This is a genomic window from Bdellovibrio sp. SBM16, assembly GCF_056175625.1.
Window position 1 is genome coordinate 1 of the sequence record NZ_JBJKJG010000010.1, and the last position, 57,671, is coordinate 57,671.

Annotated in this window: 50 protein-coding genes and 1 pseudogene (1 of these 51 running past the window's edge); 31 read left to right on the top strand and 20 right to left on the bottom strand. The window is 44.0% G+C overall.

Going from position 1 to position 57,671, the window contains the following annotated elements; all coding sequences use genetic code 11:
* Positions 1-692, top strand: a pseudogene (locus tag AC04MM_RS11105) (hypothetical protein); the annotation flags it as partial.
* Positions 693-709: 17 nt separating this feature from the next.
* Entirely contained in the window at positions 710-1,336 is a 627-nt protein-coding gene (locus AC04MM_RS11110; RefSeq protein WP_475380431.1) for a hypothetical protein, read from the top strand.
* Between the two features lies 1 nt (position 1,337).
* Here AC04MM_RS11110 and AC04MM_RS11115 read toward each other — a convergent pair whose 3' ends face one another.
* Together AC04MM_RS11115 and AC04MM_RS11120 are read right to left on the bottom strand one after the other, a co-directional pair.
* Positions 1,338-3,746, bottom strand: coding sequence for a hypothetical protein (locus AC04MM_RS11115; protein ID WP_475380432.1), 2,409 nt, complete (start codon positions 3,744-3,746; stop codon positions 1,338-1,340).
* A gap of 10 nt (positions 3,747-3,756) precedes the next feature.
* Positions 3,757-4,839, bottom strand: a complete 1,083-nt coding sequence (locus AC04MM_RS11120; protein ID WP_475380433.1) for a hypothetical protein — start codon at positions 4,837-4,839, stop codon at positions 3,757-3,759.
* 337 nt (positions 4,840-5,176) lie between these two features.
* Here AC04MM_RS11120 and AC04MM_RS11125 point away from each other — a divergent pair, with 337 nt between their 5' ends.
* Positions 5,177-6,319 (top strand): hypothetical protein, encoded by a 1,143-nt coding sequence (locus AC04MM_RS11125; protein ID WP_475380434.1) that lies wholly within the window; start codon positions 5,177-5,179, stop codon positions 6,317-6,319.
* Between the two features lie 182 nt (positions 6,320-6,501).
* Positions 6,502-6,921 (top strand): hypothetical protein, encoded by a 420-nt coding sequence (locus AC04MM_RS11130; RefSeq protein ID WP_475380435.1) that lies wholly within the window; start codon positions 6,502-6,504, stop codon positions 6,919-6,921.
* Between the two features lie 73 nt (positions 6,922-6,994).
* Here the strand turns inward: AC04MM_RS11130 and AC04MM_RS11135 are convergent, their stop codons facing one another.
* The 4 genes from AC04MM_RS11135 to AC04MM_RS11150 are packed head-to-tail and all read right to left on the bottom strand — an operon-like array spanning position 6,995 to position 11,285.
* A complete protein-coding gene (locus AC04MM_RS11135) occupies positions 6,995-8,566 on the bottom strand; it encodes an AmpG family muropeptide MFS transporter (protein ID WP_475380436.1) in 1,572 nt (523 codons plus the stop codon).
* Entirely contained in the window at positions 8,556-10,199 is a 1,644-nt protein-coding gene (locus AC04MM_RS11140; RefSeq protein WP_475380437.1) for an amidohydrolase family protein, read from the bottom strand. Before AC04MM_RS11140 ends, AC04MM_RS11135 begins: the two co-directional genes overlap by 11 nt.
* Before the next feature lie 18 nt (positions 10,200-10,217).
* The gene (locus AC04MM_RS11145; RefSeq protein WP_475380438.1) at positions 10,218-10,676 is read right to left on the bottom strand and encodes a GNAT family N-acetyltransferase; all 459 of its coding nucleotides are present in this window, start codon (positions 10,674-10,676) and stop codon (positions 10,218-10,220) included.
* 36 nt (positions 10,677-10,712) lie between these two features.
* Entirely contained in the window at positions 10,713-11,285 is a 573-nt protein-coding gene (locus tag AC04MM_RS11150) for an HNH endonuclease (protein WP_475380439.1), read from the bottom strand.
* 137 nt (positions 11,286-11,422) lie between these two features.
* Between AC04MM_RS11150 and AC04MM_RS11155 the strand changes: the two genes are divergently transcribed.
* The 6 genes from AC04MM_RS11155 (at position 11,423) to AC04MM_RS11180 (ending at position 17,508) form a co-directional block, all read left to right on the top strand.
* The gene (locus tag AC04MM_RS11155) at positions 11,423-11,917 is read left to right on the top strand and encodes an FKBP-type peptidyl-prolyl cis-trans isomerase (protein ID WP_475380440.1); all 495 of its coding nucleotides are present in this window, start codon (positions 11,423-11,425) and stop codon (positions 11,915-11,917) included.
* A 231-nt stretch (positions 11,918-12,148) separates the two neighbouring features.
* Positions 12,149-12,544 carry an RNA recognition motif domain-containing protein gene (locus AC04MM_RS11160; protein ID WP_475380441.1) on the top strand — a complete coding sequence of 132 codons (396 nt, stop codon included), beginning with the start codon at positions 12,149-12,151 and terminating at the stop codon, positions 12,542-12,544.
* Positions 12,545-12,628: 84 nt separating this feature from the next.
* Complete coding sequence (locus tag AC04MM_RS11165; RefSeq protein WP_475380442.1) at positions 12,629-13,234, top strand: arylesterase; 606 nt, start codon at positions 12,629-12,631, stop codon at positions 13,232-13,234.
* Positions 13,235-13,236: 2 nt separating this feature from the next.
* Entirely contained in the window at positions 13,237-13,908 is a 672-nt protein-coding gene (locus AC04MM_RS11170; RefSeq protein ID WP_475380443.1) for an ABC transporter ATP-binding protein, read from the top strand.
* The gene (locus AC04MM_RS11175) at positions 13,908-16,481 is read left to right on the top strand and encodes an ABC transporter permease (protein WP_475380444.1); all 2,574 of its coding nucleotides are present in this window, start codon (positions 13,908-13,910) and stop codon (positions 16,479-16,481) included. Before AC04MM_RS11170 ends, AC04MM_RS11175 begins: the two co-directional genes overlap by 1 nt.
* Positions 16,468-17,508 (top strand): L-threonylcarbamoyladenylate synthase, encoded by a 1,041-nt coding sequence (locus AC04MM_RS11180; protein ID WP_475380445.1) that lies wholly within the window; start codon positions 16,468-16,470, stop codon positions 17,506-17,508. The genes AC04MM_RS11175 and AC04MM_RS11180 overlap by 14 nt, the downstream gene beginning before the upstream one ends.
* On the opposite strand, the gene AC04MM_RS11185 is transcribed toward AC04MM_RS11180, so the two are convergent.
* Complete coding sequence (locus tag AC04MM_RS11185) at positions 17,501-17,854, bottom strand: AgmX/PglI C-terminal domain-containing protein (protein ID WP_475380446.1); 354 nt, start codon at positions 17,852-17,854, stop codon at positions 17,501-17,503. The genes AC04MM_RS11180 and AC04MM_RS11185 overlap by 8 nt on opposite strands.
* Before the next feature lie 210 nt (positions 17,855-18,064).
* On the opposite strand from AC04MM_RS11185, the gene AC04MM_RS11190 reads away from it, so the two are divergent.
* From AC04MM_RS11190 to AC04MM_RS11200, 3 genes are all read left to right on the top strand, one after another.
* Positions 18,065-20,080: a hypothetical protein gene (locus AC04MM_RS11190; RefSeq protein ID WP_475380447.1), complete on the top strand. Its 2,016-nt coding sequence runs from the start codon at positions 18,065-18,067 to the stop codon at positions 20,078-20,080.
* An 84-nt stretch (positions 20,081-20,164) separates the two neighbouring features.
* On the top strand, positions 20,165-20,950 hold the full coding sequence (locus AC04MM_RS11195) for a lysophospholipid acyltransferase family protein (RefSeq protein ID WP_475380448.1): 786 nt from the start codon (positions 20,165-20,167) through the stop codon (positions 20,948-20,950).
* A 71-nt stretch (positions 20,951-21,021) separates the two neighbouring features.
* Positions 21,022-21,435: a hypothetical protein gene (locus tag AC04MM_RS11200; protein WP_475380449.1), complete on the top strand. Its 414-nt coding sequence runs from the start codon at positions 21,022-21,024 to the stop codon at positions 21,433-21,435.
* Here AC04MM_RS11200 and AC04MM_RS11205 read toward each other — a convergent pair.
* From AC04MM_RS11205 to AC04MM_RS11235, 7 genes are all read right to left on the bottom strand, one after another.
* A complete protein-coding gene (locus AC04MM_RS11205; protein ID WP_475380450.1) occupies positions 21,419-23,158 on the bottom strand; it encodes a bifunctional chorismate-binding protein/class IV aminotransferase in 1,740 nt (579 codons plus the stop codon). The genes AC04MM_RS11200 and AC04MM_RS11205 overlap by 17 nt on opposite strands.
* Positions 23,146-23,688, bottom strand: a complete 543-nt coding sequence (locus AC04MM_RS11210; RefSeq protein WP_475380451.1) for a glutamine amidotransferase-related protein — start codon at positions 23,686-23,688, stop codon at positions 23,146-23,148. Before AC04MM_RS11210 ends, AC04MM_RS11205 begins: the two co-directional genes overlap by 13 nt.
* Before the next feature lie 9 nt (positions 23,689-23,697).
* Entirely contained in the window at positions 23,698-25,239 is a 1,542-nt protein-coding gene (locus AC04MM_RS11215; RefSeq protein ID WP_475380452.1) for a vWA domain-containing protein, read from the bottom strand.
* Positions 25,240-25,632: 393 nt separating this feature from the next.
* Positions 25,633-27,399, bottom strand: coding sequence for an adenylate/guanylate cyclase domain-containing protein (locus tag AC04MM_RS11220; protein WP_475380453.1), 1,767 nt, complete (start codon positions 27,397-27,399; stop codon positions 25,633-25,635).
* Positions 27,399-28,868: a sigma-54-dependent transcriptional regulator gene (locus tag AC04MM_RS11225; RefSeq protein ID WP_475380454.1), complete on the bottom strand. Its 1,470-nt coding sequence runs from the start codon at positions 28,866-28,868 to the stop codon at positions 27,399-27,401. The genes AC04MM_RS11220 and AC04MM_RS11225 overlap by 1 nt, the downstream gene beginning before the upstream one ends.
* Before the next feature lie 104 nt (positions 28,869-28,972).
* Positions 28,973-30,784 carry a PAS domain-containing sensor histidine kinase gene (locus AC04MM_RS11230; protein ID WP_475380455.1) on the bottom strand — a complete coding sequence of 604 codons (1,812 nt, stop codon included), beginning with the start codon at positions 30,782-30,784 and terminating at the stop codon, positions 28,973-28,975.
* Positions 30,772-31,452 carry an HAD family hydrolase gene (locus tag AC04MM_RS11235; RefSeq protein ID WP_475380456.1) on the bottom strand — a complete coding sequence of 227 codons (681 nt, stop codon included), beginning with the start codon at positions 31,450-31,452 and terminating at the stop codon, positions 30,772-30,774. The genes AC04MM_RS11230 and AC04MM_RS11235 overlap by 13 nt, the downstream gene beginning before the upstream one ends.
* A 103-nt stretch (positions 31,453-31,555) precedes the next feature.
* Between AC04MM_RS11235 and glmU the strand changes: the two genes are divergently transcribed.
* Both glmU and glmS read left to right on the top strand, forming a co-directional pair.
* Positions 31,556-32,935, top strand: coding sequence for a bifunctional UDP-N-acetylglucosamine diphosphorylase/glucosamine-1-phosphate N-acetyltransferase GlmU (gene glmU, locus AC04MM_RS11240; RefSeq protein ID WP_475380457.1), 1,380 nt, complete (start codon positions 31,556-31,558; stop codon positions 32,933-32,935).
* A 5-nt stretch (positions 32,936-32,940) separates the two neighbouring features.
* The gene (gene glmS, locus AC04MM_RS11245; protein WP_475380458.1) at positions 32,941-34,773 is read left to right on the top strand and encodes a glutamine--fructose-6-phosphate transaminase (isomerizing); all 1,833 of its coding nucleotides are present in this window, start codon (positions 32,941-32,943) and stop codon (positions 34,771-34,773) included.
* Here the strand turns inward: glmS and AC04MM_RS11250 are convergent.
* Positions 34,739-36,076 (bottom strand): transglycosylase SLT domain-containing protein, encoded by a 1,338-nt coding sequence (locus AC04MM_RS11250; protein ID WP_475380459.1) that lies wholly within the window; start codon positions 36,074-36,076, stop codon positions 34,739-34,741. The two genes, glmS and AC04MM_RS11250, sit on opposite strands and share 35 nt — an antisense overlap.
* A gap of 194 nt (positions 36,077-36,270) precedes the next feature.
* Between AC04MM_RS11250 and AC04MM_RS11255 the strand changes: the two genes are divergently transcribed.
* Both AC04MM_RS11255 and AC04MM_RS11260 read left to right on the top strand, forming a co-directional pair.
* The gene (locus AC04MM_RS11255; RefSeq protein WP_475380460.1) at positions 36,271-36,891 is read left to right on the top strand and encodes a thymidine kinase; all 621 of its coding nucleotides are present in this window, start codon (positions 36,271-36,273) and stop codon (positions 36,889-36,891) included.
* Positions 36,892-36,972: 81 nt separating this feature from the next.
* Positions 36,973-39,567 carry a phospholipase D-like domain-containing protein gene (locus AC04MM_RS11260; protein ID WP_475380461.1) on the top strand — a complete coding sequence of 865 codons (2,595 nt, stop codon included), beginning with the start codon at positions 36,973-36,975 and terminating at the stop codon, positions 39,565-39,567.
* A 78-nt stretch (positions 39,568-39,645) separates the two neighbouring features.
* Here AC04MM_RS11260 and trmFO read toward each other — a convergent pair whose 3' ends face one another.
* On the bottom strand, positions 39,646-41,013 hold the full coding sequence (trmFO, locus tag AC04MM_RS11265; RefSeq protein ID WP_475380462.1) for a methylenetetrahydrofolate--tRNA-(uracil(54)-C(5))-methyltransferase (FADH(2)-oxidizing) TrmFO: 1,368 nt from the start codon (positions 41,011-41,013) through the stop codon (positions 39,646-39,648).
* 60 nt (positions 41,014-41,073) lie between these two features.
* Between trmFO and AC04MM_RS11270 the strand changes: the two genes are divergently transcribed.
* The 3 genes from AC04MM_RS11270 (at position 41,074) to AC04MM_RS11280 (ending at position 44,402) form a co-directional block, all read left to right on the top strand.
* Positions 41,074-41,493, top strand: coding sequence for a DciA family protein (locus AC04MM_RS11270; protein WP_475380463.1), 420 nt, complete (start codon positions 41,074-41,076; stop codon positions 41,491-41,493).
* A gap of 116 nt (positions 41,494-41,609) precedes the next feature.
* On the top strand, positions 41,610-43,643 hold the full coding sequence (locus AC04MM_RS11275; protein ID WP_475380464.1) for a hypothetical protein: 2,034 nt from the start codon (positions 41,610-41,612) through the stop codon (positions 43,641-43,643).
* Between the two features lie 177 nt (positions 43,644-43,820).
* Positions 43,821-44,402: a hypothetical protein gene (locus AC04MM_RS11280; protein WP_475380465.1), complete on the top strand. Its 582-nt coding sequence runs from the start codon at positions 43,821-43,823 to the stop codon at positions 44,400-44,402.
* A gap of 17 nt (positions 44,403-44,419) precedes the next feature.
* Here the strand turns inward: AC04MM_RS11280 and AC04MM_RS11285 are convergent, their stop codons facing one another.
* Genes AC04MM_RS11285 through AC04MM_RS11300 form a run of 4 tightly spaced genes read right to left on the bottom strand, consistent with a single transcriptional unit; the run spans position 44,420 to position 47,191 of the window.
* Complete coding sequence (locus AC04MM_RS11285) at positions 44,420-45,184, bottom strand: MlaD family protein (protein ID WP_475380466.1); 765 nt, start codon at positions 45,182-45,184, stop codon at positions 44,420-44,422.
* Positions 45,181-45,912, bottom strand: coding sequence for an ABC transporter ATP-binding protein (locus AC04MM_RS11290; protein ID WP_475380467.1), 732 nt, complete (start codon positions 45,910-45,912; stop codon positions 45,181-45,183). Before AC04MM_RS11290 ends, AC04MM_RS11285 begins: the two co-directional genes overlap by 4 nt.
* Positions 45,903-46,700, bottom strand: coding sequence for an MlaE family ABC transporter permease (locus AC04MM_RS11295; RefSeq protein ID WP_475380468.1), 798 nt, complete (start codon positions 46,698-46,700; stop codon positions 45,903-45,905). The genes AC04MM_RS11290 and AC04MM_RS11295 overlap by 10 nt, the downstream gene beginning before the upstream one ends.
* Positions 46,697-47,191, bottom strand: a complete 495-nt coding sequence (locus AC04MM_RS11300) for a hypothetical protein (protein WP_475380469.1) — start codon at positions 47,189-47,191, stop codon at positions 46,697-46,699. Before AC04MM_RS11300 ends, AC04MM_RS11295 begins: the two co-directional genes overlap by 4 nt.
* 231 nt (positions 47,192-47,422) lie before the next feature.
* Here AC04MM_RS11300 and AC04MM_RS11305 point away from each other — a divergent pair, with 231 nt between their 5' ends.
* The 11 genes in view from AC04MM_RS11305 to AC04MM_RS11355 are tightly spaced (at most 56 nt apart) and all read left to right on the top strand, a layout consistent with a single transcriptional unit that may run on beyond the window.
* Positions 47,423-50,254 (top strand): tetratricopeptide repeat protein, encoded by a 2,832-nt coding sequence (locus AC04MM_RS11305; RefSeq protein WP_475380470.1) that lies wholly within the window; start codon positions 47,423-47,425, stop codon positions 50,252-50,254.
* Entirely contained in the window at positions 50,251-50,952 is a 702-nt protein-coding gene (locus AC04MM_RS11310) for an AAA-type ATPase lid domain-containing protein (protein ID WP_475380471.1), read from the top strand. The genes AC04MM_RS11305 and AC04MM_RS11310 overlap by 4 nt, the downstream gene beginning before the upstream one ends.
* Complete coding sequence (gene flgB, locus AC04MM_RS11315) at positions 50,949-51,317, top strand: flagellar basal body rod protein FlgB (RefSeq protein WP_475380472.1); 369 nt, start codon at positions 50,949-50,951, stop codon at positions 51,315-51,317. The genes AC04MM_RS11310 and flgB overlap by 4 nt, the downstream gene beginning before the upstream one ends.
* 21 nt (positions 51,318-51,338) lie before the next feature.
* Positions 51,339-51,782 carry a flagellar basal body rod protein FlgC gene (gene flgC / locus AC04MM_RS11320; protein ID WP_475380473.1) on the top strand — a complete coding sequence of 148 codons (444 nt, stop codon included), beginning with the start codon at positions 51,339-51,341 and terminating at the stop codon, positions 51,780-51,782.
* A gap of 56 nt (positions 51,783-51,838) precedes the next feature.
* The gene (gene fliE / locus AC04MM_RS11325) at positions 51,839-52,165 is read left to right on the top strand and encodes a flagellar hook-basal body complex protein FliE (protein ID WP_475380474.1); all 327 of its coding nucleotides are present in this window, start codon (positions 51,839-51,841) and stop codon (positions 52,163-52,165) included.
* A 1-nt stretch (position 52,166) separates the two neighbouring features.
* Positions 52,167-53,816: a flagellar basal-body MS-ring/collar protein FliF gene (gene fliF / locus AC04MM_RS11330; protein WP_475380475.1), complete on the top strand. Its 1,650-nt coding sequence runs from the start codon at positions 52,167-52,169 to the stop codon at positions 53,814-53,816.
* Between the two features lie 3 nt (positions 53,817-53,819).
* Positions 53,820-54,854: a flagellar motor switch protein FliG gene (fliG, locus tag AC04MM_RS11335; RefSeq protein ID WP_475380476.1), complete on the top strand. Its 1,035-nt coding sequence runs from the start codon at positions 53,820-53,822 to the stop codon at positions 54,852-54,854.
* On the top strand, positions 54,841-55,638 hold the full coding sequence (locus AC04MM_RS11340; RefSeq protein WP_475380477.1) for a FliH/SctL family protein: 798 nt from the start codon (positions 54,841-54,843) through the stop codon (positions 55,636-55,638). The genes fliG and AC04MM_RS11340 overlap by 14 nt, the downstream gene beginning before the upstream one ends.
* A complete protein-coding gene (locus AC04MM_RS11345; RefSeq protein WP_475380579.1) occupies positions 55,628-56,947 on the top strand; it encodes a FliI/YscN family ATPase in 1,320 nt (439 codons plus the stop codon). The genes AC04MM_RS11340 and AC04MM_RS11345 overlap by 11 nt, the downstream gene beginning before the upstream one ends.
* Positions 56,948-56,974: 27 nt before the next feature.
* On the top strand, positions 56,975-57,424 hold the full coding sequence (gene fliJ, locus AC04MM_RS11350; protein WP_475380478.1) for a flagellar export protein FliJ: 450 nt from the start codon (positions 56,975-56,977) through the stop codon (positions 57,422-57,424).
* Positions 57,421-57,671, top strand: the 5' end (the start) of a protein-coding gene (locus AC04MM_RS11355; RefSeq protein WP_475380479.1) for a MotE family protein. It continues 583 nt past the right edge of the window; only the first 251 of its 834 coding nucleotides appear in the window; it begins with the start codon at positions 57,421-57,423; the stop codon falls past the right edge of the window. Before fliJ ends, AC04MM_RS11355 begins: the two co-directional genes overlap by 4 nt.

Genomic DNA, 57,671 nt, shown 5'->3' on the forward strand with positions numbered 1-57,671 from the left:
TTGCAGGTGCTGCAACACCACTAGCGGCAGCCGCCGGCGGTGGCGGTGGCGGTGGCGGCGGTGGCTCTACGCAAAACTGGAACTGTAATGAAATCGCCCAATCAGCTGTGGGAGCCGGTGCGCAAGCACAAGGAAATGGTGGCAATGCTGCTGGCGGAACAACCGGTGGTACTGGCGCAACGACGGGTTCACAAGGAGCTGCAGGTGCTGGTGGCACTGGTGCTACAGGTGGCCTAGGTGGCCCAGCCGGTGGCGGAATTGGTGCCAACTCAGTCTTAGTTGGTGGCTGTGCATTGATCGGTACAGCAAGTACCGGTGGAACACCAGGCGGAGGAGCCGGTGGACGTGGTTGTAATTTTACCAGTACAACAGCTCCTGTGGCTACTGGCGGCGGTGGTGGCGGCGGTGGCGGCTATTTTTACAGCGGTGGCGGTGGCGGTGCGGCCAACTCTGCAGCCAACAATACAGGCGGTGGCGGTGGTGGTGGTGCTAGTTATGCTGATCCACTTTATGCAGCAACGACTACAATCGTTGATGGCGCAACAGCGGTACAGACAGCTCCGAATACCGGTGATGCAGACTACATTGCGGCCGGTGGCACATCTGGTCGTGGTGGAAACGCCGGTGGACAAAGTGCAAACGGCACAAATGGCTCGAATGGTTTTGTGGTTCTTATATTTTCGGATAACTAATTGGAGATAAAGACGTGATGAAAAAGTTCGTAATGCTATTTGCAATATATTTAGCTTCACTCAGTATTTTTTCCTGTTCAGGCGGTGGTAGTGGAGCTCCCGTAGAAATAACTCCAGCAACGCCGGTCTTACCCGATGCACGCACTATTCCTTCGGTAAAGAATTTAAAGATGAATACCAAAAACATTCTTTGTGGCAGCAATTTTAGCTCGGAGCTTTCTGATAATCAAATGCTTGTAAATACGTCGCTGAACGATGACATGTCCTTCGTGGTGACGTTCACATTTTATGACAGTTCATGCGCTACTTCGGCAACTTTGGGTAATGTCATTGCGACTTATAACCTAAACGGCATTTATGCTGTTACTACTGCGGCCGGTGATATGGTTCTGACTGCTACGGATTCTAAAATGACTATCTTGGCCGGGGATTATCCACATGCTACTAAAAAGTTTGTTGATTGGATGAATACTTGTTCTAATTTAGAAGGTCAATTTTCACCTAATCAAAATACGACACTTTTCCTATCGTTGGGGCCCAAATGCGATGCCAATGTAACCCGGGCTTTTAATTTTTTAGCTAATGGCGAATCGACAGCCTCGAGCGAGGCTGATCTTAACCGCCTGGTCGCTAAAGGCCAGTAATCTACATCAAAATACTCGCGTACCAGTTTTCAAAAATTCTATCGAATTGCATCTGGCTGGTAATACCTAAGTACTTACGTAAACCGATCACTGAAGACATGATTTCCAGCACATGCTGGCGTTGTACGCGGGTTTGTTCAACTTTGACCGATTCACGGTAAAATTTAATCGTCGGTGAGTAGAATTTTCTGTTTAAGGTGTAATACAGTTCAATAGCGGTAAATTTATAAATATCAATACCGGTTAGGTTGTAGGCCGTAAGTAACGCATCAATGGCGCGGGCATAATCTGACGATTTTTCTGATGTCAGTTTTTCTTCGTTCTGAAAGTTAAGTTCTGAATACAGGTTTTTTTCTTTATCGACCAGTTGGTTAGAAATAAAGTTACCCAAGGTCATGATCACCAGGCGGATCTGTTTACGTGCGTTTAGTACTTCGGTGCGCAACGCGGGGTCTTTCAGACTTTCAGAGGCTGATTTATCAATGCCTTCTGTCGCACGATAAAATAGATTCATTGCTTCGATCATGAGGGTAATATCGGTAAGTCTGGCTTTATCAACCAGAACGCCGTTTTGTAAATCTGAAACGGCAGCATGCACTACGATATTCGACGTTGAATCATAGTTTTCCTGTAAGTAGTTCTGGATCGACACGCGGTTATTGTTTTTATCCAATAAATAAATCGGTGATTTTTCGGTGTACATCTGTTTAAGCGTTTGTGCCGCTAAAGACAGCGCCATACCGACAAGCTCTGCTTTTGGAAACAACTGCTTCTTTAATTCTTCGGATTGAAATTCGGTGATAAAATCCTGTGCCACATATTTGGTAATGCCGCTATCGTAGGCCGTGGTTTTCCAGTCGGCCAGTTGCTGGATCATCTTTGAATAGAACATCAGTGACCACGCCTGATCTTTTGCGCGGGTGATGACATCGCCATTGGCATTCGGTGTCGGGTGAATATAAAAACGCGGCTCATTGGCTTTAAGCACGGTTTTAATATCTTCACTTTGTGGTGCCGAGGTCAGCGGGGTTCCACGTTTCATAAACTGCAGCATTTTTTCAACCAAGATAAACTGCGTTTCTAAGTTTTTCGCTGAGAGGTTTTCGGCCTGGTTGTAGGCCATTTTAAACATCTGTTCGAAATCATCGTTTTCAAAAAGGTTCGGTGTGTTGGTGCCGATGGCGTTGGCCAGGCCTTCGCCGATAATCAATTTAAATCTGGCTTTAAATTCATGTAAGCCGGTCAGTTTTTCGGTGATGCTGACTTTGATTTTTTCTTTGATCTGTGTGCCCAGGGTTGTGATCTGCAGGGCCGATTGTGTCTGTACTACCGCAGTGACGCCCGCGATACCGCCAGCATTTAAATCTTTTTGGATGTTGCCAAGACCGTAGTCTTTTAACGCCGGAAAAACGCCCACTTTAAGAACGATTTTCTTAAAGATGCCGCAGCTTTTTTCACGGATCAGACACTGAATTTCTTCATCGTCTTTTTTACGTAAAAAATCGTAAAGATCCTTATTGGCTTCTTTAAAATTTACCTTACGTTCCTCGGCATCTAACATTGACCAGGCCATGGCTAAAGCCGCCAGCGCAGATTCACCATCATGGATTTGGTCAGTCAATTTACCCAGTTTTTCGGCGTTTGCTAAATCCTGCACATCTTCAGCAGTTAAAACGGTTTGGTTAACTGTGACATAATTCTTTAAGATCGCAATTGCCTGGGTCAGCGTTTCTACCTTAGCCAGATCTACAGATAACTGCTTCGGTGCTTTTAGTTGTTCTGATGTCTGCAGGGATAATTCGGCTAAAACTTGAGTTTTTAATTCAGGAAATAACTCGGTGTTTTCGATCTGGTGTAAGACATTGGCGATCATTTGGTCTGCTAATGATAGCTGTAAGGCAAAAGCGGTAGCCGAAGTAACCGTCAAAGTCGGGCCGCTGTTCTGGTCGATAATTTGATTAATTTTTTCCGTATCGGCTAACACGGTCTGTTCGGCTTCATTTAAACCAGACGATAAAGCCGCACCAGATTGCTGTTCGATCAGTAATAAATAGCGGCTATCAGCCATATTGAGTTTACCGGCTAGCGCTTTGTCTTCGGACTGGTTGTATAGAACTTTTGCCGTATCGACAGCGATTTCATCACCGACCACGTTGCCGATTTTCATCAGCAATAGGGCGTCTGATTTTAAATCGCTCGACGTTTTGGTTAAATATTTTTCGCTGAACTGAAAATCGGCGAACGGCTTTTTATGCATTGAAATAAGATTCACATCATTAGTGATAACTGTCGGCACCTGGGGCTTAACACGCTCTGCCTCCTGCGCTTTCGGTGCACAAGATAATACATAGGCCGAAACCACAAAGGCAAAAATAACAAACTTTAAAAATTGATTAGTTGTTGTATTCATAACTTTTCCTCTAGAAAAATAGGGCAATTGAAATTTCCTGGCCGGTTCTGCGTTCTACGTTTTTACCGCTGATCGTATCAAAGGCCATAAACGACAGGCTCATAGGCAGTAAACTCTGCTTCTTTAAATACGATTTAACGGTTGAGTAATTAAGGCTCAGACTTACTTTTTGCCAAACTGCTTTCGTGTTTTTAGCCAACACGGACGTATCGCCTTTAAAAGAATCCGAGTATCTATCCGCAAGTTTTTGTCCAAACTTATAATCGGTACTGATTTTAAAATCCTGAGACAGGTCAAAATCAAACTGCGTACCTAATTCAGTAGTAAGGCCTTCAGACAAGGTGACTTCGTCTTTTGACTCCTGGTCAGGCAGAGTGTCGTCAGAATTTTTCGGCACCCGCACGGTGATTTTTTCCGGTAATACGTAACGCAAGCTTAGAAACGGCGCTACGGTAATAAAGTTTCCGACCACCTTGGCGTAACCGATCAAATTTTCTAAGCTGGTTTTGTGAAACGTATTTAACGCCAAGAGATCATCGGCGTTGTATTCAGGGCCTGTCGGCAAAGTTAAGGTTGCCTGGTGCACAAGTTTAGAGTCGCCGCCGTCAAACATTTTCCAAACGCTGACCAACTGGATATCACCTAAAAAATCTTCTTCGCGGTTTTCGATCGGAAGATATCCTTTTTGCGCCAGCGTACTTTGCGTTGCCGCGCGCAGATCCGTATCTAAAGCAGCATCTAAATCTTCGGATAAACCACGAAACTGGTTGTAGTAATCAACATTTGATAACGACTGCTTCATTTGCACGTCGTTTCGGTATTGAATCACCGGCACGCCGATACCTACGGTCCAGTTGTCGCGGATTCCGTAGGCGTAAACCGGAGCTATATATTTTATGGTTGGATTGGTTTCAAATTCTAACGTGCCTAGATTAAATAGATCACCGGCATTATATAGGCCAAAGCGGTTGAGTGTTTGCACTAGTGTTGAAGCCTGCGGATTAAATTTAGCTAATGTCGGTGCATCAAACTCAATTGATTTGTAATCTTTAAGTTTTACCAGATTACCGTCTTCCTGAAACCGTTGGTCCAAGCCCGAAATAAAGCCCATCTTAATCGACGAGGTAGAAATCTTTTTTGGTAAAGTTTCTGATTCGAACGAATACGACCTGACTGTGAAAAAAAGAAAGATTAGGCAAATCAATGTCGGCCAAAAAACGGCAGACATGAACTGCGTTGAACTTTGGTCCAGCACAAAAAAGCGGCTGAATTGTCGTAAAAAATTCCCCCAGACCATTTAAATCCCCCCTAATGATCGAAGTTCCTTCACCAAGAAAATAATGAAAAAGCTTGTAGTCTTTAGACCAGCGATCTGCGTGCCAAACAAAAATGGACCTCAAAAACGTCGATTTTTTCCGTATAATAATTGCATGACCCAAAAGAAAATCTTGTTAGCTAATTTGGTACTCGCATCCTTTGTTTCTATTTATGGCTGCGTATCTCAGGAACTGCGTTTGCCGGCGACCGCCAGCGAAGTTTATAAAAATACCGATCTTCAGCAAAGCTTGATGATGGCCGCTCAGAATAACGTGTTATTTGTGGTTTCGCCTGAAGCTTTAGTTGATTTAGAAAAAACCGAAGTTGATCTTAAGTGCCGTAGTTTCGAAAATCCATTTTGGTCTGAAAAATTATCAGTCTATTTAAATTACATGCGCCAGCACCCTGAGTTTTTCTCGCGTTTTCATGTGCTTGAAATTAAAAAAGGGGATCAGGCCCAGGTGCAGATGCAAAAAGACTTAGACGGCGCAAGCGTTCTGTCCGTGCAATATGTGATGACCGAAGTGCGCGGTAAAGTGACTTATAAAACCCAGTTGCCGTGTGAAGGCCGCCTGGCCGAATCAATCGGTAAAGATATCATAAAAACTAATTTTGAATTTCCGACGATTGAGACTTTCGGAAAAATATTAACTGATTCACCGGATCGCGTGCAGGTTGAGCGTTTTCAGTTTGCCAATGATTTTTTAATGTACCTGGCTGAGCGCGGAGCTATCTTCAAGTTTGGCCACGAACAGTCGTTCGAGAAAAACAGTAAAGGGCAGTACATTATGGCGCTGGCGCTAAACCAGATGGCCCGCGAAGTAAACGCCAGAAACCTGGGATATTTAAACCTGTGGCTTAAAAAGATTAATCAAAACAGCCGCCAGGCTGAACTCATTCAGATGTTTGGCCTTGTTAACGATAAAGAAATCAAAGCAGGCGTAAAGGTCGATTCGCAGGGGGAGTTTGCGAGAAAAACCATGGGGCAGCCGGATCTGACGTATCTGTTCATGACATTTAAACTGGATGGTGACGAGGTTAAGGTCACTTCGCTTGATGGATTTAATCGCTGTTTACAGGCGCAGGCCAAAGATTTAGGTTCTGATATTTTAGGTAACTTCAGAAACCCGGCAGGCAATGGTGCCGGCGATGATATCCGCGACAGTTATTTAAGCCCGGGCTTTAATTGCGATAGCAATGACTTAGCTTCACCTTTAGTTGGCAATCAGGCTGAGCGCACTGAGGCGCAAAAGTAATCTTATTCTGAGACATCTTTTATATTATTAGGACCTGTCAGCCCAAATTTGGCAGTCTGACAGGGGCATCTTGATGTGATACATTCATACCTGTTTTATCCTATCTGATCTGGAACGTTTCTTTCATTACTTCTTCTTAAACAAGGGAAGCCGTGCACTAAAGCACGCGAAAGGGAATTGTTATGAAAGCAAATATTTTTAAAACCGTTTTAGTAGTTTTGGCATTATCTTCAACTTCTTTCGCACAGGCGCAATTTGATCTAACGAACGACTATGAACATCAAGAAGCTAAAGTCGAAGCTGCAGCTTATGGTCAACTAACCCAAATGAAAAAAGAATTAGATGCTATCTATAAAAAAATCAGCGATCTGCAGGAAGAAGTAGGCATCACGGTTGATGATTCGCAAGGCGTGATCAAAGCTTTAGGCGAAAAAATCGATATGACCGATGAATTAAGAACCGATTTCGTCATGCTTGCTGCTGAAATGCAGAAGCAATCAGGATCTGCGTTGTTTGAAAGTCACGCCCAGGCCAATACAATTATGAAACAAGCACGCAAACACTTAGTCGAAGCAAAAAAATTAGCTAAACTGGTTAAGTAATAACTACGATAATTCGAAATAAAAAAAGGGACCCATAAGGTCCCTTTTTTTATTTGCACAGTTTGAACTGAATTTAATCATCTGCCAAAGAGGCGCCGACCGGAGCTTCTAAGCCGCGAATAATGGTGCGCATTTTAAAGATCATCCATAGCCCCGGCACCGCCATGGCTGCCGATAATAAAAAGAAATTAGGCCAGCCGATGCTGGTTACCAGCACACCGGCCAGAGGCCCGACCCAAACCCGGCCAACCGACGCAAACGCCGAAAGAAGCGCATACTGGGTCGCCGTGAATTTTTGGTTACATAAGGCCATCAGAAATGCGACAAATGCGGCTGTTCCCATACCGCCGGTTAAGTTTTCTAACGCCACCGAGAACAATAATAACAGGTCAACGTTGGTCGCTTCTTTTAGCGAAGCAATCACGATATCAAAGGCCGGAAGCTCAAAAGCGCCCCACACACCTTTGCCGACAACGGCGACATAGTAAAAACCGAAATTAGATAATAACTGCAGTACTCCGAAGATTAATAGCGAACGGTACAACCCTAAGCGCACCATCATTGATCCACCGGCAATGGCGCCAAAGATCGTAAGCCACATTCCGAACACTTTATTAACCACACCGATTTCGGCCTGGGCATAACCTGCCCCTTTTAATAAAAATGGAGTCAGCAGGGCTCCGGCAAAGGCATCACCCAGTTTGTAGAGAATGATCAACCCCAGAAACGCACCGGCACCCTTCATCGAGAAGTAATTTGCCAAAGAAATATTTAAGGTTTCAAACTTCGCTTTTTTCGCAGCAAACCACGCCAGAGGTACGGTAAATGCCAAACCTAATAATAACGAAACCATGTCGGCCCATTTTTTTAAGTCAGGGTTGGCTTTGCCTTCTTCAAGTGCCGGAAACAGTGGGGCTAATACCGAGTTAGCAAACGGGGCCGCAAGTTTAGTGGTAAACTGATAACCGATGACCACCGCGATAACCACCGCGAAGAAACCGATCACATCATTTTTAGCATTGGTCGTTGGTGCCACTGCAGTTTTCGGAACCGAAGGAATAAACACCAGTGAAATCAGTGAGAATACCGCCATGATTGCGCCCATAATGGTGTAGATTTTTGACCACGCCCAGCCGTTTCCTGAAACTGTATCGGCCCAGACAAACGCAATACCGCCAGATAAAATCATCGCTAAGCGGTAACCAAATACGGTCAGTGAAGAACCAAAACCGCGCTCAGAAGAATCCAGCACGTCGGTGCGGTAGGCATCGATCACCACATCCTGCGAAGCAGATAAAAATGCAATCAGTACCGCAACCAGGGCTACGGCCTGCGCATTCTGGCTTGGCGAAAACATCGAGATTAAAAATAACGATCCGGCAAGGCCAAGCTGAGTCACCACCAGCCAACCTTTACGGCGGCCAAAAAACGGTAATTCAAAGCGGTCCATCAAAGGTGCCCATAAAAACTTAAAGGTGTATGGCAGACCGACCAGCGTAAAAAAACCGATGGTTGAAATATCAACACCATCGGTTGTAAGCCAAGCTTGTAGTGATTGTCCTGTTAAAGCGAGTGGTAAACCTGATGCAAAACCGAGTAGTAAAATCGCAAGTTGTTTGCGATTAAATAATTTCTTAAACCACATCTTTGTTAATATCCTTTCGCATCTGCCATAACAGCTGACTTAAGTAAGCCCGGCGGGTTTCGCCGGTGGTTACCATTAAAAGTTTGGTAATTTTAAGATTCATAGGATCCGTTAATAATAAGATTAACATCTCTTGAATGTAGTTGGTGTTTAAGGTTACGTAGTTATCCGTTCCCACACCTAACTGTACATTCTTTTTCTCCCACCAAGAAAACGGGTGGTCTTTGTAATCTTCAAACTTACCGGTCAGCTTGTTGTTTGACGACGGAAGGGCCACTAACGATACGTTCTTCTGAATCAGACGGTTTAAAACATCATGCTGATACTGTTCGATTTCACGTGCGGTATGGAACTTAGTTTTTAAAAACTGAGTACGCTCTTTTTCGGTCAGTGTTTCGCCAGAGAATAATTTGTTTAAGACGTTCTGGTGGTTGCCCCAGTCAAGATCCAGTAACTCTTTTCCGTCATGCGAGGTTTTAGAAATCGCTTTACCTTCGTGATTAGCTTTAATGACTTTCTGGTATAAGCGGTGAAAGTATCTGTTCGGATTGATCCCTAAAGAAATACCGTGCTCTAAAGTGTCGATGTGCCAGATGTTCATGGCATTATCGACCGCCTGAATACCGTGGCGAAGGGTGTGCCATGTTTCGCCGTGATGCGATCTGATTTTAAAACCTTTGTACTGTAACTTTCTTAAACCTGCCTGCAATTCAAAAAAGTGCTGTTTGGTGTACATCTCACGCTCGTCACCGACGGTATCAACTTCGGTTAACACATCTTTTAATTCAGGGTACTTGGCGATGAGTTTTAAAATTTCATCGACCTGGTACATAAAGTGATCTTTGCGGTTTGAAAATTTTGCCGAATCAAAAAAGCTCGGCTCTTTTCTGAACGACGGCGAAAGGATAAATTTAAAATCAGGGTGTTTATCCTGGAATGATTTAAAACCATCGTATAAGCCCATCACCACATCATCAGCCGTTACTGAATCAGCGCCCGGGATCTGTTCGGCCGCATCAGAAGTCGAGCGGCTTAAAGAAAACTTTAAGCGGATGTGGCCCACGTTAAAATTTGTATAGAGGTCTTCGGCCATGCTAAAGGCCGCTTCGGCATGCACTTCGCGCGAAGTAAAAATCAATTTCGGTAAGAATAAAATCTTTAAATATTCAGAAAATCCTTCGGTTTCTTTAAGTCGGATCAGTTTATCAACATCAGCCGCCGATCTGATCGGCCAAGCGGCCGGGCCGTAGGCGTGTTTGATTTTTTGTTCGTAAATCGATGCATGCGGGCCTTCAAGTAAAGGTTTTAACTTCGACCATAAAAAGCCCGCGGTCAGTGATCCGGTTAAGTGAATATGTTCTTCACGGTATTTTAACGGAAAGCGTTTAAAAAATTCTTCAAGTACTAAAGAAAAAGGGTGTTTGATCAGGTCATGAATCGTTTTCTGGTTGGTGATGAATTGGTTTAAAAGTTCTTTGAAACTTTCAACACATTCATAGGCTTCGGCATTTTTTGTTTTTAATGAAGAAGATAAAAGTAAATCTAACGTATCGGTTAAGGTGATGCCGTTAGTTTCAGAGACGATTTCAGTAAATTCTTTAACTAATAATTTGTGCGTGATTGATACTATCATCCCTTTACGTTAATGGGATTATAGCCACTTGTACATGACTTTGTGCGGGCCCGCGCCGGGAATATCAAACATCTCACCGACGATGGTAAAACCGTTTTTTTCATAGAACGCAAACGCCACTTCGCGTGCGTTAAACCATAACAAGTCACAGTTCATAACTTTCAAAAGCATTTCGCCGTGTTGTAAGATCTGCGAACCTAATCCCAAACCACGATACTGAAGATCGGTCGCCATTCCGCGCAGGCGGTACGGGTTTTTTGCTTCGGGAAAAAACTTATGTGCATCTTTCATAAAGGTGCCGTTGGCGGCAATCACCCGCTCGCCAGAATCCAAAGTCACAAACGCTCCTAAGTGAAATGTCGAACTTAAATTGTCTTCGGCATAATGACAGACTTCGACCGGTTGACCGGGGCGTAAAATACGCGTGCGTAGATCAATAGTTTGGGCGGCCATAATATGTTCGATTGTGATTTGCATGTAAGAAGGGTAACAAAAAAATGCGGGATAGGTGATTTATTTAAAGCGGAGATAATCTTTCCAGCTGCCGGGTATCTTTTCGGTGAGAATCTCATGCTCTAAAACCGGTAACCATGACGGCACCCGCGGCGGCCGAAGTAGCGGCATTCCGGCCTTTTCCGGGGTTCGGTTGGCCTTAGTCTGATTACATTTACGACAAGCCGAAACCACATTGGTCCAAATTTTAGGTCCTCCCTGAGAGGCCGGTAAAACATGGTCGATGGTGAGGTCTTTCTGGGCAAACTTTTTAACGCAATACTGACAAGTGAAGTTATCGCGAATATAGACGTTTTCCCGGCAAAACCGCACGCCATCAATTTTCTTAGGTTTAATATAAGCTTTTAGACGTAAAACACTGGGTAAATCAAAGGTGGTCGACACCGATCTGACAAAGGCTTTATGGTACTCTAAAATTTCGACTTTATCTTGAAACCAGAGGATCAGCGCCTTCTGCCATGAAACTATGCGCAGAGGCTCGTAGCTGGCATTCAGCACTAAAGCTTTTAAACTCGTGCTCATCTCAGCTAAGGGGGATTTGGTTGTTACAGAAACCGCGTCCAGTGCGACCATACTTAAAGTATAAGGGGGAAATGCCCCAGAGCAACATCAATAAACTTTATGTCTAGAATAAGCGGTTTTTTTGCTTGTATATCCCTCTGAGACAGGCTAACCAAAGGTCCAGTTTTATCCCGAAAGTAGGCTCTATTATGTCAAACACAGCAACCACTAAACCAATGGTCATCGCTTTTAATTACATTTTAAAAAACAATAACGGCGATTTAATCGACGCTTCAGAACCAAATCAGCCGATGCCGTTTTTAACCGGCAAACAGCAAATTATCCCTGGACTTGAGTCTGAAATCGTTAAAATGGCAGAAGGCGAAAAAAAGAAGATCGCGGTTCCTGCAGCCCAGGCCTACGGCGAATTCCGTCAGGATATGTTAATGGACGTACCTAAAGAAGAGTTGGCTCACTTACAAGGTTTAGAAATTGGCTCACACTTACAGTTACAATTAGGCGAAGGTGTGAAAATTGTTAAGGTTTCTAAAATCAGCGATACCCACGTTACTTTAGACGGTAACCACCCATTAGCGGGTACTGATTTAGTTTTTGATATTGAAGTGGCTTTGGTTCGTGAAGCTACGGCTGATGAGATTGCTCACGGCCATGCGCACGGCTTACACGGCCACGCCCATCACTAAAAATCTGTTAAGATTTATCGGCAGGTCGTCATAAGGCTAGCTCTTTTGATTTTCCTGTTGAACAAGATGGTGGTCATAATTTAGGCTTAGTAATAAGAATTTTGTTTAGCGTATATAGCTGAACAGAAAAAAGATCCAAGAGTTATCGAGAGTTCGAGTGTCCGAAAGAGTTTTTCCCTAGGCATAAGGTTCAAGGTTCGAGGGTCCGCACAAAAATTGCCCGGAGGAAAAATGGCAAAGAAAATTTACGTAGGGAACTTATCGTTCTCAATCACAGATGACGAATTACAACAAGCATTTGCATCTTTTGGAACTGTTACTTCAGCACGTGTAGTAATGGATAAAATGTCTGGTCGTAGCAAAGGCTTTGGATTCGTGGAAATCGAAGACGATGCGGGCGCAGATTCAGCAATCGAAAAAATGAATGGTCAAACTATCGGTGGACGCCCAGTACGCGTTTCTGAAGCTAAACCACAAGAGCCTCGCACTGGTGGCGGCGGCGGTGGTCGCGGTTTCGGTGGTCCTCGTGGCGGTGGCGGCGGTGGCCGTGGCGGTTTCGGTGGCGGACGTGGAAACGGTGGCGGCGGTGGCCGTGGCGGTTTCGGCGGCGGCGGAAACTCTTACTAATAGCGTCAAGCTAGACCAAATTTAATAATTTGAACCCACAACGTAATCCGTTGTGGGTTTTTTATTTTGAGCTATAGTTTCTGCATGCAACTGCTTTACACGTTTTTAACAATCGTACTTCTTTCACTTCCTGTATATGCTCAGAAAAAATTTGTCATCCTTGGTGACTCGTTGACCGAGGGTTATGGGGTCGCGCAAACAGCGGCATTTCCTGCTTTGTTACAGAAAAAAATCGATGCGGATAAGCTGAACTGGAAAGTGATCAGCTCGGGTTCAAGTGGGTCGACTTCGGCTTCAGGACTGCAGCGTATTAAATGGATCGCCAAGGATAAGCCCGACATCGTGCTGTTGCTCTTGGGCAGCAACGATGGATTACGCGGCCTAAAAGTCGAAGAGACCGAAAAAAATCTGAATGACACTATCGAGTGGGCTAGAAAAAACAATATCACTATTGCCCTGGGGCAATTGCATGTGCCGCCGAACTACGGCAAAGACTACGAGAAAAAATTCTCGGCTGTTTACGGCAAAGTAGCGGCTAAGAATAAAATTCAGCTGGCGCCGTTTTTACTGGAAAAAGTGGCCGGCGATAAAAAGCTCAATTTAGCCGACGGTATCCACCCGAATGAAAAAGGCCACCAGGTCATCGCCGAAAATCTTTATCCGTTCGTAAAAAAACTTTTAGGAAAATAATCATGATCGCAATTCAACAACTTTCTAAATCGTACAACTTAACCACCGATTCCAACGATAAAATGACGATCCTGCATGATCTAAATTTAACGGTGCAAACCGGGGAAGTCGTTGCAGTGGTGGGTTCATCGGGCTCAGGTAAATCAACTCTGTTGGGATTGGTGTCTGGTCTTGATCAACCTGATCACGGCGAAATTCTGATCCACGGAAAAAGTTTACAGTCTTTGCGTGGCAATGCTTTAACCAACTTTCGCGCAAGCCACATCGGCGTGGTGTTTCAGCAGTATCACTTAGTCAGTCATTTAACCGCGTTTGAAAACGTGGCGCTGCCGTTAGAAATTCTGAATAAGCCGGTGGTGCAATCTGAAATCACCGACTTATTAAAACAAGTCGGGCTCGGACACCGCTTAGATCACAAGCCCACACAGCTGAGTGGCGGAGAATCGCAGCGTTTGGCTTTGGCGCGCGCTCTGGTGATTAAGCCCAGTTTACTGTTGGCAGATGAGCCGTCAGGAAGCTTAGACAGCGAAACCGGCGAAAAAGTAATGAATCTGTTTTTTGAACAGGTGCGCCTGCACAACACAACAACGATGTTAGTTACGCACGATATGGATCTGGCGCGCCGGTGCGATAAGATCTATAAATTACACGGCGGAAAATTGCAGGCTATCTAATGCACAGTTTTTCTAAACTCTTACATTTTGTCAGAAAAGATTTATTTTCGCAGAAAAAATTAAACGCGTTTTTTGTCTTTAACCTGGTTTTGGGGTTTCTCGGTTTTTTATTACTGCAGGTTTTTCAGGCCAGTCTTGACCAGCAAACCAAAGATAAAGCCCAGGAAATTTTAGGCGGTGATATTGCGATCTCTGCCCGGCGCGTGATTACCGACGATGAAGTTAAATCGATCGAAGAGAAAGTTAATCTTAAGTTCGTTAAAAAGGCTAAATCCAGTGATTTTTTTGCCATGGTTAAGCTTGGCGAACAGTCGCGTTTAGTACTGGTGCGCGCGGTAGCAAGTAACTATCCGGTCTACGGCGAATTAGAAATTAAAAATACCACCGGTAACACCGAAGTTTTAAAAACCGTCGCCAGTGGTGAAGTCTATATCGATCCGGAATTAGTCGATCAGTTAAAAATCTCTGACATGGCATCGTCTAAGCTTAAAATCGGGGATCTGGATTTGCCGGTCAAAGGGGTGCTAACTTCTGACCCGTCACGGACATTTCGTTTAGGTGCACTGGCGCCGTTTATTTTGATTGCCGATCAGGATTTAGCCGCAACTAATCTGGTTAAACCCGGAAGCACTATCACCACCAGCTATCTTTATCAGTTAACAGACCCGATGGCAGCTGATACCTACAAAGCTGATTTAGAAAAAAACTATTTAGACCCGTCGTTACGCTTTAACTCGGCTTTGCAGGAAGAAGAAGGCGGTAACCGGGTTTTTCGTTATCTGATCGACTACCTGGGCTTAGTGTCGTTGATCTCGATCGGCCTGTGCTTTTTATGTTTAAGTTATATGTTAAACTGGTTTTTTCAGATCCAGAAAAAAACCATCGCCATCTATAAAATTCTGGGTTTGCATGAAACGGCCATCTTAAAAGTGCAAGTGCTAAAGAATCTGTTTTTATCGATGGGTTCGTTTGTTATTGCTCTTGCCATCGTCATGCTTGCGATTGCGCCATTGCAGGCTCTGTTGGACGGATATTTTAAAATTCCGATTAAATTAGTCGTAAGCCCGTTGCAGATTTTAATCAGTTTTATCGTGGTCGTACTTGGGCCGCAGCTCATTGCTATCCCAACTTATTTGGCTGCGATGGCTATGAATCCCTTAATGCTGCTGCGCCAAGAGTTAAGCCAGGCGCACTTATCGCGCAAGACGTTCATTGGCTGGGCCGTCGGTGTCGGTGCGTTGTTCTGGGGTTTAGCCGTGTGGCAGAGCCATTCGCTGTTAACCGGATCTATTTTTATGGGCGGGTTGATCGCTGCAACGCTGGCTGCGTGGGTTTTTATTTCGGTACTACGTCAGGCGACCGCGCTGGTGGTGGGACGTTTTAGTTTTGATTTGAGATATGCATTTTTAAGTTTGATCAGAAAGCCGGGATCGACCGATCTTATCTTTATGACGATGACTTTATCGGTGGTGGTCTTAACGCTGCTTCCGCATATTAAAAAATCAATTATCGAAGAAGTTCGTCCAGCACACAGTTCAAAAATTCCGTCAGTATTTATGTTCGACATTCAGATGGATCAAAAAGATGAACTGCAGCAGATCGTAAAAGATAAAACCGGCCAGGCCTTGGATCTGACGCCGCTGGTGCGCTCACGTATTCTAAAAATCAACGATCAAAGTTATGAACGCGTTGAAGAGCAGGGTTTTTTTAAAACCCGCGAATCAGAAAACGAAGCCCGCTTCAGAAACCGCGGCGTAAATTTAACTTATAAAGCCACTTTGCAGGAGTCAGAAACTCTCTTTGCCGGTGAATGGTTTTCTCCTACCGTCGGCGATATTCCGGAGATCAGCCTGGAAGAACGTTATGCCGACCGTATCGGTGCCAAGATCGGTGATGTGATGACGTTTGATGTGCAGGGCCTGGAGATCAAAGGTAAAGTTAAGTCTTTGCGCCGCGTGCGCTGGACAAGTTTTCAACCGAACTTTTTTATTACTTTTCAGCCGGGAGTTTTAGAAGAAGCGCCGCAGGTTTATTTAAGTGCGGTGATGCAGATTAATCAGGATCAGGTGCGTAATTTACAAAATGCAGTGGTTGACCGTTTCGCCAACATCTCGATTATCAACGTGAAACAAAGTGTGGAAAAGTCGCTGGTGTTTATTGATCAGATGGCACTGGCGTTACAGATTATGGCTGCTTTAGCATTAGTTGTCGGCTTTTTTATCTTTATTATTTTAATCAACACGCAGGTGGGTGAACGTATAAATGAGATGAACCTGCTGCAGGTGTTGGGTTCAACCCAGGATCAGCTCTACCGCATCATGATTACGCAGTTTAGTCTGATTGCTTTTTTAAGTTTACTGGTCGGTTTGGGATTAGGCTCGTTGATTTCGTATGCCATCATGAGCGTGTTGTTTAAATTGGGAATATATTTTGACTATGTCTCGATGTTGTCTTTAATTGTAGTGCTAGTTTCTATTACTTTCGGAGTATTAAAAGTGTCGATGCAACCACTAAGATCATTGCAACCTTTAGCCTTGCTAAAAAACGAGGGGGGCCTTGTTGACAGCAAGTAGCGCAGTCTCTGAAAGCGAATTACAAAAAGCCGTGCAGCTACTTGATCAAAGTGATGTCGTGGCTTTTCCGACCGAGACAGTGTACGGCCTGGGGGCACGTATTGATCGTCCCGAGGGCTTAAAAAAGATCTTCGCAACCAAAGAACGTCCGTTTTTTGATCCATTGATTGTGCACGTGTCGTCAATCGAGCAGGCCAAAACCTGTTTCAAAGAATGGCATGCGATGGCCGACCATCTGGCCAAAACTTTCTGGCCGGGGCCGTTAACTTTGGTGATGCCGAAATCAGAACTTGTTTCTGACACCATCACCTCTGGTTTAGAGAGTGTCGGCGTACGTCTGCCGAGCCACCCGTTAGCGCAGAAACTCATTTCTGCCGTCGGTGTGCCGATCGCAGCACCGAGTGCCAATAAGTTCGGTAAAACCAGTCCGACCAAAGCTGAACACGTAAAGAAAGAATTTGGTTCGGCGGTGTACGTGCTCGATCAGGGGCAAAGCGATATCGGTATCGAGTCAACCGTGTTGATGGTGAAAGTTTCTTTCCGCGGGCCGCAGCACAATGCTTATGAGCTGGCTATTCTACGAAAAGGCGCGGTCTTAAAATCGGATTTACTAACCTCTTTATTAAAGACCAATCTTAAATTTACCTGGCTTGAAGCGGTCGATAAAAGAGAATCACCGGGGCATATGAAACACCATTACATGCCCGAAGTGCCGTTTGTGATTTGTAAAAATCCGGCAATGAAGCTCAGTGAGATCACCCAGATTATTAATGCTAAGTTAAAAGAGCTTCCCGATGAAGTCGAACACGTTAAGATAGTTAAACCAAAAAACGAAATTAAAAATATCGTCTTTTTAAGCTTACCAAAAGATCCGGGGCAGGCGGCGCGCGAACTTTATTCTCAGTTACGTGCGATGAGCGAGCGTAAACCTGATGTCTTATGCTTTATTCAGATGCCTTATCATAATACCGAGATGTGGGAAAGTGTGTTTGATAGAATGTATAAGGCAGCAAGTCTTATTATTTAAAACTAATCGGGTAGCTGAAGCTTACGGTTTTACCTTTGGCCGCTTTCGGAAAATTAATTTTCTTAATCACATCGACCACGCATTTTTGCACATTCAAATCAGTTAACGTCGACTGGTCATCGTTAACTTTAATTCTTTTAATCGAAGCATTGTCGTTGATTTCAAGGTCGACAACAATTTTTCCGGCTAAAATCAAATTGGCGCTGCTGGCTTCGATACGACAGTTCTGAATTTTTGGTAGCCAGCGGTTAAAAGCTTTTTTGAATTTTTCGGTGTTGTCAGCTTTTGCCAACGCTAAACTCGATAAAAAAAGTACGGCGATAAAGATGACATTTTCTTTTTTCAAACAATTCTCCAGTTAAAATAATGAAATCTGTAAAATTTCAGTTAAAAATTCTGAGACAGATGATCCAGCGTTACGACTCTAGTTATAGCACATTGAGACGTAAAATGAACCATTCCCAGACGTTTGTCTTTGTTAAAAAAAATTGAATATGAATTCGCAACATCTTTCATCAAACTAATTTGGTCTTCATAAAAACACACGGAGGATTTAATGAAGTTAGCATTTAAAAATGTAGCTCAAGCGGGACTGATTTCTTCAGTTATCGCACTAGCTGCATGTAGTAGTGATGGTGGCCGCGGCACAGGTTCAAGCGGCTTGGTAATTAGCGGTGATTTAGGACAATCAACGTCGATCATGGCAACCAATCAAAAAACGGGTAACATTGGTAAATTTGATGGCGTAAATATGTATGCCATCGACTTTGATGATTTAGAAGTTGTTGCAACCGCAGCAACCGAACCACCGACAGAAGTTAAGGCAGAAGTAAATTCTGACGGTACGTTTTCGGTCGATCTTGGTTCAAACGCAGCAGGTACAGCAATTACCGTAGCTTTCGTTGACGAAACTACCGAAGCAGTCGTCGGCGAAGTTAAATTCACTGATACTTCAAAAACAGACTTAAACGGTAACCCAAAATCTGACTCTGCGGTCATTGCAACCGGCAGCATGTCGTTAGGTGCAATTACGTTAAAAGATGATGGTACTGTTGAAGTTCCAAAATCCAGTGTTGCAGCTATCCAGCAAGAGACCGCTATTTCGGCCGCGACGGCATTTAATCCGACCGGCGAGTGGACAATGGATGCTTACGAAAAAGTCGGTGCTTCTTTTACAGTTGGTGCGCCGGATCCTCAAGATCCAGGCATGCCACATATCGGCTTTAAACTTTCGCTGGCTCGTTTTGACGGTAAAGACTTTACTCCGTCTGGCAGCAACTGCCAAAAAGATGCAAGTGGAACTGTAGCTTCATGTCCGGTAACAAGCGGAACAGTTGGTACAAGTGATCGCTTCGCACTTTCGATCTGGGGCGGCGATTATGCAAAATCTATAGGAGCCTGCGGTGGTAACACGGGTTTTTCTGCTGATGAAGCGCGTGCTCACGGCCGCATTCATATTACAACACTTCCTACAGTTAGAGCCGCTTCAGGTGCGATGAATTTCGGCCCGTATGTTTGGTCAACTTCATCTGACTGGGGCGGAACCGGTGTAGCTCCGTACGACCAGCCGTGGATGACGACTTCAGGTACTTTGGCGCAATCAATGCATCATGAATCAGACTGCCGCGCGATGCTGGTTTCGGGAACCACAAAAATGCATAACGCCTGGGCGTGCCGTGCAAAACTTTATTACGGTCCTTGGCCAGGTCAACCGGTATCAGCAGGTACGATCGGTTGGAATGTGGGTTTACAAGGTGGCGGTTGTTTCAACGCTTCTACGGGTAAACCGGTCAACGTAACAAACTGGAATAACATCAGTCACACTCATAACACATGTACAAATACGACGGCCGTGGGCTTACCTGCCGCGTTCAGAAGTAATGAATGTACATACCCTGGCATTGATCCGGATGGCAGTGGCCCACTGGGCAGTATGGATGTAATCTGTAAACACACCGGTGGTGAATTTGCTGATGCCGGTGGTAATCCGTCGATGACGGCTTTAAGTAAAGGTATGGGCGAATATCTATCGAGCCCAGAGGCCATCCTAAATCCGGGAGATGCATGTGCGTCTGCGGGTAATTCATCAACAGCGCACGTATTAGCTGGTTACCGTTGTTATGCCAATGCCTACTGGCGTGCCCGTGATCAGGCTGAAGGTGGCGGTTGTGAACGTGAATACCGTTTCAACTGGCAAGCGTTAACGCCTTGGGATTTCGTAAGCCGCGATGACTTCAAAGGCCGTCCGAAAAATGCATTTATTACGAATATCTTAAATTACTCTGCTGATGGAAAATCTGCGACTTTAGAAGATGAAGAAACAGAAAGCATCACGATCCCGACTTCGGCAAATGGTTCAACATTCTGCCGCGTGGTTCGTAAAACACAGATTTTATTTAAATCAATCACAGCAACTAAAATGTTAGTTGAATTAAAAGAAAGTGGCCGTATGGCAAGTACCGATGCAGCCTGTGTTGCTGCTGCAAATGCAGCCTTAACATCGTCTGATGACTCAGAACTTAAATACACACTTGAGCCATTTAAATTATACTTCTACTTAAACAAACTGTAAAAATAGGTACGAACTGTAATTAAAGTTAAAAAAGCCAGCTTACGAGCTGGCTTTTTTATTCGAATTAAGTATGATCTAAGCTGCATGTACCGTAATGTCCGCGCCTTTTTTCGTTTTCTGCTATTCGTTTTCGTTATTTCTAAATACGTCATCGAAGGGTTATTTTTTTATTTTACCACCCGTGACCCGGATCACCGCAGGGGTCGTTTAACCCAGCATGCCCACCGCACCGGGATCAAGCTGGCAAAAATTTTTGGGGTGCAGGTTATTTGCAAAAACCCGATCCCGCATCACGAAAAATCACTGCTGATCGGAAACCATGTCGGCTTTATCGATATTCTCTGTCTGGAGACGATTGTACCCGCGGTCTTTATCACTTCGCGCGAAATGCGCAATACGCCGGGGCTTGGTTTAATCTGCGAAGTGGCGGGTTGTGCCTATGTCGACCGGGTTAACCGCATGAAAATTCAGGATGAATTAAAAGATCTGATCGGCGTTTTAAAAAAAGGTTTTCGTGTGGTTTTGTATGCCGAATCAACCGCTTCAAACGGTGAGCAAGTGCTGCCATTTAAAAAAACACTGATAATGGCCGCTGGTCTTGCCGGCGTGCCGATTCGTCCGTTTGTTTTTAATTTTCGTTTAGTCAACGGCGGGCCGGTTAAGTTTGTGCACCGTGATTCGTTGTGCTGGTATGGTGATATCGGTTTTCTGACTTCGATCTGGCGATCGTTGCAACTTGAAACACTTGTCTGCGAACTAGAGTTTTTACCCTTGGTTTATACCAAACCCGAAGATGACCGATCTGAGCTCGCCAAGCAGGTGCATACGATGGTTTCAGAAAAGTACGTTCCATTTAAAGAATCCATGTAGTTAAATTTAGTTTTGTGACTGGATCTTCCGATAGTTAATCTGGCAATCAGGCCTTAACTTCGAAGGATTCAATGACTAAATCAAAAAACTATAAGCTTGGCAAAAATCTTTTTAAAACTTATTTCAAACCAGTGGGCAAAGGTTATGAGATCGGTTTTACATATAAAGGCAGAAACTTTTTTACCTCTAATTTTGTCAATAAGCCCGAAGCGGTAAAGTGGTGGAGCTTTTTTAATAAAGAGATCACCGCTTTTTCGAAAAAACACTGGGTATCTAATAAAATGCCGTTTATGTGGTATTGCAACTTTATGAATAATCACATGTATAAAACTTACTACACTTGGCTGGATAAGGTTTTTGATAAGCATGAAATGGCTTACCAATCGGCATTTAAAAAAGATTACAAACAGTTTATGAAGTTTAAACACAGTCCAGGTTTGGAAAAGCCAACGCAAAAATCTCCTTACTTCAGAAAAGTAGGCTAGCTTTTTTTAAGCCACGCACAGAGTTAGCGACATAGAGATCGACTGATTTTAAATCGCTGGCTTTTAATGAACGTTCTGACAATTTATAGGTTCTGTCACCCACGGTGATAGAACCTTTTTTTATTGCGTGTGCGCGAAAGACCCCGTGCAGCCCGCCGTCATTTAATGGTGGGGTAAAAAACTCTTCACCCATTTTATAAAATACGCTGTAGATTGACGTTTCAACGACATAACCCTGGGCATTGATCACCAAGATGTCATCGGCCTCTGCTTTTTTACATTTTAATAAATGATCCCAGGCGCCGCGTTCAGTGGTTTTAAACTGCGGCAGAAACTTTGTAGAGATAACCGGCTCAAGCTTGACCGGCTCGGTCGCGGCCGTAAGCGGCGTTAGCTCGCTTTGATAGGTCAGATCTTTGGCAAACACCAGACGCACTTTATACGTCTGATCTGTATCAATGCGGCTACGCAGTTCGGCTTCGATTTTTTGGTATAGCCTTTCAATCTGATATTTTTCAACAGCCACCATTTGGTCACGATAGGCCAGAAAAGTTCTTTCAATATGTTCGGTTAAAAAAGTGATGCTGGCCCGGGTAAAGGCCAGCGTATCGACAACCGGCGTATATTCTAAAAATAAATTTAAGAAACTGCATTTGGTCAAAAACTCATGCCATTCTTTGCGCGGATCTGAATCAAAGACAATCCCGCAGCCGGTAAAATAGTACAGCTGGCGTTTTTTTTGGTAGCTGCTGCGAATGGCAATATTTAAACAGAAGTCGTCGTTCTGCCACCAGCCGATTGAGCCGGTATAAAAATCGCGGTGATAGTTTTCGACCTCGGCGATTTTTTTAAGGCTTTCAGTCTTCGGGCAGCCCGAAATCGAACCACCGGGAAATGTCGAAGCCAAAATTTCACTTAATTTTTTTGAGGTATTGATTTCGACCTCGGAGTAGGTGTGCGCAGTGTATTTTAAATCCAGAATTTCTCGGTGAAAATTTACCCGCGAACTGTCGTTATACTGATCACAGGATAAGGTGTTTAAATCATTTCTGAGTAAATCCACAATCATCGAAAGTTCAGCATTTTCTTTTAAGCTTGCTTGCAGCTCCGAAAGTGCGCGCCCAGAAAGTAAGGTTCCCTTGATCGGCTGGGTGATCAAGCGCGGTCCGGTTTTTTTAAGAAATAGCTCCGGCGATAAACAGTGAATTGCTTCTTCCGGTCCCAGTGGCAAATAGGCACGGTAGTCACCACCGACATGTGAGGTATGGACAAAGCCGCTTAGTAAACTGTGGCGCTCTGGGGCCCGGGCTTCAAGTGCTGCGGTGTAATTCATCTGGTAAAAACGGCCTTGGCAGATGTCCTCTTTAATAGAGCGCACGTTTTCTAAAAACATGGTCTCGTGTACGGTCGGATAAAACGCCGGTCTGGCCGTGGTTTTTTCGGGGTACATGGCTTCCAGATCCTGTTGCGTGGTCAGAGCAAAAGAATCTAAAACGAAGACCTGTACCTTGGGGGTTTTAATGTACGTGCGGCGATTGTCAGCGGCGGCTGTTTTTTCAAAAGCGGCAAAATTAATTTTTATGACCTTCATTTTGTCGGCGTAGTTTTTTTCTACCGAGGCAATAAACTGCTGCGCATCCTGGTCATCACTGCAGGATAGTAACCGGTAGTCCGTGCTGTGAATAAATTTTTGCTCTTCAAAAAAACATATTACCGGCTGCATAGATCGACCGCCGCCTGTAAAAAAGTTTCTGGTTTTTGGGTTAAAAAAGATTCGGGGTGAAACTGTAATCCCAGCCAGTTTTTCTGTTTATGGCGCACCAGCATCGGCACATTCTCGCTGGTTGCAAGAACTTCAAAACTATCCGCCATGCTACATTTCAGCGAATGATAACGGGCCACCTGTAGGCCGTTGTAGTCAGCATTACCCGACACCAGTGCGCTGGTTTTACCGTGCACTGGCGGGTAGTATGCCTGCACGCTGCCATTTTCGATTTCGTTCATCATCTGCATCCCAAGGCAGATGCCGAGCACCGGTTTTTCCGGCGGTAGACTCTTTAAAAAAACTTTGGTCTGTGGATAATCCTGTGGGGATTTCGGTCCCGGAGAGATAATCACTAAATCAAAACGAGCGGCATCAACTGAAGCCACAGCGTTACAATCCACGACAGAAACAGCAAAGCGTGACTTAAGCCACGCTTTGATATTGTAAGTAAATGAATCGTGATGATCGATTAAAACGGCAGATAACACCCGGCCATATTATCTGATTTTTACATCAAACTGTAGTCCATTGTTGGCAAATATTTTGTACGGGTCAGAATCGGCCAGAGCACTGTCTTGTAAGCCCACTAAGTAGCGGCCTTCCATCGTGCGCTCGATTGTAATATCCGAGGCTTTGGCTTTAATTCCGTTTAACCAAACTTCTACACTACGGGGATCGATCTGTCCTAAGACAATCGGTTTAAGAATGATGGCATCTTTAAGTTTTTCGTAGATGTAAATAACTTTAATCTGTGCCGCTGCTGCCGGGGCTTTATCAAATTTAAGCTTGCCATCGGCTGTAAGCTGAAAACCCTTATCAACTCGTACACCGTTAACCATAACGCGTAACGAATCCTTTTTGATTTTTTTATTGTTCGATAAGCTGAATTCTTTTTTATATTCAGCACGGCCGTAAGGTAAACTGGAGTTAAACTGTAACGACTGAATCGTGCCTAATGCCGGGTTTACCAGTTGCACCTGAAAACTGCGTAAGGCCAACTCTAAAGACGGATTTAATCCCGGAATCTGATCAGCCACATAAGTGATGGTGAAGGTTGTATTCACGTTAGTTAAGATACGGTTTAAGATGGTGTCTAAAGTGATCTTTCCCGAAATCATGTCGGCAAAGTTAAACCACTCACCTTGGCTAAGCGCAACGATGCCTTTTTCAGAACCGAAATTTTTATTATAACCGGCTAATGACGGCGTTGCTGCGAAGACTTTAACTTTTGACGCCGCTAAGGCCGATTTTACTTCTGCATATTGCGGGGCCAGACTGCCAACGGCACCAGAGTTACCCGGTGAATATAAAAAGCCATCGTCAGTAATTAAAATCGCAAAGCGCTGGTTATTAGTCGCCCAGGCAGCAGAGGCCGTATCGATTAAGGCACGCATCGGATTTTCATTTAGATCTTTACCGCCCGGATCTGCAGAGCCCTTCAGGGCTTTAAGTTTGGTGATCTCTGAAATTAATTCTTCGACCTGGGTTACGGTTGATGCATCAGATGGGTTATTGTCATAAAATTTATCGCAGCGGCGGATGGTGTAGTCACCAAACGTAACTAAACACATGCGCGTGTGGTAACCGGCGGCGCGTGAACTGTTAACGAAATTAATTAAACGCACTTTCGCCGATTCGATCGTTGCTGACATTGAGCCGGTCACATCAACGATAAAGGCGATATCGACGATCTCTTTCGTCTCTAAAGTGTTTTGCGCTAAGTTAAAATTGTTTACCGGGATTAAATCTTCCAGCAGGAATATATCGTTCTTGTGTAATGAGCTCAGGAGTGAGCCATCCGGTTTGCGCACCTGAAACGAAATCGCGGTCAGGTTTTCGTCCAAGGAGTCTTGGGTAATTGATTGTTCTGATTCGGCCAGTTTAAAGAACTCATTTACTTCTGAGCTAAATGAATCTTGATTCGTGTCGGCTAACGATGTTGGCGTAAAACTCATCTTCGACTTACATGCAACAGTTAGAGTTAACAATGCCATCGTTGCCACGAGTTTTCTTGTGATTTGATGACGAGTGCTTTTCATGGTCCCTCCCCAGGGCTTTTTGAGTAGAAGCACTAAACTTTCGGCGGGGAAATGACTGGACTAAAGATCTGTGGAACACTATTTTCGCAGTGCATTTTTGCATTTATGTCGAAGAAGTTAGCGAAAAAACAGGCTTTAAGAAAATCATGTTTAAAAGTGTCTAGTCCAAGAGCCAGATCTGAAACTTTGTCAAAAAGCGGGTAGACAAGTGGTTAATTTACACGTTATTTATATATGTAAGAAATATGTAAATAAAGAAGGGGAAATCGCATGGGTTATCGACAAAAAACAAGCAAATACACACAACCGTCATTCACACACAAATTAACTATGGCCATCTGGTTCGCGCAGTTGATGCTCAGTGTGGTCTTTCTTTTAAATTAAGACAGCCGATTAAAAAACGAGAACATGCTCCTGAAGCTTTTCATCAAAACCTGATTTTTTGATTAAAAGCTGCGAACGTTGAGACTCCGGTATCCTTTTTAACGTTTGCTCTGACACAGCGGTTTCAAAACCATCCGCCCATCCCTGTAATTTGGCCGCTGTGTTCACCGTTTGCCCGAAATAATCAAGTCCGACGTTCATATTCACGCACAATACCTGGCCGATATGAAACGACGTGCGTAACACTAAACCATTTTTATTATGCTTAAAAGCACTGTGAATTTCCCGATTGGCTTTGAAAGCCACGCTTGTATCCGTGAACGCCGCCATCACCGCATCACCGATAAATTTAACCACGACGCCGTTATTATTTTTGATAATAGCTTCGATTTCAGTGTAGTGATCCTGTACGGCAACAAATGCTTTACTGTCGCCCAGGCGTTTGTACATCGGGGTTGAGCCGACAATATCGGTAAATAAAATAATCTGTTCACCAATATCTAATTTAACGCCGCTTTTTAATAAATCGTCATTTATCAGAGTGCGGATATGGGTATTACTCAAAGCTTCGCTGGCCAGAAATTTTTCTTCACTCCACGCTAAACTTTCTAAGACAAAATAATCTTTTACGGCTCCGGTGTAACTGAGTTCAACTTCACCGTGCGCACATTCAATAACCGGTTGCGAAAAATCGATATTCAGTTTCTGTCCCAATACCTGAGACGGGTAAACTACGATCTGACATTCTTTTTTACCCTGCACGGTGCGGGCGCGGTACTGGCCGGGTTTAAGTTTAACTGTGGCAGAAAATTTTTTAGACGCTTCACTCTGCCAGTTAATCAGGATATGGGCTTTTTTTGCCGGCTCGGCCGCGCAGTACAGTACACTTTTGATGTCGCGAAACTTGCGCTGCGGTTTAAACGTGACTTCGATAGCCTGTTCAGTCTGCGATGAAAACTGCAGGTCGCACGTTACACAGGTCGTACTTTCTGAGATCTGGCGTAATTTCGAGGCCTCTAACTGCGGACCGCGGCAGTGCGGGCAGACCACATCCCAGGTTAAAGCGAGGTAACCAAACCGGGTAAGCACGGTCAGCTCCTGCACAACGATGTTTAGTGGATGTTGAATAGCCTGGGCTAATTTTTTGGGATTTATTTTATAAATATCCAACGAGTCAGAGGCGATTAAGTGTTTCACGATCGCGGCAAGCACGGTCGGGTTTTGACTGGTGCATTCAGCCAGAAGGTTTTCGATCAACCCGAAATCAGCGTCGTTAAATTCGCGCGGCGGTGTCAGGGCTGTTGTTGTCGCCTCAGCATTGCTAAAGAAGATGCGTTCCTGTTCGTGGATGTACCAGGTGATTTTGTCGCGTAAAAAGCGGGCCGATAGCGGAGCGATCAGAAAACGCAGTAATGCGCCACCAGTCCAGGTAAATGACATTTCGATTTGATTTAAGCCGTCAGAAGTTTTTTGCGGAAGGATTTTAAAGACACCGGTCTGATGTTGCATCAGTCCCTTTTTGTAAATGCGTTCGTGGCGAATTTCCTGATTTGCAATCCAAACCCACGGCGGCTCAACCCATTCCTGTTGTTGCCCCAGGATCTTTGTGCGTACCACGCGTGAACCATTGAGCTCGGCTTCATCCCACGCAGACAGACCCATGGTTTTGTTCATTCGGGATGTATCAGAGATGACCGCCCAAAGACGGTCGACGGGAAGTTTGGTTTTGATGATAAATTTATTGTGGTAAACCATGGTGGCGGTTTTTTCCGCCATCAGGCGTTTCCGATTTCCAGTTCTGAGTTTTCAGTACCGGATTTAAGACCTTTTTTCTTCATCTTTTCTACTAATGTCGTGCGGTTTAAGCGCAGTAACATCGCTGCCTGATTTTTATTCCAGCCGGTTTTTTCCAGCGCTTTAATAATCAGCGCATTTTCAAACTGGTCGACAGCATTATTAAAATCCAAACCTTCTTCAGGGATATCAATCGAACCGGTTTCAGCATAACAAGCCGCTGCTGATTTGTATTTAGCCGGTAAATCCTGCGGTGCCACTTCACCAGAGCCTTTTAAGATTGATAAACGCTCTACCAGGTTTTCTAATTCACGGATATTTCCCGGCCAGGCGTAATTGATTAAGCAATTCATCGCCTCCGGAGAAAAACCAGTGATCGTTTTGGTTTTATTTTTATTAAAGCTAACTAAAAAGTGATTCAACAAAAGCGGAATATCGGTTTTACGTTCACGTAACGCCGGAATCTGGATCGGAATAACGTTTAAACGGTAATACAGGTCTTCTCTGAACTTACCCTCTTCAACCGCTCTTTCCAGATCAACGTTTGTGGCCGTGATCACACGCACATTAACAGAAACAGTTTTCGTCGAGCCAACCGGCTCGAATTTTTTTTCTTGCAGAGCACGTAATAACTTTACCTGTAAGCTTGGCTCTAAGTCGCCGATTTCATCCAAGAATAAAGTTCCTTCATCCGCTAATTCAAAACGGCCGGCCCGGTTGGCGATCGCGCCGGTAAATGCCCCTTTAACGTGACCGAATAATTCAGACTCTAATAACTCAGACGGGATCGCACCGCAATTGATGGCAATGAAAGGCCCTTTGGCCCGCGGCGAATTGTAATGAATCGCGCGGGCGATTAATTCTTTACCGGTACCGGACTCACCTTGGACAAGAACTGTCGAATCAGATTCAGCCACGCGCTCTACTAAAGAAAGGCAGGCTTTGATTGATTCAGATTCGCCGATGATCTGGTTGAACTTATATTTAGATGTGATTTCCTGGCGTAACTGGATATTTTCTTGCTGTAAAGACTTGTGGTCCAACGCTTTATCTACTAAAGAGATCAGCTCTTCGACATTAAACGGCTTAGTTAAAAAATGGTAGGCACCTTGTTGGGTGGCTTTAATAGCTAAATCAATAGATCCAGAACCGGTTAAGATGATAACCTGGATTTCCGGATATAATTGTTTTAAGAACGTCATGAATTCCATACCATCGCCATCCGGCAAATTCAGATCAACGATAGCTAAATCAAATTTCTTATCTGGAGCACAGAAGTTTTTGGCTTCATCGATTTTTTGAGCAGTCACTACATTGTGGCCTTTGCGGTCCAGTAGGCGAAACAGGGCGGTTCTTAGTGTTGATTCATCATCTAAAATCAAAACTCTGCTGGTCTTCATGTATTTCCTTCCGTGGATACGTGAGCCGCCATCCTGGCGGGCTTTATACATTTATCCTAATCCAATTTTTGACGGAGGTGTCAAAAAAACGTAGGCCAGGACTGTATTTCAGGACTTTGGAAGGCCGAGTCTTGGTGAGAATATTTTATGCAAAATCAGTTGTGGCTGGCCTTCGGTAAAGTCATCCGCATTGCGACCCACGAGGCGTTTGGTTCGGTTAATTCAACCTGAAATCCTTGATCTATTAAGGACTTATGAATCACCAGAAAGTAGATGTTCTTGTTCTTCTGCTCATCATTGAGCGGACCGATATTGGACTGCAGGTCTAAATAGAAGTTGATTTGGTCTTGGGAAAATTTTACCTCGATCAGGCCGGTCTGGGTATTTTTCTGTAAACGCACGCGGCGTAAACCTTCGATAAAAAAGTTAAAAATAAGGTTTAAAGAGTCGCGGAAATTCGAACGTGAAACGGTAATGGCTGCGCTTGTCTGTTCCAGGTGCTGCACTACTTTGATGTTTTCGATTTTAAAAGAAAGCTCGTTCATTTTTAAAGATTCTGACAACAGATCTTTAATCAGCACGTTTTCTTTTTCCTGGGTGCCCGGACGGCGCGAAAAGATCAGTAGGTTTTCGATGATCTGTTTCATGCGAATCGCCGCCATGTTCATATCTTTTAGTTCAGCCTGTAAGTGGTGATCCTTGCTGAGCTCCATTTGTAAGATCTGGATATAAGAAATAATGCCGCCTAAGGGGTTATTCAGTTCGTGGGCGATGGAAGATGAAATAAGGCCCAGCTCTTTCATCTTAGCCGTCTGGCTTAAGCGCTGCTCGAGCATTTTTTCTTCGGTCACATCCACGTAAAAGTGCACCCAGTGGCTGTTGCGGTCTTCATAACCGGCCAGGCGCTGCGACTGCACATTATGAAAGGTGGTCGTTGATTCGGTCTGCGTCTGCACCTGAAAGTTTGTGCCAAACTTGCAGTCTGTACACGGGCTTTCGCGGTTAAACATGACTTCATAACACTTCGGGTTTTCATTTTTAACCGGGTAACGGTGAAAGGCCTTGTTTGACTCGAGAATGTTGTAATCCTTATCGACAACCAGAAGCGGGTAAGCGGTCGAATTAAAAGCGGTTGAGACGATCTTTTCCAGGTGCTGCTGTTCACTTAAAGTTTCGGCTTTAAGTAAATTAAAATGCAGGGCATCCGAGACCTTCACAAACATTTCGTTATCCGAACTGCGAAACGGGCGGTTGTTGCCTTTCATGAAGTAAATGAAATATTTAGAACATTGTTTTTTAATGAAAAAATTCGGTAGCTGCGCCTGTAAATCTTTTTCGAAATTTTCGGCGAGATAATCCGGAATAATTTTGATCCAGGTTGCGGCTGTGGCCTGAGGCAGAAGCTCATTTAAAAGTGTTTCAATGCGGGTAACATCGTTTTCTTCCGATAAACTGAATAAAATTTTACGTAAGGATTCGATGCGGTTATTGACCTCTAAGATTTTCTGTCGGCGATCGATCAGCTCCTGTTGGTCCTGAAAAATCTGCTGGCGCAAAGAGGCTTTGATCTGTTGATCCTGATCGATCAATTCTGAAGTTAATCTTTTTTTGGCTTCGTTCTGCCGTTGCAGATCCAGGTTTTCCAGCTGGGCAAAAACCAGCTTTTCAGTGAGTTCAGTTTTGCCGCTAATGCGGTCGGGCTTAAACTGGTTGTAAAGATGTGTATCGATTTTTGTTGCCGGGTTATCAAAGACCAGAAAGCAATAATTAAACCGTAATTGGTTGCGGACTTTAGCTAATTCCGGAAGCAGGCTTTCACTGATAATTAAGATATCGCTGACTACCTGGTAATCAGAGGATTTTAACAACGGGGTTTCCAGCAATGAGTAAGCAAAACCATTTTGGATTAATCCATCAAGTGCGTGATTCGGCGATGCAACGGCGACACGACACTCTAAAGTTGGCATGCAGCGATTAACTCCTGATGGGTTTTGATGTGAAAGTGAGGCTGAAATTCTGGTTCTTTAGGGACTGAGCCGCGGTCTTCACCAAACTCGAAATAACAGGCCCAGGCGCCGATCAAGCGCGCGTCTTTGATTTCAGACGAGAGCGAGTTGCCCACGCAAAGCAATTCTTCGGGCTTTATGTTCTCGGCTTTTAAAATATTCTGGAAAGCGTCGAATTTTTTTTCTGAATTTAAGCTGTTTACAACGAAGATTTTTTTAAAATAATGGCCGATGCCTAGGCATTTAACTTTAGCTGTCTGGGCATCCTGAAAGCCTGCCGTTACCAGATAGAGATTATATTTTTCGCGTAAATGGTTCAGATTGTCTAAAGCCCCCGGAAGTAAATCCAGTTTATCCGGCAAGCGGGGGTGGTAAAAGGCTTTGTTGGCCAGCTCTACTGCTGCTTGGGTGGCTGCGGTCCCGTATTCATGTGCCAGTTTTTTAAAAACATCTTTATGAGAAATTGTTTTGATTAACGACAGACGATAGTCCTCGCAGGTTTTCAAATCTAAACGAAGACCGGCATCAATTAAGATCTGAAATGCATCCTGTGAGGCCTGAGGCACCAGTAGTCCAGTCGTGTCCAGCAGTGTGTCGTCTAAATCAAAGGCTATCGAGCGAATTCCCATGTAATTAACTGTGCCTGCAAAGTCACAATTTGCCTAGATCTAAAAAAAATTCGGCTGACGAAATGCAACGAAATAAATATGATGTTATTTCAAAGAGGATTGTATGACCAAAACTACTGCAATTATTTTAGCTGGCGGCCAAGGCACGCGCATGAAAAGCCCACTCCCAAAGGTTTTGCACCCGGTTTCGGGGCAACCGATGATCGTGCGTATTTTAAGCCAATGTATGAAAGCCGAAATCGAAGAGATTCGTCTGGTTGTAGGTCACGGGCAGGGTTTAGTTAAATCTGTCGTAGAACCCTTAGGTGTTGCTACCTATGTGCAAGAAAAACAACTAGGGACAGGTGATGCCGTAAAATCAGCGCAGGTTGATTCCATCGAGGGTGACGTCATTATTTTAAACGGTGATCACCCGTTGATCACGGCAGAAGATCTCAGAGGTTTTTTAACTGATTTTCGCGAGCGTAAACTGGATTTAGCGGTTGTCTCGATCGAGCTTGATAACGCCAAAGAGTTTGGCCGGATCGTCCGCCAGGGTAATCAGCTTAAAGCCATCGTCGAAGCCAAAGATGCATCTGCCGAAACTTTAAAGATCAAAGAAGTAAATACCGGTATGTATGTTGTGAAAGCGGCTTTACTTAAGAAATTCTTACCACAGATCAAAAACAATAACGCTAAGGGCGAATTCTATCTAACCGATTTGATCTCGATTGCCTTAGATAATAAATGCGCGGTTGATGCGATTTTGACCAAAAACAAACATGTTTCGCATGGTGTGAACAATCAGACTGAGCTGGCTGAAGCCACCCGATATGTTTACGCCCAAAAATGCCAGCAACTATTAAACGACGGCGTTATAATTTTAGATCCGAATACGACTTATATCGAAGAATCTGTTGTCATCGGCGCAGGCAGTGTCATTTACCCGAATGTTTTTATCCGTGGTAAGACTGCAATCGGCCCTTTTTGTGTGATCGAACCGAATGCATTTATTTCTGAAGCTATCTTGCAGGACGGTGTTCAGATCAAAGCCGGCACGTATATCGAACAGGCCGTGATTAAATCCCAGGCTAAACTTGGGCCTTATGCACGTATTCGCCCTGACACAACCATCGGCGAACAGGCGCAGATCGGCAACTTTGTTGAGCTTAAAAAAGTAAACTTCGGCAAAAAATCAAAAGCCGGACACTTAACTTACTTAGGTGATGCGGATATTGGCGAAGACGTAAACATCGGTTGCGGCACAATCACGTGTAACTATGCGGCCGATCGTAAAAAATATAAAACAGTGATCAAAGACCGCGTGTTTGTCGGTAGCGACACGCAATTAGTGGCTCCGGTAGAAGTAGGAAGCGATTCGATCATCGCATCCGGCACAACGGTGACCAAAAATGTACCGGAAGGCGCTCTTGCGGTAGGACGTGCGAAGCAAGAAAACAAAGAAGGCTACGCCGCAAAATTTAACAAGGCTAAAAAGGATTAATTACTATGTGTGGAATCGTTGGCTACTTAGGCCCGAAAGAACCAAAAAATATTATTATCGATGGTTTAAAAAAATTAGAATACCGCGGCTATGACAGCGCGGGTATTGCCGTGATTCATGACGGAAAGGTCAAGCGCGTGCGTGCGCAGGGTAAACTAAAAAACCTAGAAGAAAAAATTGTTGCTGAAGCCTTCAATGGTCATTTAGGTATCGGCCACACCCGCTGGGCGACCCACGGTGCACCGAATGAGCGTAACGCCCATCCGCACCAAGCCGGCGAAATCAGCCTGGTTCATAACGGTATTATCGAAAATTATTTAGAAATCAAAGCCGAACTTTTAAAAAAAGGCACTGAGATTAAATCCGACACTGATTCAGAGTTAGTGGCCCACTTAATCTGGGAAGATATCCAAAAAACACAGAACCTGTTGCAATCAGTAAAAAACACCTTAAGTAAAATCGTCGGAGCATTCTCTATTTTAGTGATGTGGGAAAAATCTCCGAATGAACTGATCGCCTTTAAAGACGGCCCACCGCTTATCGCGGGTATCGGCGAAAAAGAACATTTCGTTGTATCTGATGTACAGGCGGCGATCAAATACACAAAAAAGTTTGTCTACTTGAATGACCGTGAAATCGTGCATATCAATGGCGACAAGATTCAGTTTTTAAACGCTAAAGGTGAAGTCATTAAAAAAGAAATCACCACAGTCGACTGGTCTGCAGAGCAGGTTGAAAAAGCCGGTTATAAACATTTCATGTTAAAAGAGATCTACGAGCAGCCTCGCGCAGTAGCACAGGCCATTGCTCCGTATATCAACACTGAAACTCATTCCATCGAAATGAAGAACATCGGTTTTGATGTGACAGAAACCTATAAAAAAATCGACCGCGTGTTTTTTATTGCCTGCGGTACAAGTTATTATGCTTCGATGGTGGGTAAATACCTGATCGAACAAATCGCGAAGGTGCCGGTTGAAACCGATATCGCCAGCGAATTCCGTTACCGCAAGCCGGTATTGCCGGAAAACACTTTGGTGGTGACTGTATCACAATCCGGAGAAACCGCTGATACCCTTGCAGCCATCCGCCTGGCTAAAGAGTTCGGTGCCCAGACACTTTCTATTACCAACGTGGCCCAGTCTTCAATTGACCGTGAAGCTACAGGACACATGTACATGAACACCGGTGTTGAAGTCGGTGTGGCAAGTACCAAAGCATTTTCAAGCACGCTATCGTTATTAAATATTCTGGCGGTGCAAATCGCCAAAGCCCGCGGTGTGATCTCGCCGGTATCTGAGCAAGAAATTGCAAAAGCATTACTTGCGGTACCAAGCCAGATGGAGACAGTTTTATCTTACGATAAATATTTTAACGAAGCGGCAGATAAGCTTGGTGAATTTAAAGGTTTTCTGTATTTAGGCCGTGGAGTAAGTTTTCCGATCGCCTTAGAAGGTGCCTTAAAACTTAAAGAGCTGGCGTACATGCATGCTGAAGGTTATGCCGCCGGCGAAATGAAGCACGGGCCGCTTGCGTTGATCGATGAAAAGATGGCCATCGTGGTTGTGGCTCCGAGTGATGATTTGATTGATAAAACAATCTCTAATCTGCAGGAGGCGAAAGCCCGCGGCGGAAAGATCATTTCCATCGGAACCGGCGAAAATACAGCTTTAAAATCTATGTCTGAGTTTTACTTGTCATTGCCTGCGGCCCTGTGGACGACAAATCCATTGGTGGCAGTTGTGCCATTGCAGTTAATGGCTTACCACTTGGCAGATCATTTAGGTTACGATGTGGATCAACCTAGAAATCTCGCGAAGTCGGTAACGGTTGAGTAATCTGATGAGTTAAGGCCTCGTGGTACATAAGAACGTTTTCGATAAATTCGACCGTTTCTTCGCCACGGGCCAGGCCATAAACGAAAATATCCAGGTTTTCGACGTTTTGTTTTTCAGGTAATAAAATCTTTAAATTTTTCCAGCGGTAGGCATCGAGCGAACGCTGTTTGGCCAGGCGGTGAATATCGCGCAAGTGGGCGTAGCCGATGTTGTACGAAGCTAATGCCTGAATCCAGCGTTCAAAGCGCGTGATTTTGTCCGGCATTTTGTCATACAGGTACTGAAGATAATACGATCCGCCCTGAATACTCTGGATCGGGTCTTCGCGGTCTTCAATGCCCAGATACTGCGCCGTTTGCGAAGTTAACTGCATAAAGCCTTTAACACCGGTGTAGCTGGTCGCATCTTCTTCCCAGCGTGATTCCTGGTAAGCGACAGCAGCGATAAGTAGCCACGGCACCTGGTATTTTTCTGAGTACTTTTTAAAAGTGCTGCGCCATTTCGGCAGTTTTGCACGTACGTCGGCTTTAAACTGCTTGTACTCGAGTAAAGACATTTTATAAAACGGGGCATCGTACTGATCTTTAAAGCGCACCATTTTGTTTTCGCGGATTAATTTTTGAAACCAGATCTGGATAAGTTTATTTAAGTCATTTGCGTCTTTATTGATTAGCCACGCCAGCGGATAAATATTTTCGCTGGTCCAGGCTTTCGCATACTTTTTAGTTTCGACCTGACTGGTATTGCTGAATTTACTCTCAGCCATAAAACACGAATTTTTAGTCTGATAGGCACGATCGGCGATCGCTTCAAATGAACTGTCGATAACGGTCACGCGGTCAGATAGTTCGGGTGCCGCCGCAAATAATTCTCTCTGGATAAATTCTAATTTAGCCGGAATAAAAACCTGCGAGATGTTTTCGGTGCCACGGCAGAATAAAGAAATCTGTAAATCATCGTAGGCCGGGCTTTGCAGAGAAAAAGCACGGGTATGGCGTGATGAGGTTCGGGTGATTACCATATCGATTTTTTTATTTTCGAAATCAGAGTTTAAAGTATCAAAAGAACTGTAAGAGATGATTTCAGCTTTTAAGCCGTAGTCTTTGATAAAAGATTTAACTAAAGCTTCGTCTAACGATTTACCGGCGCGGTCGCGGTGTAAGCCGACTCTTACAGTCGTCTCAGCCACGCCAGAGGCGGCTTTGGATTCGTTTAAATAGACCCCGTGACAGCCGTTCGTGATGAAAATCACTAATGTCGAAAAGAACAGCAGAAGGGTAAAAGCTAAAGATTTAATCTTCATTTATAAGCAGTTTCTAGTGCATTTCCCTCTCCCAAGGCACCCTAAAAATTTACAAAATGCATTTGTCGCATATATTGGCACTGAAGACGCGTATACGGCTTTTCGCCGATTTTGAGATGCATCGTGCAAAAATTTCTTTAAAAATTCCAGGTCTCCTGACAGGATGGTAGCGTCTTTTAAGAGGGGAAAGTTAAATGTCTAAGAGCGCACAATTAGGTTGGATTGAAGTTATCGCGGGTTCCATGTACAGCGGAAAAACCGAAGAGTTGATCAGACGCGTTCGCCGCGCCCAGTTTGCCAAATTGAAAACGCAGATGTTTAAGCCGGCTTTAGACAACCGCTATCACGAGACCAACGTTTCATCGCATGACCAAACGATGATGCAAGCTATCCCCCTTAAATCGATCCACGATGTATGGAATCATATCCAACCCGACACACAGGTTGTGGGCTTTGATGAGGGTCAGTTCTTAACTCAGGATTTTGTACAGATTGCCAGAGACCTAGCTAGCCGCGGAATTCGTGTAATCATCGCCGGCCTTGACATGGACTGGAAAGGGCAACCGTTTGAACCGATCCCGACATTGATGGCCATCGCCGAAGAAGTCACAAAACCACGCGCGATCTGCACCGTTTGTGGAAACTTAGCAAGCTACACACAAAAACTTCGCGGCAGCACTTCACAGGTTGAAATTGGCTCGCAGGATAACTACGAGGCGCGTTGCCGTCAGCACTTTAGTCCTGTGTTAATTATGTCAGAGACGATCAAGGTCTTACCTAAGCCCAGCTTAGGATCAGACGTAGGTATTGTTTAATCATATTGATCTTTAAACCTGTAAACATTGTTCTAGAATAAAAAAGTCTGCTTATTTTTATAAGACAAGGGGATTTTTATTATGAACAAAAAGTTTTTAGCGCTGGCAAGTTTATCGCTGGCTCTATCGGTGGGTGTTGTATCTTGTATATCAGCACAAAAAGGACCTGACCGTGAAATCGCAGCCGATTTCTGGAGTGATATTGCAGATCTTTTCAGAACTAAAACTGAAGATTTCTCCGGCAATACACGTGCCCGTGATTTAGATACTAAAGATATCTTAAAACGCGCAACTTCTGGCAAATTAGCTTTAACAGAAGGTGAAATCTTAATCGATAACGACGCTTCGTTTGATTCTAAAGTAAACATGATCAAATCAGCGACGCGTTCGATTCGTATGTCGTACTTTATCTATGCTGACGATGATTCTTCATCAGTGATTACTCATGAATTGATCAAAAAAGCTCAGGCAGGCGTTAAAGTTAGCCTATTAGTAGACTTTATCACGAGCTACTCGAAATTAGACTTATTCCAGATGATGGTTCAAGAAGGCCGTGGCAATATCGACGTGCGTTTCTACAACTTTCCATCTATCCGATTACAGGCTGATGCGATCTACATGACTTTGCCATGTCCTGACGTACAAAATCCTAAGTCAGACACTTGTAAAAAATCAAAAGATGCTACAATGGAGAAAATGAATTTAGCTCAACCGACTTTCTTCTCGAGCTTATTCTTAGCCGGCCTTTACAGCAAAAACGCTGTGCCGATGAAAGTGGCGCTTGGTTTAGGCGGCCAGATTGATCCGGCTAAATTAAAATCAAGTGGTGCTGAAACATCTGAAGAAGACATGGCCCGCATGATGGAATTCTTAAAACTTTACTTCGATGCTAAGGTTAAAAAGGATATCGGCGCGATGATTAAATTAACTATCGCGATGTTCATGTACGGTGAAGAATTAAATCCAATCGTTAATGAATTATCTGGCCGTATCCCGTTAGCTTCTGAGAGAAAAACTCTTCCGGGTAAAAAGACAACTCACGCGCAAGAGTGGGATCATCTTACAGATTACACGCATCACAAGTTAGTTGCTGTTGATGGCCGTGAATTCCAGTTGGGTGGCCGTAATATCGAAGATTCATACCACATGAAATCTCGTATCCCGGTAGCTGCTGGTCAGAAACCTAAAGGTAAATATATCTTCATGGATACCGACTTCCGCGCTGAAACAGCTCCGGGCGGTATCGCTGCCATCGAAAAATCTTTCGACAGAACATTTAACTTCCGTGAAATGGTTGCTCCGATTGCTGAAGTTCAACGTGTTATGCCTTTAGATCTATCGGCAAATAACGAAGCCTTAGGCGAAGCTTCTGCGTCTTGTATGGCGCAGGCTCAGTCAGGAAAATTAACACAAACCTTAGAGGCTTGTGTTAAGTCAGCGATGAAATCTTCGGATAAATTTGTATCGCAACAACAACGTGTTGCAGCCCAAAAAGCTCAAATGCTGGCTTCGGTTGAAAACTATAATTCAAATTATGCGCGTAACGGTAAAAAACAATTCCGTGATAACGTAAAGGGTGTTGCTTACTCTGCTGATGTAGGCAAATTATCAGCTGACGACTTACGTACTTCTGAAGTTTATTACATCGAGAACACTTCATTTAACGTAAAAGCTGAAAAAGATTCTGATATCGTTCGCCGTGCCGGTTCTACAATCGGCGGCGAGAGATTCTACAACAAGCACATCCATGGTTTATGGTACCGCGGTTTAGAAAATGCTTGTTATGTGTCTGAAAAGCAGAACAAAGATGTACGCGTCGTGATGCACACAGCTTACTTATTTATGCCATCTGGTTTAATCCACAAGTTAGCTAAAATGCTAAACGGTGACTACGGTGACTGTTCACGTGTACGTGTAACGTTATTAACAAACTCGTTTGCAACAACAGACTTAAATGTGATCAACATTTTTGCCCGTTACCAAATGAACCAGTTATTCAGCCGTTACCAAGGTTTGATCCAGTACGCAAAGAAACATAACGAGCGTCGTTTCTTCCCGACAATGGAATACTATGAGTACGCAGCCGAAGGCACTGGCTTAGGCGTGTCATTACACTCGAAAGTATCATTACTAGGTGATGACATGATCATCGGTTCTGCGAATGCAGATACCCGTTCATACGCTATGGATACAAATAATGCGGTATTCATCAGAAACGCACATGACCTTAACCGTGAATACGCTCAGTATATTGACCGCATCATCGGTGACTCCCGCAAAACCAAAAACGTAACTAATGAGTACTCGTTTATGCAAGCGGCGCAGTTAAAAGCAGAAAACGAAATGATTTTAGGTGCGATGATCTGCCGTTGGGATAAAAAATCAGAGTGTCATAACCACGCTGATCCGAACAAGTCAGGCGTAAAAAATGCACTTGATATCCGTCAATCTCGTTTTTCAAAAGAGCGTATTCAGGAAATGTTAAAAACGATCGACGATATCGGTCAACGTATCACTGTTGATACTTACCGTATCTTAAACTTCCGCAAAGAGTTCAACCAGGTAGAGGCTTATGATAATGGACCTAAAGCGACTCACAATCATGAAGAGCAATGGTTAGAAAGAGAAATGAACGATTTATCGAACTCGTTCGATGATATGTTTAAGGTGTTATAATTGGCCGCTGCGCTAGCTGTCCTTCCTGGACAGCCTTGTCTCGACGGCATCGTGCCGTCAGAGTTGATGAGATAAGAACTATAAATTTTGAGCCCAGGTGGTTAACGCTTCCTGGGCTTTTTTTATTTGTAAGGTCTTTTTTAATTTTTTGTCGCGCTTTAACTGCTTTTGTGTGTCTTCATCTAAGGTTGCAGGATCTAATGGCGGCAATAAACCGAAGTTGATGTTGGTCGGCTGAAAGTTGTCGATGCGAAAGCTGTCGGTGATCGCTTCTAATAGTGAGCCTAAAGCGCTTTCGCGTGGTGGCGGGGTAAACGGCTTATCTGAAAGTTTTTGGTGGATAAAGCGCGATACCAATAATCCGATGCAGGTCGATTCGAAATAACCTTCAACACCGGTAATCTGGCCGGCAAAAAATAACAGCGGATCGTTTTTGCTGGAAAGATCTTTGTTTAAACGCTTCGGCGAGTTGATAAACATATTGCGGTGAATGCTGCCCAGTTTTAAAAACTCGGCGTTTTCTAAACCCGGAATCATACGAAACACTTTGGTCTGTTCGCCGTAAGCCATACGCGTCTGAAAGCCCACCATATTGTACGCGGTACCTTCTTTATTATCCTGACGAAGCTGTACCACGGCGTACGGGTAACGACCTGTTTTTGGGTTATCCAGGCCTACGGGTTTCATTGGGCCAAAACGTAGTGTTTGCGGGCCGCGCTCAACCATCACTTCGATCGGCATACAGCCTTCGAAAAATTCAGTGGTTTCGAAATGTTTGGGTTCGATTTTTCGGGCATCAGTGATGGCCTGGATAAATGCGTTGTACTGCTCTTTATCCATCGGGCAGTTGTAATAATCACCGCGTGAAGCATCGATTGATTCGGCCACTTTATCGTAGCGGTTGGCTTTCCACGCGATTTCAGTATTGATTGAATCGGCATCGATAATTGGTGCAATCGCATCGAAGAAATATAAAAACTCGTCACCGAAGTGTTTTTGTAAACTTTCGGCCAAAGCTTCATCGGTGAGTGGGCCGGTGGCAATCACTGCGGGACGCGGGATCTGCTCAAGAGAGGTCATGAGTTCACGTTTGATGGTAATGTTTGGGTGTTTGGCCACCTCTTCGGTTACCGCTTCAGCAAAACGCTCGCGGTCGATGCCAAGGGCCTGGCCTGCGGGAACAAACGCTGCTTTGGCCTGGCGTAAAATATGTGAGTTCAGTTTTTCGGCTTCCCATTTTAACTGGCCCGGCGCTGAAACTTCACCCATGCTGCCAAACGAATTTGAGCACACTAATTCTGCAAACTGATCGGTCTTGTGAGCCGGCGTTTGTTTTACACCTCTCATCTCAATTAAATCGACTTTGTATCCCAGATCGGCTAATTGCAGGGCACATTCGCTGCCTGCTAAGCCAGCACCTACTACGGTGATTCGTTTGTTTTGCATAGACGCGAAAAGTAAGCTTTCCCTTCGCAAAAAGCAAGCGGATAGGATAGGGTTTGAAGTGTGAGAGAAAACGACCGTAAACCTAAATTTAAAACCAGCGCAGAAGTGCTCCAGAGCCTGCTTTCAGGCCGTCGCGAGGGCTCGGTCGGCGGTAAAAAGCAGGATTCAGGCGTTGATCATATGGCGGATCAGTTTTCCCGCTGGAAGCTGTGGATGAACTGGGGAGAGGTTGTCGGAGCTACGGTTGCGCAACACTGTGAGCCGGTATCGTTTCACCAAGGTGTGCTTACATTGTGGGTCAAAAATGCCACATGGTTAACACAGATTAATTTTATGTCTGAGACTATAAAAAATACCATCAATCAAAAATTTGCGGCCGGTATGGTTAAAGAAATCCGTGTCACCATGGATCGCAAAAATGTGCCACAGCAAAGTAACCAGGATTTTAAGAATAATCTGCAAAAGTTTATCAAAAAATAGTTCAGACCAAGGTCCGGCCCCTGATCTGGACTGTTAAGCAAAACACATTCACATATACTGATAGAGAAGCGCGCGAAGTTCGCGCACAAAGTTTTTATTAAAGTCATGGAGAAACTATGAAGCTATTGCTATCGCTTGTGCTGCTTGTATTTATCTCGTCGTGTTCGTATTTGGGCTTACGCGGCCCTAGTTCGACGACCAAAAAACACTATGTCATTACCATGCACGGTGTGCGCGGTAACGCAGAATCTTACGGTGAATTTCACCAGTTCGTGGGAAAGACGTTAAAAGAAATCGATCCTGCTTACGAATATGTATTACATAACTGGACATACCCGGTGGGTGCAGCAGTCAACGATTCTAAAAACGGCATCGATTGGAATCCGCATTTAATCGCTGATTTATTCAATAAAGATTTCATTTTAGGGCACAAAGGCAAAAAACCATTACTGCCTGAATTAGGACCAGAAGATAAAATTTCTATCTTGGCTTACTCGATGGGTGGCCAGATGGCGATGACCTGGTACTACGATTCAATGTTTAACTTTAAATTTCATCCGTCGCTTTCTTATTCGGCGGCTGATGCAGAAAAAGTGCAGAACGTAGTTGCCCGTGTTGAAAACGTCGTTGGTCTGGGCCCGGTTTACTGGGGTTCTTTAGATGCTGAACTTGGCTGGTCGTTCTTAGAAAACGGCAACACCGCAGAAATTCATAAAGCGTTACCGAAAGCCAAAGCTTTCTGTGCTGATCCGTCAATTGTTGCCATTACACAAGGTAAAGGTTTATGGTCGACGATATTCAATGGCGCAAAAGATGCGTTGTTTGGCGAGAAAAAAGAATATACTCAAAAAGAAACGAACGACATGGCAATTAAAAATGCGCTGATCGCTACATGTGCTTCGGTGAATTCGATTGCAAACAGCATGATCTTTAAAAATACAGAAAAAGTTCCGGATTTAGTAATGTCAGGTCTGGTTAAAGTGATGAAGTCAGTCGGAAATGTAAATCCGAGCGAGATGAATCACATGCGTTTAACATCTGACGTGATCAACGAAATGCGCGTTAACCGTATTTCGCACTTAATGTTAGATCAATACCGCAATAAATACCGTGCGCGCTGGACTTCTATTGTCGGCGTATTTCCGTGTTTGGGTAAAGCCGATGCCGGACTTACCTGTAACGACTTTCAAACTGAAAACTTCAAAAAAATTAATGAACAGCTAGTAACGATATTCTCGGGGCATAAACGCCGCGAAACAGATGGTCCGGTGTTCAGCCCGGGAGCTACCGCAGATTTCTTATACTACGTAGAAAATCCAGGTCTTGAATCTAAACCGGTATTACAAACGAGCTTTGTTAACACCGCGGATTTACAGCGTAATATCAATATTCCGTCACGTGATATCTTCGTCGAAAACATGCATGCAACAGTGCTTCCGGTGATCGATGGTTTATCGGGTGTATTAGCCCCAGTGGGTGATGCGATTACCAAAGGGATCAATAACTTCGATAAATCCATCGGTGTTGACGTGGTTATCATGAATAAAGAGTGTGCTAAGCCTGAAACCTGTAAGCACCCTAATTTTAAACACGTGATCGAAACGCTGACGAACTGCGAATTCGGCCGTATCGCTTGTAACCAGCGTTTAGTGAACAAGTACTTTAATGTCGAGCTTGATTCTGATCGTTACAACGAGAACGAAAAATTACGCCAGGAATTAGGTTCTTACGCTTTAGTGATGAATATCCGTTTGCCGAAGTCATACAAAGGTGACTTATCTTCACCAGAGAAAATCTTAAAGCACATCAATTTCGCCTACACCACGGGAAAACACCAAGGTACTGAAAAGGCGCGTTTAGAAAACCGCTTGGATAATCCGGGTGATTTATATGCCAACCAGATCAACCGCTCGCGAGAGATCCTAAACTCGTATGCGGTGGTTAAAGAGTACAACGATGCACGTGTAGTGAGATTGTTCTACTTAGGGCGTGCATGGGCAAAAGATCCTAATAACGCCCAGGCCAGAGCGCAATTAGATGACGGTGTACCGGTAAAAATGGCGATCAAGTTTCCAGGCTTAACACCGAGAAACGTCACGGCAAAAGTTCGCCCGACTTACTCAACATACACAGATATCTACATCAAGTAGCTATCAGCCAGGATACACAAGCCCTTTCCTCGCCACAACGCAGGGTCTGGGAGGTATCGGTCACAAAGCTCACGTTAACAGCGTGAGCTTTTTTTATCCGCAATTCGGTTCACCGGAGGCTATACCCTCATTAATCGTCAACTCCACTGCCTGCGTTTCTTGCGATGTCTCGGGGGTATGGGTCACACAAAAAAGCACGGATTTGAAAAGTACAACTTTAAACACAGTCACGGTGGCGGTTTGCGCCAATTACGAAAAGGGCGAAAGTTTCGTCCGCTGTCTACACGAAAGCCACATCATGTTGTGTTTAAAGCTGATAGAAGTGCACTCAAGTTAAATTTTCGTTCACCGCGAACTTATAAACTCGTTAAAAAAATCATCAATCGCTATGCAAAAAGATTTTTTATCAAGATCGAGCAGTGCTCTATTAACTTTGATCACATACATCTCAATATCCGAATTCCGCGTAGGGCAATGTCACACCATTTCTTACGCGTCGTTGCTGGACAAATTGCGCAAGAGTACCAAAAGGCATTGTTAGTACGCGAGGTGACCGATACCCTCAGCAAGAAAAAGAAGTTTATGAAAGTTTGGAAGTTTCGGCCATTTACGCGAGTGGTGCACGGCTGGCGGGCCTATCAGATTGTCAGAAATTATATTCAACTTAACGAAAAAGAGGTGACAGGTGTCATCCCGTATCAGAAACAGCGGCTAAGAGGGTTGTCAATGGCGCACTGGCAACTGCTGTGGAGTTCGTGACCGATACCCCACAAGAGCTATTCTTCAACTGAAGATTTCATGATGGATTTGACTTGTTGCTGCTTTTGTCCGGCACCGAGGATTGATTTTAGGCGGTCATGTAATGAGCGGTCGTTGATCAGTGCACCGAGAGTGCCTTGCCCGTTGTCGATTTTCTCAAGGATGTTATCCATCTTGACCATCGATTTTTCTAAGCGGTTACCGGCCAGCGCCTGTTTGATTTTTACCGACGATTCATTCAGGTTTCCGGCGGCCTGATCTAATTTACTGATCACGCTCGGTAATTTGTTTTGTTCGGCCAAACTTTTTACGATCGCGTTCAGATTATTGATCGTATCAAACAGTTTTTCGCTTTCGTTACCACGCTTGCTTAACACCGCTAACAGGTCTTTACCGTATTCGGCTTTTAGTTCGCCGCGGTTTTGTACCGGCTGGCCTTCAACACCCGGGGTGATATATAAAAATTTATCGCCTAGTGCTCCTTGGGTTCTGATTTCAACGATCGAGTCGGTTTTGATTTTGCTTGCGTAGGTTGCATCCATTAAAAATACGACCTGCACCAGATTTTTTTCATGATCGTATTCGATGCCATCGACGTTACCGATTTTAACACCAGCCAACGAGACCACGGCGCCGTTATTTAAACCCTGAACCGAGTCGAAGTACGTGCTGATGCTGTAAGAGTTCTGGAAGATAGATTTATTTGAGCCCAGCATAAATACTGAAACTACCAGAACCAGGATACCTAATGCTAAAAAAGCGCCGACTTTGATTTTTGTCATAAGAGATTACCTTCTATAAATTGTTGAATCAGGCTATTGTCTTTGGTTTTTAACTGGTCGATGGTTCCCTGTTCGGCAATAACTTTGTCTTTAAGAAAAGCAAATTTGTCACAAACAGCCATCGCCGTCGGAATATCATGAGTTACAAGGATGGCCGTCACACCGGTCGCTTTAAGACGAAGAATGAGTTCCTGGATTTTTTTGGTGTTATGCGGGTCAAGCCCCGCGGTGGGCTCATCATAGAGAATAATTTCCGGATGCAGGATGACGGCACGGGCCAGGCCGATACGTTTTTGCATACCGCCGGATAATTCACCGGGGTAAAGATTGATCGCCTTTTCTAAGCCGAATTCAGCCAACTGCTGGTGAATTTTTTCAGCGATCACGCTTTCGTTAAAATCTGTATGGGCTCTGAGCGGGTAAGCCAGATTCTCATACACCGTCATCGAGTCAAACAGCGCTCCTCCCTGAAAAGCGTAGGCCACCTGCTTGCGGATCGGAATTAATTCTTTTTCGTTAAGCGGGGTGATATCGGTACCGTTAATCAGGATTTGGCCTGAATCCGGCTTCTCTAAGCCGATCAAACTTCTGAGGATAACTGACTTACCGGCCCCTGAACCGCCAACTAAACCAAGACATTCACCTTTACGCACATAAAAACTGACATCTTCATGAATGACTTTAGTTCCGAACGATTTTCTGAAATTCACCACTTCGATTAAAGCCATGATTCGATTACCCAGAATAATTTAGATAAGAAAAAGTCGCCGACTAAAATTAGTAACGATGCGGTCACTACGGCTTTGGTGGTCGCAATACCGACTTCTTTTGTGCCGTTTTTAACATTTAATCCGAAATAACAGGCCGGCATAGCGATAAAGATCGCAAAGAAAAACGTTTTACCAAAACCAGCAATATAATCTTTTAAATTCGAGGTTTCTAAAACGCGGCGGTAATAAAACTGTGCATCCAGGTTTAATTCAGCAGAGCCGACAACTAGGCCGCCAAAATTACCGACCAGATTGGCAATACTGACCAGCAGCGGTAACACGATCAGGCAGGCTAATACGCGCGGAATTACGATTTTTTTAATAGGTGAGGTTCCTAAAGCGCGGATGGCGTCGATTTGCTGGGTAACGACCATTGAACCGATCTCACTGGCCATGCCGGCGCCGACACGTGCGGCCAGCATTAACGACGTAAACACCGGGCCCATTTCACGCAGGATGGTCGAAGCCACCAGACGCGGAACGTAAGGTTTGCCGCCGAATTTTTCCAGGCCCAACCCGTATTGCAGCGACATCACCATGCCGGTTGAAAGTGCGGTGATTAAGACCAGCGGTAATGATTTAACACCGACTAAATAAATTTGGTCGATTAACAGGTTTCCGTAGAATGGACGTGTGCGCAGTTCGTTAAGCGTATCTTTAGATAAGATCGCCACACCACCTAAGAACTCTAAGGGTTCCTGGAAACGCTTGGCTATGGCTTGCGACAGGGCTACGTGTTCACTCATTGTTTAAAATCTATCTTTTGTAGAAAAGTTTTGAATTGGTCCTGATTTAAATTAATTTTTTCCGGATTTCCCGCCAAAGAAGTGACGTAGGTGCAAGTGCCGTGCTGCAAAGAGTAAGAACGGATCTCGATGGCTTTTCCTTCAATTTCGCCACGCACGATTTTAGAGTAAGATTTGCGGTTATTGACCGTCGTAGGTTTTTCTTCGATGACTTTGACGGTGTCGAGTGAATCGCTCATCAGTCCGTGAATCGATTTTAGTGAAAAATTTCCTGCAGTGCAGTCAGAGATTATTGTAATCACATTGCCTGTGTCTTTGTGCTTCCAGGCAGGGTAAACGTTGCCACTTAACTTGTTAAAATCTGAGTTCAGATCCGGTAAAATCACTTCATCAGAGAAAGTTGGCTTAGGTTCCTTGAAAATATTCGAAATACAGCCCGGAACTGAAAGTAAAATAACTACAGATAATAACAGTTTAGAAAACAGGTTCATTGACAAAATTATAGAGAGCAAAACAGCTCGAGTCTACCTTTAGGTCTAGTCGGGCTGGACTGCAAAAATCGGTGTGCGTTAAACATCCCGATGCTGTGGTCCAGTGATGTTAACACTGACGCCGGCGTCATGGAATTGTCAGCGTTGGCGGATTTTTTTGCCTAGCCTGAAATAAAACCGCTAACCACGATTTGGACAGCATGGCATTTGAAATGCTTTGTTCATTTATTGATGAAAAAGCATTTTCTAAATCTATTTACTGCAACGGTTATCATCTGGGGAGTTTCATTACCTAAGTCTTGGTCTGCAAATATGCAAACAAGTCTTCGCGTACAGGGTGATACTTTGAACTTTGAAGTAAGTGGACAGAAAAACTGGGACTATGATTTAAAGCGCGTGCAGGACGGTAAAAACGTTAAAATACAGCTTCAGGTCAAAGGTCTGGACGAAAGTTCAACACGCAACTTAAAAACAATTCAAAATCCATTTGTTAAAGACATCAAAGTTGTTCCTAAAGGAATTGATGGTTTTACGGTCATCGAATTTATTTTAGCTAACGACACTATTGATGCTTTTGATTATTTAACAGATCAACCGTCAAAGCTGGTTGTCGATTTTTATAAAAATGAAGAGCGTATTAAAGCTCCGGTCGCTGCTTACAGTGGCGCCTATGCCGAAGAGGCGAAGTTGGATGAGAACGGGAATCCGGTAAAAACAGATAAAAAAGTTAAAAAAGGCGGCAGTAATCCGGTTAAAGTGGCCTCAGGTTCAAAATTCCAGAGTCCATCGCGTTTTCCGGCAGCAGATGCTTTAAAAGTCGAGGATGATAATGGCATTTTAACGTTTGTGCAGCAGGATATCGATCTTAAATCCGGCCTGTTTGATGGCGGCGATGAAAAGTTTCACCGCTTTAAAATTAAAGAAATCGAAATTAAGAAAAACGCCATCATCAAAGGTTTATCTAATTATTACTTACGTTTTCCGATGTTAAACCACGAAATGAATTTCTGGACGGCGATGAAAGAAAATCCGGCGCAGTACGAAATTCAGCAGACCGGCTCAGATGAAAACAAACAAGCAAGATTTTTAAAGGTTCTGTTCGACCGAAAAAGAACACTGGTTTTAAAGAAAACGACTGACTGGTTCGAAAAGAAGTTTCCGCAGTCTCAGTATCTAGAACAGATCTATTTTATGAACGCTGATTCGCATATCCAGTTATGGCGTGAAAGTGGCGAAGCTAAATACTTCGACGATGCCATGCAGATGTACACCAAAGCGATGACAAAATTTCCCGATTCAAAATTAAATGAACGGACGTCGTTGTTGCTAGGTTTTTTAAATATCGATAAAAAAGACTATTTAACTGCAGTCAGAAAATTAAATGCGCATATTGAAAACCCGGCATATAAGGGTAAACCTTCGCAGGACTACGCCAAACTTGGCCTGGCATTAGCGATGTTAAACGCCAATAAACTTGAAGACGGTTTAAATCTGTTAGCTGACGTTGAAAATACAACTAAAAACGATATGACTCGTGCAGAAGCCGCTTACCGCCGTGGTGATTTTTTCTTTCATCAGGGTAAATACTCTGAAGCGGTAGATGCTTTTAACAGTGCTTTTAAAAAATACCCGAAACACACGCAGTTATTTCCGAATTCTCACTTTAACCGCATGGAAGCGTTATTCCGCTTAAAACAACCGGAGCTTGCGCATAAAGAAGCGTTAGAGTTTGTACAGCGGTATCCGGCCCATGAGTACGCGCCATATGCTTTAACCCGTGTTGGTGAGTTATTAGAGATCTTAGGTGCAGACCAGTCAAAATCAGTCGGAGCTTACCTGGAAACACATTTTCGCTACGGTGATAACCCGAAAACGGTGGTTGCGCGTTTACATATGTTAAGTACGCGTATGAAAGTGATGAAAGAGCAGGAAGTGAAAGAAACCATCGCCAAAATGAACGAGTTGGCAGACAAAAGTGATCTGTCTGACATCCAACAGTTTAAAACAACAATGATTGCTGATGGTTATTCCCGCCGTAAAGAATATCCGCGGGCAATTGAAATCCTGACCCAGTTTTACCAGAAAGAGCCAAACAAACCCGATTCTTACCAGGTCACCTTACGTATCTTACGCAATATCAATGATCAGATGAAAGAGTACTCGCAAAAAGATGACTTTCAAAATGTGCTAAAGTCTTACAAAAAGTACGCTGATACTTGGCTAAAAGCGCAGCCGCGTATTGATACTAACTTTTATGTGGCTAAGGCTTACCAGTCGGCAGGTTCGTACAATACGGCGTTAAAACAGTACGATAAAGTCCGCAAACAAATCGGCCTGTTAAAAGATGATGCGGTCTCAAATGCGATCCGTGCCAACCAGGAAGTGCCGACTGAAGATGTGATCAACCTGATGCAGGCACAGTGTCTGTATGAAGAAGGGCGTTTTCAGGAATCCTACGAGAAAATGCAAAGCATTAAAAATCCTGATATGTTGTCGGTGCAGGATCAAATCGGCCGTGTTCACTATGCAGCTTTGCTTTACGAAAAAAAGGGCGAGCTAAATGCAGCAGTCAGATATTTAACTGAGCTAACAAAAATCTGGAGTGATAAGGCTGAGTTGTTGGCACCAAGCAAGATTCATTTAGCAAATCTTGAAATTAAACGTAAGCGCCCGGAGCAGGCGATTGACCAGCTTAATGACCTGATCAGCAGTGACGCTTCTGATAAATACAAACTGGAAGCCTACAAAAAATTGTCTGATATCGCTTTAAACGAGAAAAAACAGGATTTAGCCATCAAGTCGATTTCAAATTTATTGCGAAATTTTGAGAATAAAGAAGCTCTGGCGTCATACAGATATAAACTTGGCGAGCTGTATTTTAACCAGGGTGAAATGAAAAAAGCCGGTGATGTCTGGGGCGAGATCAAAGGCAATGAATCAGCTTTTTGGTCGCAATTGGCACAGAATAAAATGCGCGACGCAAATTGGTCCGAAGAAAATAAAAAATACTTAAAACGTATTCCAGCAATGTCGAAGTCTGAAAACGCGGAGGATGCAAAATGAGTTTTGCTGAATTTAATTCAGTGAACTGCAGTTCACAATCGATGACTAACTTAATGAATCAACTAGCTAACCCGGCAATCGGTCAGTATAAGACCGTAGTCATTTCTGGTACTGCGGGGTCAGGCCGTAAAACACTGGCGCTGTATTTACAAAAAATGTACGCAAGCTTTGCGGCTTTTGAAATTGTTGAATTGTCAGAACTTTCAATTATTGAAGATCAAAAAATTTATATTTGCCAGGATATGGCCGACATCACGACCGATAATGATATTCTTGTTATTCAGATGCCTTCTTTATCAGAGAGAAAAGAAGATTTAATCGCGTTAGCAGAATTTTATATCCAGGTGCATGCATTGATGAACGGCAAAGGAAAAATCATTATTTCTGAAAAAGCCAAAGAGAAAATCTTAGCTTATACGTGGCCGGGCGAGTTTCCTGAGTTAGAGCGCGTGATAGAGCAGGCGGTAAATGCCTGCGAAAAGAACGTAATTGAGCCGGAAGACTTATCGTTAGCGGAGGCCAATAATGAACTGCATTTTTCTGTGGGTTTGAAGTTAGAAAATGTAGAGCGCCAGTATATTTTGCAGACCCTGTTCTTTGCCCAGCAGAACAGAACCAAGGCCGCTGAGATTCTTGGTATTTCTATCCGTACATTAAGAAATAAACTAAACCAATACCGCCAGGAGGGTTACCTATGAGTAATTTGTTCGATAAAACAACAGATGCTCTTGCGACTTCGATCCGTATGCGCCAAATCAGACATAATGTGACGGCAAGTAACATTGCCAATCACGAAACACCTGGTTTTAAGGCTCAGAAAGTAGAATTTGAAGAAGCGTTGGCCAGATCATTAGAGCTGGATGGCACTGATGGCGGCGCCCTTCCGGTGACAGCGACGGTATACGATAATCCGGAAGCAGCGGTAAATAACGATGGTAACAGCGTGGACATGGAAAAAGAAATGTCGGCCCTGGCAGAAAACTCAATTCTGTATAAATCGGCTTTACAACTGATCAATAAAAAAATGGCTGCGTTAAAATACGCAATTAGCGAAGGTCGCTAAGTAAAGTAAAGGATTAAAACGATGTCAGATTTTTTATCAGGCTTTAGAATTTCGGGAAGTGGTATGGCGGCGCAACGCACGCGCATGAACACTATTTCTTCGAACATTGCCAATATTAATACGACAAAAACGCCGGAAGGCGGCCCGTACCGCCGGAAGGACGTGGTTTTCGAAGCGATGCCGGATGGTAAGACGTTTGGCGACGTTATCGGGGTTAATGATCCGACAAAAGATTTTAGCCGGGTCCAGGTGACTGACGTCATATACGATAAACGCGGTCCTATTATGAAATATGAGCCAGGCCACGCAGATGCCAATGAAGACGGTTTTGTAGCCTATCCTAATATCAATCTGATGGAAGAAATGACCAACATGATACAAGCTACACGGTCTTACGAGGCTAACGTACAGGCTGTACAGGCAACTAAAGATATGGCTTTAAGTGCACTGGAAATTGGTAGATAATTAATTATATAACCCCGAGCAATTATTGCCGGGACCCTTAAAAGTTGGGAGTAACCATGGACGGTTTAAACATCTCAAATGCGAACAGATTTATTGAAGCCGGAGGCACACGTGCTTCTTCAACGGCTGACTTAGCATCTCCGAACGCAACAACCGAAGCAGGAAAATCTTTTGCCGACACATTAACTGAAGCCATCGGCCAAGTGAATGAATTGCAAAAGGCATCTGATGTAAAGGCGCAAGAACTTGCGACCGGAAAAACAGATGACATCGCCGGTGTTATGTTAGCGGCAGAAAAAGCTGACATCGCATTACGTACAATGGTTCAAGTCCGCAATAAAATTATCGATGCTTACCAAGAAATCATGAGAATGCAGGTGTAATGTGACTAAGTTATTTGGTGGTTTAATTGCGCAATTAAATGAGTTCTATAAATCGCTTGGCCCGACCAAGCGTATGGCTTTTGTCGCATCTGGATTAATCGTTGTTATGGCGGTTGGTTTTGTATTCTTTATGGCCTCAGGCAAAGACTACGAAGTTCTATTCAGAAACGTTGCTGCTGACCAGGTTCCGGTGATTATCGGAAAGTTAAACTCAAAACAGATTCCTTACCGTGTACTGGAAGATGGTTCGACAATCACGGTACCAAAAGAATTTTTACATGCGACGCTCATGCAGTTGTCAACCGAAGTCGGTTCGACAAATATGGGCAGCATCGGTTTAGAAATTTTCGAAAAAGAAAGTTTTGGGGCCAATACTTACTCGCAGAAAATTAATTACCAACGTGCGCTTCAGGGCGAATTAATGCGCGCGATTAATACATTAACTGCGGTTAAGCAGTCGAAAGTCATTTTAGCTTTACCGCAAAAGAAAACGATCATGGAAGAGTCAACTCCTCCGTCAGCATCAGTTGTTGTTGCGCTGAATTCGGGTAACCAATTATCGCCGGATCAGGTTCGTGGTATCAGATACTTAGTGGCCAATGCCGTTGAAGGCATGGATCCTGAGAAAGTAACCGTATTAGATGAGCACGGCAGAATGCTTTCAAAAAAATCTGACGGTGCTTTAGGGGCTTCAAATGAAATCATGGAGCTTAAATCACAGGTTGAAAAAGATCTGGAAGAACGCATTGATTCAATTTTATCTAAAGTAGTGGGTGCTGGCCGTATCGTAACCAAAGTGGATGCGACAATTAACCACAAAGTAGTTTCTTCGGTTGAAGAGATTATTGATCCGGATAAAACAGCGACTAAAAGCATGACCACGAACGAAGAGTCGTTAGATGGATCACGCACTAACCCTACAGGTGTGCCGGGTTCACGTGCTAATGTTCCGGGTTCAGAAGATAACCAGGGGCAAGTTGGTTTTAAGCAGGATGTAAGAAAAGAATTAAAAACAGTTATGTACGAAGTGCCGAAAACGGTACGTAACGTGCGTGAAGCCGCCGGTGGCGTTGAGAAAATCAGCGTAGCCGTGTTAGTTGACGGTACTATGACGACAACAACAGGTGCTGACGGTAAGCCGGTCACGAAATGGGAGCCACGTTCAGCTGAAGAAATTGCTAAGTACGAAGCTTTAGTAAAATCAGCTGTGGGTTTTGTCGCTCAACGCGGTGATTCGGTAAAAATCGAGTCTATCCAGTTTAAAATTGAAGATTTTTCCGAGAGTGAAAACTTACTTACAAGCTTAGAAAAGAAAAAACTTATCCAGTCATTGTTTAAATGGGGCTTGTTAGGTTTTGCTTTAATGCTTTTCTTCTTCTTAGTGGTGCGTCCATTCATGCAATGGGTAACCGATTCTTTCACCGATTCTGTCGAAGATATGTTACCGCGTACTATTGAAGAGCTGGAAGAATTACAGGCGGTGGATAACACATTACCAGGTTTAGGCGGGGTGTTGCCGATGTTACAGGATTCTGTCGATCCTGATAAGGCTGAGTCTGAGTTACTGAAAGACCGTATTATGAATTTAGTGAACAAGGATGAAGAAAAAGCATCAAGTGCCATTAATATGTGGGTTGCGAGGAAGGAATAGTCTATGAAACTGGCTAAGTATGATAATTTAGATTACGACTCTCTTCGCGGTATTGATAAAGCCGCAATTCTGGTAAATTACCTAGGCCAGGATGCGATCCGCATTCTGTTCAAGAAGATGGATGACGGCGATATTCGTAAATTAATCCATTTAATGACCAAATTTAAAATTGTACCGGTCAGCGTAACTAAACGCGTATTGGAAGAATTCTATGAAACCATCAGCGAGTCTGATGAATTTATCTTCTCTGAGCGCACTTCAAGTAAAGAATCAATCGTTGAGGCTTTAGGTGAAGAGCGGGCCCGCGGCATCCTGGGCGGTTTAAATATTTCTTCAACCGGCGGCAGAACTTTAGAGTCGCTGGAGATGGTTGATGCAAAATCATTATCAACATTCTTAGTGAATGAGCATCCGCAGACGGTTGCGGTTATCCTTGCCCATTTAGAGCCAGAGAAAAAAGGTGATGTCCTTCGCCGTTTACCGGAAGGCCTGCAGGCTGAAGTCGTACTTCGTATGGCCCATTTAGATAACGTTGATCCTGAGTTAATCTCTGAGATCGACCGGGTCTTAAAAAATCAGTTAGCTTCAACGTCTACGGTAGAGCAGTCGACCCTTGGCGGTGTTCAGCCAGTTGCCGAAATGCTTAACGTTATGGATAAATCGTCTGAGCAGACTATCATGTCACGTTTAGAGGAAAAAGATCCGTTACTTGCCGAAGAGATCCGCAAACTAATGTTCGTATTCGAAGATATTGCGAAAATCGACGACCGTGGTATTCAGATGCTTCTTAAAGAAGTTCCGAATGACCGTCTGTTGCTTGCTCTTAAAACGGCGAATGAAGATATCAAAGCTAAAGTATTTAAGAATATTTCAGCCCGTGCTGCAGAAATGTTACGTGAAGATCTGTCAAATATGGGACCTGCGCGTCTGTCAGACGTAGAGGGAGCACAGCAAGAGATCGTCAACGTAGCCCGCCGCTTAGAAGCTGAAGGTAAATTAATTATTGCAAGAGGAAGCTCGGAAGATGCGATGGTCTAGTCTGATCAAATCTAAAACTGATGATTCGGAACAGAATAAAACTGTTCTTGAATATCAGCCGCGTGAATTCGTACTAGGTACGCCGGCTGCGGCACTGGATTACCTAGAGCGCAAGAAGCAGGGCTCTGACTTCGTGTTAAGTGATGTTTTGCGTGCTACGACCGGTGTCGAAGAAATCGAAAAACAATCCGAAGAAAGCCGTATCGAGCAAAAAGTATTAGAGCGTATCGCATTAATTCAGAAGCAAGCTTACGATGAAGGTTTTCAGTTGGGACGTGATGAAGGTTTCGCTGCCGCTTTAGAAAAAAGAAATAACGAAATTAACCGTGGCCTTTCTGATTTGCACGATGTTTTAAATTCGGTACAAAACTTAAAACCTGATTTAATTTCGAATAATGAATCGCATATCATGAACCTGATTTACCAGATCGCCGAAAAACTGGCGTACGATCATATCGAGCAAAAACCTGAAGTGGTATTAGAAGTTATCCGCCGCGCGATTCACACGGCACAGGCTGAAGAAGAAGTAACAGTTTTAGTTGCACCTGAGCAGGTTCAGTTTTTAGAGTCATATAAAAGTTCTGACAACGAAAAGTACGAATTTCTTGAGAATATCCGCTTACAGCCCTCTGATCAGATCCAGGCCGGTGGGTGTGTGGTAGAAACCAACTACGGCGCCATTGATGCGCGTATCGAAGAGCGTTTCAAAAAAGTATGGTCAGAATTATCTGCAGCCATTCCAAAAGTAAAAGACCGGGTAGAGTCATCAGATGATGAAACTTAATTTTGATAAATACGAAGACATTATCAAAAACTGTCACTTAACCGAAGATAGCGGTAAGGTGACAGAAGTTACAGGTCTTTTAATTAAAGGATACCTTCCCGGTGCCTCTGTAGGCAGTATCTGCAGTATCGAGACACCGCATTCGACAAAACCGTTATTAGCCGAAGTTGTCGGCTTTAAAGACCGTCAGGTTTTAATGATGGCTTTAAATGAAATGCGTGGCGTATCGCTAGGATGTAAAATTACCTTATCGCGTTCAATAGCAACCGTAAAAGTCAGTGACGAATTGTTAGGCCGTGTCGTTGACGGCATGGGATTGCCAATTGATGAGCAAGCGCCAATAGAAAACTTTAAAGAATTTCCGTTGTATGCTGATGTGGTTAATCCGTTACATCGTGAACCGATCCGTGAGTCTTTAGATGTCGGTGTTCGGGCAATCAATGCGACGATTACCGCAGGCCGCGGCCAACGTGTGGCTATTATGGCTGGATCAGGTGTTGGTAAATCGGTGTTAATGGGTATGATGGCTAAAAATACCGAAGCTGATGTCAACGTGATCGCCTTAATCGGCGAGCGTGGCCGAGAAGTGCGTGAATTTATCGAGCACGAACTTGGTGAATCCGGCATGAAAAAAACCGTGGTTGTGTGTGTGACTTCAGATCAGTCGCCTCTTTTACGTATGCGTGGGGCGTACGTCGCTACCGCGATTGCTGAATATTTTGCGAAGAACAATAAAAATGTATTACTGGTAATGGATTCAGTAACCCGTTTTGCTATGGCCATGCGTGAAATCGGTCTATCGATCGGCGAGCCGCCGACTACTCGTGGTTATACACCGAGCGTGTTTTCAACTTTACCTAAATTATTAGAGCGTGCCGGAAATTTTGAAGGCTCCGGTTCAATCACTGGCTTTTATACAACATTAGTAGACGGTGATGACATGAACGATCCAATCGGGGATTGTGTGCGTTCGATCGTTGACGGTCATATTGTTTTGACCCGTCAGCTGGCGCAAAAAGGCCATTTTCCCGCGATTGATGTCTTACAAAGCGCCAGCCGTGTGATGAAGCAGGTGACTACTCCTGATCACGCGAAGATGGCGATAAAAATCCGTGAATTGCTGGCAACGTATAAAGAAGCCGAAGATCTGATCAATATCGGTGCCTACAAATCAGGGGCAAATCCTAAGATCGATAAGGCTGTAAAAGTGATCGATCAAATTAATGATTTCTTAAAGCAAAAAACCGATGATTCTGCAAACATGACCCAATGTCTGCGTATCATGCAACAGATCACCGCCGGCGCTTAGTTATAAACTTAACAGGATGTTAGAGTTATGAAATTCAAGTTTCCGATGCAAAAGGTTTTGGATCATCGCCAGATTAAAATGGATTTGGCGCGCAAAGATTATCTTGAAGCGCAGGCCTTTCTTGCGGATGAGCAGAAAAAGCTGCAAGAGATGATCGACGTTAAAACTCAATCATTGGCGCAAAGGTCAAGCCTGGCGGGTCAGACAACCGGATGGCAGGAACAGGTTAGTCAAATTAATCATTTTCTTACTTTACAAGACCTCCGCATAGCACAGCAGAACGAACGTCTGTTAAAAATTGAAAAAGTAGTCGAGTCCAGACGCGAAATTTTGAAAGATGCCCTGACTGAGGTTAAGATAATGGAAAGGCTTAAAGAGAAAAAGAAAGCCGATTTTTTACAGGAAGTAAGAGATAAAGAAGCTAAAGAGTTGGATGAAATTGCAACAACTCGTTTTGTTAGGACGACAAAAGAATGAAGAAAAACGGTTACGATCAGTTTTTTAAAGAAGCTAAGAAAAATGCACAGGTGACTTCACCTGCACAAACTATTTCTGCCGCGAAGCTTCGTGAAAATATGCAGCAAAAAAAATCTAAAAAGCCTATACGCAAATTTCCGGTTATGCAGTTTGTGTTATTTGTTGTCTGTGGTTTAGGGCTGTTCTTAGCGATCGAAAACTTTGATAAAATTGAATCTACCTTACAAAAAGTTGAAATTGGTTTAGG

Bases quoted from the DNA above. Each gene is read 5' to 3' on its own strand.
- AC04MM_RS11200 (WP_475380449.1), top strand. From the start codon at position 21,022: ATGACTAAATCAAAAAACTATAAGCTTGGCAAAAATCTTTTTAAAACT.
- AC04MM_RS11255 (WP_475380460.1), top strand. From the start codon at position 36,271: ATGTCTAAGAGCGCACAATTAGGTTGGATTGAAGTTATCGCGGGTTCC.
- AC04MM_RS11125 (WP_475380434.1), top strand. From the start codon at position 5,177: ATGACCCAAAAGAAAATCTTGTTAGCTAATTTGGTACTCGCATCCTTT.
- AC04MM_RS11305 (WP_475380470.1), top strand. From the start codon at position 47,423: ATGAAAAAGCATTTTCTAAATCTATTTACTGCAACGGTTATCATCTGG.
- AC04MM_RS11150 (WP_475380439.1), bottom strand. From the start codon at position 11,285: ATGGTCGCACTGGACGCGGTTTCTGTAACAACCAAATCCCCCTTAGCT.
- fliG (WP_475380476.1), top strand. From the start codon at position 53,820: ATGAAACTGGCTAAGTATGATAATTTAGATTACGACTCTCTTCGCGGT.
- AC04MM_RS11260 (WP_475380461.1), top strand. From the start codon at position 36,973: ATGAACAAAAAGTTTTTAGCGCTGGCAAGTTTATCGCTGGCTCTATCG.
- AC04MM_RS11220 (WP_475380453.1), bottom strand. From the start codon at position 27,399: ATGGCGGAAAAAACCGCCACCATGGTTTACCACAATAAATTTATCATC.
- AC04MM_RS11285 (WP_475380466.1), bottom strand. From the start codon at position 45,184: ATGACAAAAATCAAAGTCGGCGCTTTTTTAGCATTAGGTATCCTGGTT.
- fliJ (WP_475380478.1), top strand. From the start codon at position 56,975: ATGAAATTCAAGTTTCCGATGCAAAAGGTTTTGGATCATCGCCAGATT.
- fliE (WP_475380474.1), top strand. From the start codon at position 51,839: ATGGACGGTTTAAACATCTCAAATGCGAACAGATTTATTGAAGCCGGA.
- AC04MM_RS11130 (WP_475380435.1), top strand. From the start codon at position 6,502: ATGAAAGCAAATATTTTTAAAACCGTTTTAGTAGTTTTGGCATTATCT.
- AC04MM_RS11310 (WP_475380471.1), top strand. From the start codon at position 50,251: ATGAGTTTTGCTGAATTTAATTCAGTGAACTGCAGTTCACAATCGATG.
- AC04MM_RS11175 (WP_475380444.1), top strand. From the start codon at position 13,908: ATGCACAGTTTTTCTAAACTCTTACATTTTGTCAGAAAAGATTTATTT.
- AC04MM_RS11295 (WP_475380468.1), bottom strand. From the start codon at position 46,700: ATGAGTGAACACGTAGCCCTGTCGCAAGCCATAGCCAAGCGTTTCCAG.
- AC04MM_RS11110 (WP_475380431.1), top strand. From the start codon at position 710: ATGAAAAAGTTCGTAATGCTATTTGCAATATATTTAGCTTCACTCAGT.
- AC04MM_RS11345 (WP_475380579.1), top strand. From the start codon at position 55,628: ATGAAACTTAATTTTGATAAATACGAAGACATTATCAAAAACTGTCAC.
- AC04MM_RS11205 (WP_475380450.1), bottom strand. From the start codon at position 23,158: ATGCAGCCGGTAATATGTTTTTTTGAAGAGCAAAAATTTATTCACAGC.
- AC04MM_RS11215 (WP_475380452.1), bottom strand. From the start codon at position 25,239: ATGAAAAGCACTCGTCATCAAATCACAAGAAAACTCGTGGCAACGATG.
- AC04MM_RS11195 (WP_475380448.1), top strand. From the start codon at position 20,165: ATGTACCGTAATGTCCGCGCCTTTTTTCGTTTTCTGCTATTCGTTTTC.
- AC04MM_RS11275 (WP_475380464.1), top strand. From the start codon at position 41,610: ATGAAGCTATTGCTATCGCTTGTGCTGCTTGTATTTATCTCGTCGTGT.
- AC04MM_RS11225 (WP_475380454.1), bottom strand. From the start codon at position 28,868: ATGTATAAAGCCCGCCAGGATGGCGGCTCACGTATCCACGGAAGGAAA.
- AC04MM_RS11135 (WP_475380436.1), bottom strand. From the start codon at position 8,566: ATGTGGTTTAAGAAATTATTTAATCGCAAACAACTTGCGATTTTACTA.
- glmU (WP_475380457.1), top strand. From the start codon at position 31,556: ATGACCAAAACTACTGCAATTATTTTAGCTGGCGGCCAAGGCACGCGC.
- AC04MM_RS11190 (WP_475380447.1), top strand. From the start codon at position 18,065: ATGAAGTTAGCATTTAAAAATGTAGCTCAAGCGGGACTGATTTCTTCA.
- flgC (WP_475380473.1), top strand. From the start codon at position 51,339: ATGTCAGATTTTTTATCAGGCTTTAGAATTTCGGGAAGTGGTATGGCG.
- AC04MM_RS11170 (WP_475380443.1), top strand. From the start codon at position 13,237: ATGATCGCAATTCAACAACTTTCTAAATCGTACAACTTAACCACCGAT.
- AC04MM_RS11145 (WP_475380438.1), bottom strand. From the start codon at position 10,676: ATGCAAATCACAATCGAACATATTATGGCCGCCCAAACTATTGATCTA.
- AC04MM_RS11230 (WP_475380455.1), bottom strand. From the start codon at position 30,784: ATGCCAACTTTAGAGTGTCGTGTCGCCGTTGCATCGCCGAATCACGCA.
- AC04MM_RS11290 (WP_475380467.1), bottom strand. From the start codon at position 45,912: ATGGCTTTAATCGAAGTGGTGAATTTCAGAAAATCGTTCGGAACTAAA.
- trmFO (WP_475380462.1), bottom strand. From the start codon at position 41,013: ATGCAAAACAAACGAATCACCGTAGTAGGTGCTGGCTTAGCAGGCAGC.
- AC04MM_RS11250 (WP_475380459.1), bottom strand. From the start codon at position 36,076: ATGAAGATTAAATCTTTAGCTTTTACCCTTCTGCTGTTCTTTTCGACA.
- AC04MM_RS11140 (WP_475380437.1), bottom strand. From the start codon at position 10,199: ATGATAGTATCAATCACGCACAAATTATTAGTTAAAGAATTTACTGAA.
- AC04MM_RS11340 (WP_475380477.1), top strand. From the start codon at position 54,841: ATGCGATGGTCTAGTCTGATCAAATCTAAAACTGATGATTCGGAACAG.
- glmS (WP_475380458.1), top strand. From the start codon at position 32,941: ATGTGTGGAATCGTTGGCTACTTAGGCCCGAAAGAACCAAAAAATATT.
- AC04MM_RS11160 (WP_475380441.1), top strand. From the start codon at position 12,149: ATGGCAAAGAAAATTTACGTAGGGAACTTATCGTTCTCAATCACAGAT.
- AC04MM_RS11155 (WP_475380440.1), top strand. From the start codon at position 11,423: ATGTCAAACACAGCAACCACTAAACCAATGGTCATCGCTTTTAATTAC.
- flgB (WP_475380472.1), top strand. From the start codon at position 50,949: ATGAGTAATTTGTTCGATAAAACAACAGATGCTCTTGCGACTTCGATC.
- AC04MM_RS11300 (WP_475380469.1), bottom strand. From the start codon at position 47,191: ATGAACCTGTTTTCTAAACTGTTATTATCTGTAGTTATTTTACTTTCA.
- AC04MM_RS11165 (WP_475380442.1), top strand. From the start codon at position 12,629: ATGCAACTGCTTTACACGTTTTTAACAATCGTACTTCTTTCACTTCCT.
- AC04MM_RS11280 (WP_475380465.1), top strand. From the start codon at position 43,821: ATGGGTCACACAAAAAAGCACGGATTTGAAAAGTACAACTTTAAACAC.
- AC04MM_RS11235 (WP_475380456.1), bottom strand. From the start codon at position 31,452: ATGGGAATTCGCTCGATAGCCTTTGATTTAGACGACACACTGCTGGAC.
- AC04MM_RS11115 (WP_475380432.1), bottom strand. From the start codon at position 3,746: ATGAATACAACAACTAATCAATTTTTAAAGTTTGTTATTTTTGCCTTT.